General features: G+C 59.8%; 53 protein-coding genes, 1 pseudogene and 1 riboswitch (1 of these 55 running past the window's edge). Of the genes and pseudogenes, 15 read left to right on the top strand and 39 right to left on the bottom strand.

The window, feature by feature from the left end; all coding sequences use genetic code 11:
- From AB9K37_RS13840 to AB9K37_RS13790, 11 genes are all read right to left on the bottom strand, one after another.
- Positions 1-813, bottom strand: partial view of an FCSD flavin-binding domain-containing protein gene (locus tag AB9K37_RS13840; protein WP_369839893.1) — the 5' portion only. 444 nt of this gene lie to the left of the window's left edge; the window shows 813 of its 1257 coding nt (coding positions 1-813); the start codon lies at positions 811-813; its stop codon lies off the left edge, out of view.
- Between the two features lie 43 nt (positions 814-856).
- Positions 857-1582 (bottom strand): c-type cytochrome, encoded by a 726-nt coding sequence (locus AB9K37_RS13835; protein ID WP_369839890.1) that lies wholly within the window; start codon positions 1580-1582, stop codon positions 857-859.
- Positions 1583-1585: 3 nt separating this feature from the next.
- Positions 1586-2758: a c-type cytochrome gene (locus tag AB9K37_RS13830; RefSeq protein ID WP_369839887.1), complete on the bottom strand. Its 1173-nt coding sequence runs from the start codon at positions 2756-2758 to the stop codon at positions 1586-1588.
- Positions 2742-4007, bottom strand: coding sequence for a sulfite dehydrogenase (gene soxC / locus AB9K37_RS13825; RefSeq protein ID WP_369839884.1), 1266 nt, complete (start codon positions 4005-4007; stop codon positions 2742-2744). The genes AB9K37_RS13830 and soxC overlap by 17 nt, the downstream gene beginning before the upstream one ends.
- Before the next feature lie 81 nt (positions 4008-4088).
- Complete coding sequence (gene soxB, locus AB9K37_RS13820; RefSeq protein WP_369839881.1) at positions 4089-5786, bottom strand: thiosulfohydrolase SoxB; 1698 nt, start codon at positions 5784-5786, stop codon at positions 4089-4091.
- A 102-nt stretch (positions 5787-5888) separates the two neighbouring features.
- Positions 5889-6755 carry a sulfur oxidation c-type cytochrome SoxA gene (gene soxA / locus AB9K37_RS13815; RefSeq protein ID WP_369839878.1) on the bottom strand — a complete coding sequence of 289 codons (867 nt, stop codon included), beginning with the start codon at positions 6753-6755 and terminating at the stop codon, positions 5889-5891.
- 68 nt (positions 6756-6823) lie between these two features.
- Positions 6824-7153, bottom strand: coding sequence for a thiosulfate oxidation carrier complex protein SoxZ (gene soxZ, locus AB9K37_RS13810; RefSeq protein ID WP_369839875.1), 330 nt, complete (start codon positions 7151-7153; stop codon positions 6824-6826).
- Between the two features lie 48 nt (positions 7154-7201).
- Positions 7202-7618: a thiosulfate oxidation carrier protein SoxY gene (gene soxY, locus AB9K37_RS13805; protein ID WP_369839873.1), complete on the bottom strand. Its 417-nt coding sequence runs from the start codon at positions 7616-7618 to the stop codon at positions 7202-7204.
- A 25-nt stretch (positions 7619-7643) separates the two neighbouring features.
- Complete coding sequence (gene soxX, locus AB9K37_RS13800) at positions 7644-8123, bottom strand: sulfur oxidation c-type cytochrome SoxX (RefSeq protein ID WP_369839870.1); 480 nt, start codon at positions 8121-8123, stop codon at positions 7644-7646.
- A gap of 140 nt (positions 8124-8263) precedes the next feature.
- The gene (locus AB9K37_RS13795; protein WP_369839867.1) at positions 8264-8818 is read right to left on the bottom strand and encodes a thioredoxin family protein; all 555 of its coding nucleotides are present in this window, start codon (positions 8816-8818) and stop codon (positions 8264-8266) included.
- A gap of 58 nt (positions 8819-8876) precedes the next feature.
- Positions 8877-9614 carry a cytochrome c biogenesis CcdA family protein gene (locus AB9K37_RS13790; protein WP_369839865.1) on the bottom strand — a complete coding sequence of 246 codons (738 nt, stop codon included), beginning with the start codon at positions 9612-9614 and terminating at the stop codon, positions 8877-8879.
- Positions 9615-9683: 69 nt separating this feature from the next.
- Here AB9K37_RS13790 and AB9K37_RS13785 point away from each other — a divergent pair, with 69 nt between their 5' ends.
- From AB9K37_RS13785 to AB9K37_RS13775, 3 genes are read left to right on the top strand one after another with little or no spacing between them, the layout of a single operon-like run.
- Positions 9684-10076 carry a hypothetical protein gene (locus AB9K37_RS13785; protein ID WP_369839862.1) on the top strand — a complete coding sequence of 131 codons (393 nt, stop codon included), beginning with the start codon at positions 9684-9686 and terminating at the stop codon, positions 10074-10076.
- A gap of 25 nt (positions 10077-10101) precedes the next feature.
- On the top strand, positions 10102-10437 hold the full coding sequence (locus AB9K37_RS13780; protein ID WP_072706665.1) for a helix-turn-helix transcriptional regulator: 336 nt from the start codon (positions 10102-10104) through the stop codon (positions 10435-10437).
- A gap of 58 nt (positions 10438-10495) precedes the next feature.
- Entirely contained in the window at positions 10496-11548 is a 1053-nt protein-coding gene (locus tag AB9K37_RS13775; RefSeq protein ID WP_369839860.1) for a YeeE/YedE family protein, read from the top strand.
- Between the two features lie 2 nt (positions 11549-11550).
- On the opposite strand, the gene AB9K37_RS13770 is transcribed toward AB9K37_RS13775, so the two are convergent.
- The 15 genes from AB9K37_RS13770 to AB9K37_RS13700 all read right to left on the bottom strand — a co-directional run bounded on the left by AB9K37_RS13770 (position 11551) and on the right by AB9K37_RS13700 (position 29466).
- Positions 11551-12027, bottom strand: a complete 477-nt coding sequence (locus tag AB9K37_RS13770) for an Rrf2 family transcriptional regulator (RefSeq protein WP_369839857.1) — start codon at positions 12025-12027, stop codon at positions 11551-11553.
- A gap of 68 nt (positions 12028-12095) precedes the next feature.
- Positions 12096-12488, bottom strand: coding sequence for a Cu(I)-responsive transcriptional regulator (cueR, locus tag AB9K37_RS13765; RefSeq protein ID WP_369839855.1), 393 nt, complete (start codon positions 12486-12488; stop codon positions 12096-12098).
- On the bottom strand, positions 12485-14899 hold the full coding sequence (locus AB9K37_RS13760; protein ID WP_369839852.1) for a heavy metal translocating P-type ATPase: 2415 nt from the start codon (positions 14897-14899) through the stop codon (positions 12485-12487). Before AB9K37_RS13760 ends, cueR begins: the two co-directional genes overlap by 4 nt.
- Positions 14900-14971: 72 nt before the next feature.
- Positions 14972-15730: a LamB/YcsF family protein gene (locus AB9K37_RS13755; protein WP_369839849.1), complete on the bottom strand. Its 759-nt coding sequence runs from the start codon at positions 15728-15730 to the stop codon at positions 14972-14974.
- Complete coding sequence (locus tag AB9K37_RS13750) at positions 15727-16740, bottom strand: biotin-dependent carboxyltransferase family protein (RefSeq protein WP_369839846.1); 1014 nt, start codon at positions 16738-16740, stop codon at positions 15727-15729. Before AB9K37_RS13750 ends, AB9K37_RS13755 begins: the two co-directional genes overlap by 4 nt.
- Positions 16737-17456 carry an allophanate hydrolase subunit 1 gene (locus AB9K37_RS13745; RefSeq protein WP_369839843.1) on the bottom strand — a complete coding sequence of 240 codons (720 nt, stop codon included), beginning with the start codon at positions 17454-17456 and terminating at the stop codon, positions 16737-16739. The genes AB9K37_RS13750 and AB9K37_RS13745 overlap by 4 nt, the downstream gene beginning before the upstream one ends.
- A gap of 172 nt (positions 17457-17628) precedes the next feature.
- Positions 17629-20478 carry an aminomethyl-transferring glycine dehydrogenase gene (gcvP, locus tag AB9K37_RS13740; protein ID WP_369839840.1) on the bottom strand — a complete coding sequence of 950 codons (2850 nt, stop codon included), beginning with the start codon at positions 20476-20478 and terminating at the stop codon, positions 17629-17631.
- A gap of 7 nt (positions 20479-20485) precedes the next feature.
- Entirely contained in the window at positions 20486-20845 is a 360-nt protein-coding gene (gcvH, locus tag AB9K37_RS13735; protein WP_369839837.1) for a glycine cleavage system protein GcvH, read from the bottom strand.
- Between the two features lie 20 nt (positions 20846-20865).
- Complete coding sequence (gene gcvT / locus AB9K37_RS13730) at positions 20866-21972, bottom strand: glycine cleavage system aminomethyltransferase GcvT (RefSeq protein WP_369839834.1); 1107 nt, start codon at positions 21970-21972, stop codon at positions 20866-20868.
- Positions 21973-22110: 138 nt separating this feature from the next.
- Positions 22111-22198, bottom strand: a riboswitch (glycine riboswitch).
- A 132-nt stretch (positions 22199-22330) separates the two neighbouring features.
- Positions 22331-22453, bottom strand: a complete 123-nt coding sequence (gene cydX, locus AB9K37_RS13725) for a cytochrome bd-I oxidase subunit CydX (protein ID WP_072706676.1) — start codon at positions 22451-22453, stop codon at positions 22331-22333.
- 14 nt (positions 22454-22467) lie between these two features.
- Positions 22468-23619, bottom strand: a complete 1152-nt coding sequence (cydB, locus tag AB9K37_RS13720) for a cytochrome d ubiquinol oxidase subunit II (protein WP_369839831.1) — start codon at positions 23617-23619, stop codon at positions 22468-22470.
- Between the two features lie 5 nt (positions 23620-23624).
- Positions 23625-25235 (bottom strand): cytochrome ubiquinol oxidase subunit I, encoded by a 1611-nt coding sequence (locus AB9K37_RS13715; protein ID WP_369839828.1) that lies wholly within the window; start codon positions 25233-25235, stop codon positions 23625-23627.
- A 138-nt stretch (positions 25236-25373) separates the two neighbouring features.
- On the bottom strand, positions 25374-27008 hold the full coding sequence (locus AB9K37_RS13710; RefSeq protein WP_369839825.1) for an amino acid ABC transporter ATP-binding/permease protein: 1635 nt from the start codon (positions 27006-27008) through the stop codon (positions 25374-25376).
- Entirely contained in the window at positions 27008-28660 is a 1653-nt protein-coding gene (gene cydD / locus AB9K37_RS13705) for a thiol reductant ABC exporter subunit CydD (RefSeq protein WP_369839822.1), read from the bottom strand. The genes AB9K37_RS13710 and cydD overlap by 1 nt, the downstream gene beginning before the upstream one ends.
- A gap of 59 nt (positions 28661-28719) precedes the next feature.
- Positions 28720-29466, bottom strand: a complete 747-nt coding sequence (locus AB9K37_RS13700) for an ABC transporter permease (protein ID WP_369839819.1) — start codon at positions 29464-29466, stop codon at positions 28720-28722.
- Between the two features lie 130 nt (positions 29467-29596).
- On the opposite strand from AB9K37_RS13700, the gene AB9K37_RS13695 reads away from it, so the two are divergent.
- Together AB9K37_RS13695 and AB9K37_RS13690 are read left to right on the top strand one after the other, a co-directional pair.
- Positions 29597-31669 carry a 4Fe-4S binding protein gene (locus tag AB9K37_RS13695; RefSeq protein ID WP_369839816.1) on the top strand — a complete coding sequence of 691 codons (2073 nt, stop codon included), beginning with the start codon at positions 29597-29599 and terminating at the stop codon, positions 31667-31669.
- Positions 31666-32505, top strand: coding sequence for an FAD:protein FMN transferase (locus AB9K37_RS13690; RefSeq protein ID WP_369839813.1), 840 nt, complete (start codon positions 31666-31668; stop codon positions 32503-32505). Before AB9K37_RS13695 ends, AB9K37_RS13690 begins: the two co-directional genes overlap by 4 nt.
- Before the next feature lie 54 nt (positions 32506-32559).
- Here the strand turns inward: AB9K37_RS13690 and AB9K37_RS13685 are convergent, their stop codons facing one another.
- The 5 genes and pseudogenes from AB9K37_RS13685 to pedF form a co-directional block, all read right to left on the bottom strand.
- Positions 32560-33351 carry a xanthine dehydrogenase family protein subunit M gene (locus AB9K37_RS13685; RefSeq protein ID WP_369839810.1) on the bottom strand — a complete coding sequence of 264 codons (792 nt, stop codon included), beginning with the start codon at positions 33349-33351 and terminating at the stop codon, positions 32560-32562.
- Between the two features lie 41 nt (positions 33352-33392).
- Complete coding sequence (locus AB9K37_RS13680) at positions 33393-33878, bottom strand: (2Fe-2S)-binding protein (protein ID WP_369839807.1); 486 nt, start codon at positions 33876-33878, stop codon at positions 33393-33395.
- 131 nt (positions 33879-34009) lie between these two features.
- Positions 34010-34456: pseudogene (locus AB9K37_RS13675) on the bottom strand (CoxG family protein); the annotation flags it as partial.
- 88 nt (positions 34457-34544) lie between these two features.
- Entirely contained in the window at positions 34545-35456 is a 912-nt protein-coding gene (locus AB9K37_RS13670; RefSeq protein ID WP_369839805.1) for a substrate-binding periplasmic protein, read from the bottom strand.
- Between the two features lies 1 nt (position 35457).
- Positions 35458-36156, bottom strand: coding sequence for a cytochrome c-550 PedF (gene pedF, locus AB9K37_RS13665; protein ID WP_369839803.1), 699 nt, complete (start codon positions 36154-36156; stop codon positions 35458-35460).
- A gap of 310 nt (positions 36157-36466) precedes the next feature.
- Here pedF and AB9K37_RS13660 point away from each other — a divergent pair, with 310 nt between their 5' ends.
- The 3 genes from AB9K37_RS13660 (at position 36467) to AB9K37_RS13650 (ending at position 38586) form a co-directional block, all read left to right on the top strand.
- Positions 36467-37189, top strand: coding sequence for an ABC transporter ATP-binding protein (locus AB9K37_RS13660; RefSeq protein WP_369839800.1), 723 nt, complete (start codon positions 36467-36469; stop codon positions 37187-37189).
- The gene (locus AB9K37_RS13655; protein ID WP_369839797.1) at positions 37186-37977 is read left to right on the top strand and encodes an ABC transporter permease; all 792 of its coding nucleotides are present in this window, start codon (positions 37186-37188) and stop codon (positions 37975-37977) included. Before AB9K37_RS13660 ends, AB9K37_RS13655 begins: the two co-directional genes overlap by 4 nt.
- Before the next feature lie 66 nt (positions 37978-38043).
- A complete protein-coding gene (locus AB9K37_RS13650) occupies positions 38044-38586 on the top strand; it encodes a tetratricopeptide repeat protein (RefSeq protein ID WP_369839795.1) in 543 nt (180 codons plus the stop codon).
- A gap of 6 nt (positions 38587-38592) precedes the next feature.
- Here AB9K37_RS13650 and AB9K37_RS13645 read toward each other — a convergent pair whose 3' ends face one another.
- Both AB9K37_RS13645 and AB9K37_RS13640 read right to left on the bottom strand, forming a co-directional pair.
- Entirely contained in the window at positions 38593-39246 is a 654-nt protein-coding gene (locus AB9K37_RS13645) for an ABC transporter ATP-binding protein (RefSeq protein WP_369839792.1), read from the bottom strand.
- Positions 39247-39256: 10 nt separating this feature from the next.
- Complete coding sequence (locus AB9K37_RS13640) at positions 39257-40231, bottom strand: ABC transporter substrate-binding protein (RefSeq protein ID WP_369839789.1); 975 nt, start codon at positions 40229-40231, stop codon at positions 39257-39259.
- A gap of 161 nt (positions 40232-40392) precedes the next feature.
- Between AB9K37_RS13640 and AB9K37_RS13635 the strand changes: the two genes are divergently transcribed.
- The 6 genes from AB9K37_RS13635 to AB9K37_RS13610 all read left to right on the top strand — a co-directional run bounded on the left by AB9K37_RS13635 (position 40393) and on the right by AB9K37_RS13610 (position 47529).
- Entirely contained in the window at positions 40393-40812 is a 420-nt protein-coding gene (locus AB9K37_RS13635; protein ID WP_369839786.1) for a cytochrome c family protein, read from the top strand.
- 228 nt (positions 40813-41040) lie between these two features.
- Positions 41041-42807, top strand: coding sequence for a PQQ-dependent methanol/ethanol family dehydrogenase (locus tag AB9K37_RS13630; RefSeq protein ID WP_369839783.1), 1767 nt, complete (start codon positions 41041-41043; stop codon positions 42805-42807).
- 172 nt (positions 42808-42979) lie between these two features.
- Positions 42980-43672, top strand: a complete 693-nt coding sequence (locus tag AB9K37_RS13625; RefSeq protein ID WP_369839780.1) for a response regulator — start codon at positions 42980-42982, stop codon at positions 43670-43672.
- A 40-nt stretch (positions 43673-43712) separates the two neighbouring features.
- Complete coding sequence (locus AB9K37_RS13620; RefSeq protein ID WP_369839777.1) at positions 43713-44894, top strand: FIST N-terminal domain-containing protein; 1182 nt, start codon at positions 43713-43715, stop codon at positions 44892-44894.
- The gene (locus AB9K37_RS13615) at positions 44894-47101 is read left to right on the top strand and encodes a PAS-domain containing protein (protein WP_369839775.1); all 2208 of its coding nucleotides are present in this window, start codon (positions 44894-44896) and stop codon (positions 47099-47101) included. Before AB9K37_RS13620 ends, AB9K37_RS13615 begins: the two co-directional genes overlap by 1 nt.
- 269 nt (positions 47102-47370) lie before the next feature.
- Positions 47371-47529, top strand: coding sequence for a hypothetical protein (locus tag AB9K37_RS13610; RefSeq protein WP_369839772.1), 159 nt, complete (start codon positions 47371-47373; stop codon positions 47527-47529).
- Here AB9K37_RS13610 and AB9K37_RS13605 read toward each other — a convergent pair whose 3' ends face one another.
- Complete coding sequence (locus AB9K37_RS13605) at positions 47530-48558, bottom strand: AbrB family transcriptional regulator (RefSeq protein WP_369839769.1); 1029 nt, start codon at positions 48556-48558, stop codon at positions 47530-47532.
- Between the two features lie 107 nt (positions 48559-48665).
- Complete coding sequence (locus AB9K37_RS13600; protein WP_369839766.1) at positions 48666-49913, bottom strand: NAD(P)/FAD-dependent oxidoreductase; 1248 nt, start codon at positions 49911-49913, stop codon at positions 48666-48668.
- Positions 49914-50075: 162 nt separating this feature from the next.
- Here AB9K37_RS13600 and AB9K37_RS13595 point away from each other — a divergent pair, with 162 nt between their 5' ends.
- Positions 50076-50999 carry an AEC family transporter gene (locus AB9K37_RS13595; RefSeq protein ID WP_369839763.1) on the top strand — a complete coding sequence of 308 codons (924 nt, stop codon included), beginning with the start codon at positions 50076-50078 and terminating at the stop codon, positions 50997-50999.
- On the opposite strand, the gene AB9K37_RS13590 is transcribed toward AB9K37_RS13595, so the two are convergent.
- The 4 genes from AB9K37_RS13590 to AB9K37_RS13575 all read right to left on the bottom strand — a co-directional run bounded on the left by AB9K37_RS13590 (position 50996) and on the right by AB9K37_RS13575 (position 57004).
- Positions 50996-52441, bottom strand: coding sequence for a cobyric acid synthase (locus AB9K37_RS13590; RefSeq protein ID WP_369839760.1), 1446 nt, complete (start codon positions 52439-52441; stop codon positions 50996-50998). The genes AB9K37_RS13595 and AB9K37_RS13590 overlap by 4 nt on opposite strands.
- 87 nt (positions 52442-52528) lie before the next feature.
- Complete coding sequence (locus tag AB9K37_RS13585) at positions 52529-53350, bottom strand: sulfite exporter TauE/SafE family protein (protein ID WP_369839758.1); 822 nt, start codon at positions 53348-53350, stop codon at positions 52529-52531.
- A gap of 61 nt (positions 53351-53411) precedes the next feature.
- On the bottom strand, positions 53412-54401 hold the full coding sequence (gene dusA, locus AB9K37_RS13580) for a tRNA dihydrouridine(20/20a) synthase DusA (protein ID WP_369839755.1): 990 nt from the start codon (positions 54399-54401) through the stop codon (positions 53412-53414).
- A gap of 257 nt (positions 54402-54658) precedes the next feature.
- On the bottom strand, positions 54659-57004 hold the full coding sequence (locus AB9K37_RS13575) for a Hint domain-containing protein (RefSeq protein ID WP_369839752.1): 2346 nt from the start codon (positions 57002-57004) through the stop codon (positions 54659-54661).
- Positions 57005-57290: the final 286 nt, after the last annotated feature.

The raw sequence follows: 57290 nt of genomic DNA, 5'->3' as shown, positions 1-57290 counted from the left end.
GACGTCCGCTTTGATCACTTCGCCGTCCACGTTCACAGTCATCTCGTCGGGGTTCACCTCGACATTGGCACCGCCGAAATCGGGACCGATGCGTTCAACCATGCCGGAATAGTGCTTGCCCCAGCCTTCTTCGAACAGCGCCTGCTTCGAGAATTTCTCTTTGGGATCAACGATGATGATCTTGGCCTTGGGGTTATTGGCCTTGAGCGTGTGCGCGACCATGCTGACCCGTTCGTAGGGGCCAGGGGGGCAGCGGTAGGGGTTCGGCGGGGCAACCATGACAAAGGTCCCGCCTTCGGGCATCGCGTTGATCTGAGCGCGCAGCAGTTCGGTCTGGCTGCCGCCTTTGTAGGCGTGAGGCATCGCGTTCTGGGCCATGGTCGACCAACCGGGCACCGCACCATCGACGAAATCAATACCAGGGCTCAGGACCAGACGGTCGTAGGGGACAGAGCCACCACCGGCCAGCGCTACAGTCTTGGCGTCGCGGTCGATGCCAATTGCCCAATCATGGACGACATTCACACCGCCTGCGGCCAGATTGCCGTAAGAATGGCCAAGGCTGTCCATCTCGCGAAAGCCGCCCAAATAGAGGTTCGAGAAGAAACAGGTGTAGTACTGGCGTGTGGGTTCGATCAGCGTCACGTCGATCTCGCCCTTGCTGTCCTTGGCGACATAACGCGCGACGGTAGCCCCGCCTGCGCCGCCCCCGATCACGACAACCCGCGGCTTGGTATTGGCGCGCAGTGCTGGCGCCCCGAGCGTCGCGGTTGCCGCGCCTGCAGCAATGAACGAACGTCTGTTCAATTTCATAGTTCTTCCTCCCTAGATGTGCGGCCCGAACGGTGTTGTGTTCTTAGTCTCCGAGGTCCGCGAAATACGCAGCCAAGGCCGCGATCTCTTCGTCCGACAACCGCCCTGCCATCATTTGCATGACGGGATGAGGCCGGATCTTTTTCTTGTAGGCATGCATGGCGACAACGAAATCTTCGGTCGGCCAGCCCGTGACAGACGGGATGCCCTGGTCACTGCCATTTCTCTGATGGCATGTGCTGCATTCACTTGAGAGATATTCTCCGTAGGCGGGGTCCCCGACGATAGCCAGCACTTCGGCTGGGAGCTCTACCTCTTTGGATAGGGCCGTTGGTTGAGCTTCGGGAATATCCTGCGGGCTATCCGAGAACTGGCGCAGATAGGCCAGAACATCATGGCGGTCCTGCTCCTCTTTCAGGCCGCGGAAGTTCATGCGCGTATCGCTGACCAGCGCCTTGGGGTTGTCGAGATAAGCATCAAGATGCTCATAGTCCCAGACTAGCCCGTTTTTACCTTCACGCACGAGTCCCTTGGAATAGCGCGCGCCTTCGACTGTGCCCGCCGTCCGACCAAAGATGCCGTTAAGCTGGGGGCCAACCTTGTTTTTGGCCCCTGCCCCGACTGCGTGGCAGCTGGCGCACTTCCTAAAGATCTTCTCGCCATTCGCGGCATCACCCAAGGGCGCTGCGATCTCTTCGGCGTGGGCTTGATGCACGAAAGCAGCGGCGATGACCGCCGCTGCCTTGAAGTATGTCGCAATCCGCTTCATGGATCACTGACCAAAGGTCTTGAGGTATTCGATGACAGCCGCCACGTCGCCCTCTTTCTTGAGACCTGCAAAGGACATCTTGGTGCCTTTGATCTCTGCCTTGGGCTTCGCGATGAAGGCTGCCAGGCGCTCTGGCGTCCATTCTCCACCGTAATCGACCATCGCGCCCGAGTACTTGAACCCGTCTGCAGCGGCGACTGCACGGCCAACGATACCGTTCAACTGCGGGCCAGAGCCATTCTTGGCGCCATCACCAACCTTGTGGCAGGCTTTGCACTTCTTGAAGACTTTCTCGCCCTTGTCGGCCAGCGCCTGATCAATCGCCATTGCAGGCGCGGCTGCCGGAGCCTCTTCTGCGGGGGCCGGATCAGCGGCTGCGACCTGAACAGGCTCTTCTTCGGGGGCGGCGAGCGCCTCTTCGGTCACCTCTTCGTCAGGGGTCACGTCCAGCACGGTGGCGCGCTTAGTGATCTCGACGGTGTCCTTGCAATTTTCCATGCAGGGCTCGGCGCGCCAGATCGCGTATTCACTCTCTTCGCGGTCATCGATGATGAAGCCATCCGCATTGGGCAGCACGATCTCGGTGAAGTTCTCGTGCGACAGAACGAAGTCATCCTCGACCAGATAGTTGGAATAGAGGATGTACGCGACGATGCCGTAAACCTCGTCCGGGGTTAGGCTCTGAGCGTTGCCAAAGGGCATGGAGCGGTTCACATAGTCCCATGCGGTCGACAGGTGGGGCCAGTAGCTGCCAATCGTCTTCAGCGGATCTTCGTCCGCCAGACTGTCCTCGCCGCCAGCCAGTTTGGGCCAATTGCCCCGACCTTCGGCAAAGTCACCGTGGCAGACGGCGCAGTTCTCGATGAACACCTCTTCGCCCGTGAAAACGTCGCCAGAACCGACCGGCAGGCCGGTGCCATCAGGGCTGACATCCAGATCCCACGCGGCGATCTCTTCTTCCAATGCGGGACGGCCCAGACCAAAGGGCGCGTCCGCATAAGCTGCAGCCGCCTGAGCGCGGGCAATCAACGCGAAATCGGGATCACTATCGGCCGCCATGCGGTCGTAGCTTTCGGCATGATCAGGGATCAAGCGATCCGCAAAGTTCAGCGCCACCGTCAGCATCAGAACGGTGCCGACCGCCGAGCCTGCATAGAGTTTAAGAGACTTCGACATTTTCTGCCTCCCCGTTCGATTTCACATGCCATGTCTGGATGCAGTTGTTGTGGTAGACCGAGTTCAGGCCACGCACTTCGCGCAGTTGCGCCTTGGTGGGCTGCACGTATCCGGTTTCGTCCATCGCGCGGGATTGCAGCAGCATTTCGCTGCCGTCCCAGTTGATGTCCAGATAGAAGCGGGACAGCGCCTTGTCGCCAGCCTCGGACGCGAGGCGCGCCTGCTGCCATGTCTTGCCGCCATCGGTGGATACGTCCACGCGCTTGATCTTGCCGTGGCCGGACCATGCCAGACCGGTGATGACCAGAGGGCCGGGGCCGTGCTTGATCGGCGACTGGGGGCTGGGGCTGGTGACAACCGATTTGGCGTCCATGACCCAAGTCCACTTGCGGCTGGTGCCATCCGCCAGCGTGTCGGTGTATTTGCTGGTTTCCTCACGGCTTTCAACGGCTTGGGTGGTGACCTCAATGCGGCGCAACCACTTGACCCACATGTTGCCTTCCCAACCGGGAACGACCAAACGCACGGGGTAGCCATGCTCTTTGCGCAGGGCCTCGCCGTTGGCTTTGAAGGCGACCAGAACGTCGTCCAGCGCCTTGTCCATCGGGATAGAGCGGCCGTTCGACGACGCATCCGCGCCCTCAACGTAAACCCATTTGCCCTCGGTCTGGATACCGGCCTCGTTCAAGAGCGTCCGCAGGGGCACGCCGGTGTATTCCATGTTGTGGATCATACCGTGGGTGAACTGCGCGCCGTTCAGCTGCGCGCCCGCCCATTCCATACCGGTGTTCGCCGCGCATTCGCAGAAGTACACGTGCTGCTCGCGGGGGAAGCGTTCCAGATCCGCGTAGGTAAAGACCAGCGGACGGTCGACCAGACCGTTGATCATCAGGCGGTAATCATCCTTGGACAGCTCGATCGCGCCTGAGTGGTGGCGTTCGAACGCGCAGCCCTGCGGGGTGATCGTGCCGTCCAGCGCATGGATGGGCGTAAAGTTGATCGAGCTGATCGGGTCCGCGGTCAGCCACGGCACGTTGCGGCGCACCACGTCGGTTTCGAACCGGATGGGCATGCCATAGGGGGTGGCGTCCACGCCATCGCCCAAGCCTTGTGCCCATTCCTGAACTTCGGTGATCAGCGGATCGGGAGTTTCGGCACGGGCGCCAGTAGCGGCCCCTGCCCCGATGGCAGCCGCTCCGGCCAGAAACTGGCGACGCGAAGCCTTGGGTCCCTTGAAGCTGGATGTCATGTCCTTTGCTCCTTTTCTCAGATCAAAGAATTCATCTTCGTGAATTCTTTGGGGTAAAAAAATTTGGTTCCGATGGGCGCCTTACGCGCCCACCACCTGCACGCTGGTGTTGGGCTCGACCACGACGGTGCCCTTGTTGCGGATGTGGGTTTCGACCACGTCCCAAATATCGGGGCCTTCGGTGCCCTCGTTCACGCTTGCCCAACCGGCAACGACGTAATTCTTTGACGGATCCAGCTTCTCGCCGGTCTTCAGCAAGGTCAGTTCGCTGATGCGGCTGCCTTGGGGTTTGCTGATGTCGATCCGGTAGCCCAAACCGCCCATGCGCACCATGTCCCCGCCCTGCTGATAATAGGGGTTCGGGTTAAAGATGTTGTCGGCCACATCTTCCATGATGGTATGGATGAACTCGCCGCTCATCTCGGTGCGGTAAGCCTTGGGGTAAGTCATCGAGGTGACGTTCCACAGATCCTCGCGGGTGATCGCCTGACCCGGCAGAACCGAAGGACCCCAGCGCACGCCGGGCGACATGGCGATATCCGCATCGCGTTCGGTCAGCAGCGCATCACAAATCAGGTCATCCCACGTGCCGTTGAAGTTGCCACGGCGGTACAGCAGGGAGTCTGTGTGGCCAAGGACTTCGGACAGGGTGGACTCAAAGGGGGCCCGCTGCTCGTCAATCAGCGCGGCAACCTCGGCGTCCGGTGTGATGACATCCGAGAAGATCGGGATCAGCTTGTGACGGAAGCCCATCATGCGGCCATCGCGAATGTCCAGATCGACGCGGCTGACAAACTTGCCGTTCGAGCCAGAGGCCACGATGATCGTCTCACCCACCAAGACAGGCTCGGGCAGCGCATCGTGGGTGTGACCTGACAGGATCACGTCGATGCCGGTGACAAGGCTGGCCATGTGGCGGTCTACGTCGAAACCGTTGTGCGACAGAACCACAACCACGTCCGCGCCCATGCCGCGCACTTCGTCGACCATCGCCTGCATGTTCTCGTCACGGATGCCGAATGCGTATTCAGGGAACATCCAGCCGGGGTTCGCGATGGGCATGTAGGGGAAGGCCTGACCGATCACGGCCACCTTCGCGCCGCCACGCTCAAAGAATTTGTAGGGCTTGAACAGTTCAGCAGGTTCGTCCCACTCGGCGTCGAAAATGTTCTGCGCCAGCGAGTCAAACGGCAGACCCGAGACCAGTTCGTTCACACGCTCGGAGCCCAGAGTGAATTCCCAGTGGAAGGTCATCGCATCCGGCTTTAGCGCGTTCATCACGTTGACCATGTCCTGCCCCTGCGTGTGGTAGCAGGTATACGAGCCATGCCATGTGTCACCGCCGTCCAGCAGGATCGCATCGGGACGGTCGGCGCGGATCGCATTGATCACGGTTGCGACACGGTCCAGACCACCCATCTTGCCATAGGTTTTGCCCAAAGCGGCAAAGTCGTTGTAGGTCAGCGCGTAGTGGTTGGGCGAGCCGTCATTGATGCCGTACAGCTTGCGGAAATCCGCGCCGGTCACGTGGGGCACCTTGCCGTTCACGTCACCCACGCCGATGTTCACTTCGGGTTCGCGGAAGTAGATCGGCTTCAGCTGTGCATGGATATCGGTGACGTGGATCAGCGACACATTCCCGAAGGTATCAAACTGTAGCAGCTGGTCCTGCGTCAGAGCTTGCTGCGCGGCCAAGCGGCTCCAGTTGCCAAAGCCCGACGCTCCGACCAGTGCGGAGGCGGCCATGCTGGCCTGAAGAAAATCGCGGCGGGAAATCATGTGTGACAGGCTCCGGTTCTGAGATCAATTTTGACAAAGGCTCCCTGCCCCGTGCAATCGATGCACGGGCCAAGGAGAAGGTTGGATTGTGTTTATAGTTGGTTAGTTCCGCACCGACGGTCCTTCGACCGACAGTCCGTTGCCGCGCGATGCGACATACAGCTCCAGAGCCACGAATTCGGGGCTGCCGGGCGAGAAGGTTTCCGCGCGGGTGTCACGGACACAGCCTTTGAAGCGCGCGTGAACCGAGTTCAGCTTGGCGTTCTTCAGGCGGTAGGCCGGGAAGCCGTTGATCTGGCCCTGCGACAGGTGGTCTGCGCGGATCAGATTGTCGTAGTTGTCTTCGTGGCAGTTCGCGCAGGACAGTTCCAGCTGGCCGGTGCGGGTGTAGTAGAGCTCTTTGCCCTGCTCCCACGTTGCCTGAGCGGGACCGTCAATCGCGACGTTCACAGGCAGACCGCGCGACACAGCCGACATAAGGGCAACCATGTTGGTCATGTCACCCGACGTGTATCCCAGCGCCTCGGCCCCCATGTTTTCAGTACGGCAGGCGTTGATCTGCATCTCCATAGTGCGGACTTCGCCAGCGTCTTCGTTCCACTTGGGATACACGGCTTTGACACCGGCCATATCCTCGGGCGCGCCGTGGCAGGAGGCACAGCTCTTACCTTCGGACCCCTCGGCGGTGTCCCACGCTTCGCGGGCGTCGTCGACAAAGATCATACCGGGGTTATCGAAGTCATCGCGCTGCAGATCTTGGGTCTCGTGCGAGCGGAATTCCCAGCCGGACTGGATCGTGTCGATCATGTCCATGTGGGCGGGCGCGGCGGTGTTGGTGACGATTTCGAGATCGCCGTTCACCACCAGCGGGTCGGTCGGATCGGTTGCCTGCGCAGCCGTCGCCAGAGCGAAGGTGCTTGCGGCAAAACCCAACGCGATCATCGCCTTGCTTTTGATTTGCTTGGTCATGGTTTCCTCCCTGAAGCCAGAAAGCGGGGCGACAAAGTTATGCTCTTTGCGCGCCCCGCCCTGTCGCATTAGCCGATCGCTACCGGCTTGGTCTCTTCGTAGACGTCGCCGTCATCGTCGTACCAAGTGAATTTGAAGTCGCCTGCCTCGGGGACGGTTGCTTCGAATTCGAAGTAGGGGTTGGTCGAAATCGCAGGCTCCATGGTCACGTCCACAACCATCTGGCCGTTGAACTCGCAGGTGAAGCGATTGATGATCGAGCGCGGGATCACGTTGCCGCTGCTATCCTTGCGCTGACCGGACTCCATGGGGTGGCTGATCAGGGTCTTGAGGGTGATGGTTTCACCAGCCGATGCGGACTTGGGAACCTTAACGCGGGGGCGTACACCAGATGCCATTTTAGGTCTCTCCTCAGAAAATCTATGTGTCTCGACAGGTCGCGGGCGTTAGCCGCCACAGCCGCCGATGGTCACTTTGACGGTGGATGCTGCGCGGGCGAACGAGCCGTCTTCGAACTTGGCGATCGCAACGACGTCCTGCGTGCCAGCCAGACGGATGCGGGTGGTTGCGGCATGGGAACCGGCCAGCGGACCAAAGTTGAACTGCGCCACGCCAGGGGTCGGGTTGCCGGTTGCCAGAACCAGAATGCTGGCTGCGCCAGGTGCATCGACGGTGATCGGAACGGTGTTGCCGTTTTCCGCGATTTCGGGCGCGGTCAGGGTGACGCCCTCGGCCTTCATGTCTGCGCCGCCTGTGAACTCGGCAATTTTGTCATCGGCCGAAGCCGCAACGCGGAAGGGAAGTACGGTCAGAGCGGCCGCACCAAGGCCCAGTGCGATAGTGTCGCGTCGGGTGAATTCCATTTCTCTCTCCTTAAATCCGGGTCGCTTACTGCTCTTTGAGCGTCATCAGGTAAGCGACGACATCCTCGACTTCCTGCGCGGTCAGCAGGGGGGTCAGTGCTTCGGTCGGGGCTTTGCCGGTGTAGGCATTGCCGGGGCGGATGTAGCCGTCGTTCTTGTAGAACGCGGGCATGATCGTGCCCTCAAAAGTCATTTTCGCGTTCGCGACGAGGCCGCGAAGTTCTGCTTCGTTCCAGCGGTCGGCAACACCATCAAGGGTCGGTCCAACTTCGCCGTGGAACGGCACGTCCGACATCGCCGAAACAGCGTGGCACGCAACGCAGTTGCCCTTGCCGCGGTTCGCCATAATCTTGACGCCGTTTTCTGGATCACCAGCCTGACCGGTCAACGAGGTCGCGACTTCACCATATTCCGAGAACTCGACATCTGCCGGGGCAACGGGTGCCGCCATTGCGATGCCAGCAGTGCAAGCGGCGACTGCCGCAAGTGCAATTGAAAGCTTCATGTTTCCTCCCTAGCTACCATTCTTCCGCTGGTAGGCTCCGTATACTGTAGAACACCGCGCATCTTTTACGCAACAACAAATTCAACTAAGTGAATTTACTGATATGTTGCAGTGCAGCATTCTTCCGGCTGCACTTCTGTTTACTCTGTCAACTTGCGTTGCAGGTATTTCTGGAACGGTTCTCCAGAGGTGTAACCCTCTTCAAGAATCCAGTGCAACATATTGAAAGTTGTACCTTTTCCAAAGGCTCCGGGCATCTGCGCCACCGCCGCTTTGGGGGCTGAAACGCCCTCCTCTACCTCCTCGGGAAAGAACATCATTGTTGGGGTGAACAGAACACCCCAACTTTGGATCATGTCCTTCTCCGAAAGGGTAGTTCCGTCGAAATCGGTGACTTCGACGTCCCCAAACATGTTGAGCTGCACAACAAAGAAGTCCTCCTGCAACAGGGATTCGATGTCTGGGTCAACAAAGACTTCCTCGTGCATTTTCTTACAATAAATGCAGCCGCGCTGCTCGATGATCACCATCAGGCGTTTGCCCTCGGCGCTGGCTTCATCCAGATCTTCGCGCAGGTCTTTGAAGGTGTCGTGCATCCAGTCCGCCTTGTGCAGACCATCGTCGCCCATCTCGGCCGCCATGACGGATGTGGACAGGCACAGCGCCGCCCCAATGGCGGTTAATCGTTTCAGCATAGTCTTCCTCCCAGATAACAAGCGGCCCCTCCTCGGGCCGCAGCACAGGGTGTTCGCCTCACCCCAAGGATGTGAAAGACGGGAACCACTCGATCATCGCCGCCGCGATCAGGTTCACCGCATTTGTCGCTATCAGAACGGCAAAGACGATGAGCATCACGCCCATCACCTTTTCCACGTAGCCCAGATATTTTCGGTTGCGCTGCGCCCATGCCAGAAACGGTCCGGCAAACAGAGCGGCCACAATAAAGGGCGCGGTCATCCCGATCCCGTAGACAAACAGCAGCGCCCCGCCCTGCCACAAATCGCCCATGCCGCTAGCCACCATCAGGATCGACGCCAGCGCAGGGCCGACGCAGGGCGTCCACCCGAACCCAAAGGCCAACCCCATGACATAAGCCCCGCCTACGGACGCCGGATTGGCAGAGCTTTCGACCCGCGCTTCGCGGTACAGAAGGCCAATCCGCAGAACGCCAAGAAAGTGCAACCCAAAGACAAACAGGATCGCCGCCGCCACGTAACTGAGCGGCTGCTTCCATTGGGCAAAGGCCTGCCCCACCGCCGTCGCGCCCATCCCAAGAAGGACGAATATTGTGGTGACCCCTAACGCAAAGGCGATTGCAGATCGGATCAAACGGGCCCGGGCCCCTGCCGCAATCACGCCATCGCCGCGCAGTTCCGCAACCGACAGACCAGCCATATAACTGAGGTAAAACGGGACCATAGGCAGGATGCACGGCGTGAAAAACGACAGCAAACCCGCCAGCAATGCCCCCATGTAGGTGACATCCAACATGCAATATTCCTTGATTTATTCAAATATTTGATTACATGCTTGCCAGAAGCTGTCAATTGGATTGATCGCATGCCGCATCTATTTACCAACGCCCTCTTGGCGGGTGTAATCGCACTCGCCCCTTTGCCTGCCGCTGCCGCTGAACTGGTGATGGTCGAGCAAGTGGGCTGCGCCTATTGCGAGCTTTGGCACAAGCAGGTCGGCCACATCTATCCGGTCGCCGCTGTCTCGGATGCAGCGCCCCTGCGCACGGTCCAGCTCAGTGAAATCAAAGACGCAGGGTTTGAAATTACCCGCCCCGTCGTCTTTACTCCGACTTTTCTGCTAGTTGACGACGGTCAGGAACTGGCAAGACTAGAAGGATACGCAGGCGAAGATTTCTTTTGGCCCTTGGTCGAGAAAATGGTCGCCGAACACGCCGGTTTCCCCCTCTCAGACACCGCTTCCGGCAGCGGTTCGTGATGTAAGTTAGTGATAGGCCCTTCCTATGTCTCTTCCTGCAATAAAAGACGATCTCACCGATTTTGAAATGGACCGCATGCTTGAGCGTGCGACCAGCGCTGCGAACTTCCTCAAGGCGATCAGCCACGAAGGTCGCCTGATGATCCTGTGCCATCTCGTGGATGGCGAAAAGTCGGTTACCGAACTCGAAGAACTGCTGTCTGCCCGTCAGGCTGCTGTGTCCCAGCAGCTGTCGCGTCTGCGTCTCGAAGGGCTGGTTGTGCCGCGCCGCGACGGCAAGACCATTTATTATAGTTTGGCAGATGACCGTCCCCGGCGTATCCTAGAGCGTGTTTACGAAGTTTTTTGCGATAGCGAGTAACTGACATCACGCTAAACTGCCGGCGCGTCTGGCCGTCATTGGACTTGGGAGGGCTCCGATGATCGATGGGATTTCCGACGCGGTTTTGGTCGCGTTGATTGGCGCATTCGGAGGCCTGCTTCTGGGCCTCGCGGCGCGGTTGGGCCGCTTTTGCACACTTGGGGCAATCGAAGATTTCTTTTACGGAGGAAGCGACATTCGTCTGCGCATGTGGGGCGTCGCCATTGGCGTCGCCGTCATAGGTGTGTTCGGATCAAGCGCTTTGGGAGTGTTTTCGCCAACCGCCGCCTTTTACCTAGATACGCGCTGGCTGCCTTGGGCCTCGATCATTGGGGGCGGCATGTTCGGCTATGGCATGGCGCTGGCAGGCAATTGCGGCTACGGCGCTCTGGCCCGCTTGGGCGGCGGGGATTTACGGTCCTTTGTGATCGTGGTTGTGGTCGGCATGGCCGCTTATGGCACACTCTATGGCCCCTTTGCTTTCGTCTTTGCCAAGCTATTTCCGCGAATCCCGACCGAGACACCGCAAGGGATCGCTCACGGTCTGTCCGAGGTGCTGCCCACCTCCCCCGCACTCATCGGCATGGTGATCGGAGCGGGTATTCTGGCCTTTGCCGTTTGGCCCGCTCATATGCGCGCCGAACGCAAAGCCATCATTTGGGGTGCTGTCGTCGGCCTTGCGATCCTGTCTGGCTGGCTTGGCACGGGCTATATCGCCGCGAACGGGTTCGAGGTCGTCCCGGTGGTCTCTCATAATTTCTCGGCACCCGTGGGCGAAGCGATGATCTACGCGATGCTCGGCGCAAACCATGCGCCGTCTTTCGCGGTGGGCTCGGTGATCGGAGTGTGGACCGGCGCGCTGATCGGCAGCTTCATGCTGGGACATTTCCGGTGGGAGGCCTGCGAGGATCCCCGCGAGCTTCGCCGCCAGATCATCGGTGCGGTTCTCATGGGCGTGGGCGCAGTGCTGGCCATGGGCTGCACCGTTGGCCAAGGACTGACCGCCATGGCCCTGCTCAGCTATTCCGCCCCCGTGACAATGCTGTCGATTTTTGGCGGCGCTGCTCTGGGCCTACGTCACCTGATCGAAGGCTTCGCGCCCGCCGAATGACCCTAAGCCGTTGCAGGCTTGGCGGCTTTGTCGCCCGAGCACAATGGCGTCATGGCGAGCATGGTCTCGAGCTCATGGTTGTTGCAGATCAGCGTATCCAGCGTGATCGTCTCCATGTGGGCATAGAATGCATCAAGCGCCGCAGCGATCGCGTCTTTCAGCCGGCAGGCATCGGTCAGCGGGCAGGTGTTGTCTACATCCGCAAAGCATTCGGCAACCGGCACATCGGCTTCGAGCAGGCGAAAGACCTCGCCAATCGAAATCTGCTCGGGCGACCGCGCCAAAGCCAATCCGCCCCCACGACCGCGTGTGGTTTCTAGAAACCCAAGCTGCGCGAGCTGGTTCACAATCTGGCCCAAGTGGTTTTCGGATGAATTGCAAGCCTCTGCGATATCGTGCTTAGTGACACGACGATCCATGTTCACAGCACAAAACATGAGCGCCCGAATGGCGATATTGGTGCGCTTGGTTATTCTCACAGAATGTCCCTCCGTCCGAAATCTGCAGTGACGCTATCACGGCGGGAATGATCGGGACTTGATGTAGATCAGATGTGTGTTTTCGCGAGATCCTCGAGAATGGGGCAATCGGGTCTGCTATCCCCCGCGCAGCACTGCACCAGCCGCGCCAGCGTGTCACGCATTTCGGACAACTCGCGCAGTTTGGCTTCGATCTGGTGCAGATGGCTTTGGGCAATGGCGCGCACATCTGCACTGCTACGTCCGTCGTCCCCCCAGAGGGCCAAAAGGTTACGGCAGTCCTCGATCGAGAAACCCAGATGCCGTGCCCGCCCGACGAAGGCCAGTTTGTGAAGATCATTTTCAGAGAACCGCCGGTAGCCATTTTCGCTCCGTGCAGGCGTGATCAGGCCGATGTCCTCGTAATAGCGGATGGTCTTGGCGGGCAGGTTCGTGCGGGCGGAAACGTCCTTAATGTTCATGCGCTTGCGCCCTGCCCCAAGGATACTTGGTTCAAGCGCAATGCATTGCCCAGAACGAATACACTGGACAGCGCCATCGCCCCGCCAGCCAGCATCGGCGACAAGGTAATGCCGAACGCAGGGAACAGGACACCCGCAGCCACAGGGATGAGCGCGATGTTATAGCCGAACGCCCAAGCCAAGTTCTGCCGAATGTTGCGCAGCGTTGCATGGCTCAGGGCAATCGCTTTGGGCACAGCCAGAGGATCGCCGGACATCAGAACGACATCAGCCGCCTCGACCGCCACATCAGTTCCCGTGCCAATCGCGATGCCAACATCAGCGCTGGCCAAGGCTGGCGCATCGTTGATCCCGTCCCCGACAAAGGCGATTTTTCCGAATTCTCTTTTCAGATCTTCGACCGCCTCGCGTTTTCCCTGGGGGCGGACGCCGGCAATGATGCGCGTGATTCCCAATTGCTTGGCGACGAAGTCAGCGGTGGCTTGCCCGTCTCCGGTGACCATCACAGGCTCCAGTCCCGTGGCGCGCAAAGACTGCACCGCATCCACTGCGCTTTCTTTGATGCGGTCTGCAACGGCGATCGCAGCGATCACCTCGTGTTCTCTGGAAACCCAAACCACTGTCTCGCCGCGGGCTGTGCGGGTATCGGCTTCTGCCTGCAGGTCTGCCGGAATCGAGCCGCCGACCCAAGCCGAGGTGCCAACGCGAATAGTGCGGCCCCCGACCTTTGCCTCGACGCCAGAGCCCGTTTCCGAAGTGAAGTCTTCTGCCTCAGCAATGCTGTCAGCGCCGCGCACAATGGCATGGGCGATCGGGTGCTCTGATTTTGCTTCGAGCGCAGCAGCCAAGGACAGCGCCTCTGCCTCTTGCACCCCCGCTGCGGGCAAGACTGCCGCCAGTTCGGGGCGCCCCTCAGTCAGAGTGCCGGTTTTGTCAAAGACGACGGCTTTGACCGACTGCAATTCCTGTAGGGCATCGCCCTTGCGGAACAGCACGCCAAGCTTTGCGGCCCGGCCCATCCCCACCATGATCGACGTTGGCGTTGCCAGCCCCATCGCGCAGGGACACGCCACGATCAACACCGCCACGGCTGCGATCAAGGCACGGGACAAATCAGGTCCAACCACCAGCCAGACAAGGAACGTCAGCGCTGCCACAACCAGAACCGCTGGGACAAACCACATGGTCACGCGGTCGATCAGAGCCTGCACGGGCAAACGCGCCCCTTGGGCGGATTCGACCATGCGGATGATCTGGGCCAGTGCCGTCTGGCTGCCAACCGCATCTGCACGCAAACGCAAAGCACCGTTCGTGTTCAACGTCCCCGCAGAGACCGTATCCCCTTCGGCTTTGGCAACAGGAACGGGTTCACCAGTCAGCATGGATTCATCCACGTGGCTCTCCCCCGAGAGCACAGTACCATCAACGGCCACACGTTCGCCGGGACGCAATTGCAAGGTATCCCCGCTCTGGATCTCGGCCAGAGGGCGCTCCTCGACCGAGCCATCAGGCCGTTCCACACGTGCGGTCTTCGGGCTAAGGTCCATGAGTGCGCGGATTGCAGCACCCGTGCGCCCTTTGGCCCGCGCCTCCATCCAGCGTCCCAGAAGGATCAGCGTACTGATCACCGCTGCGGCCTCAAAGTACACGCCGTGCCCTGCGACCGCCGCAGTCGACGGCAAAAAGGTCACCACCGTCGAGTAACCCCAAGCCGCCAGAGTTCCCAAAGCCACCAGCGCATTCATATCTGGCGCACCACGTACCAGCGCCGGAACACCAAGTTCAAAGAACCCACGCCCCGGCCAAGCCAGCACCAATGTGGTCAGAATGAATTGCAGGATCATGTCCCCGCGCATTCCCAAGGTCGCGTCGATCAGCCCCCCGAAACCGGGCAGCCAGTGGCGCCCCATTGCAAGGATAAACACAGGCAGAGTCAGCGCCGCAGACAGAATGAACTTCTTCCGGTATTGCGCTGATTTATCGACACCTTCCGCGGTCTCGTCCGTTCGTAGACGCGCTCCGTATCCCGCCTGTTTCACCATGGCGATCAGTTCAGTCGCAGACACACCGGAATAGACAGTGGCCCGCAGACGATCCTCTGCCAGATTGACCTTGGGCTCGACGACACCTTCGACACCGGACAGCGCTTTCTCGACTCGCAGAACGCAGGATGCGCAACTCAGCCCCTCCAGATCGAGCACGATCTCTTTTGTTTGCATAGGATATCCAGCACGGGCCAGACGCGCCTGGAGCGCCGCTGGATCAAACCCACTTTCGGTCGCGATCTCAAGGGTGTGGGTCGCAAAGTTAGTGTTCGCTTCCAGCACACCCGCCACTTCAGAGGCCGCCGCAGCAGAGCGCCGCGCGCAGCCCGCGCAATTCAATCCGGATAATTTGTACTGACGATGCATGACAAGAATCCTTTCTCTTGCCATCCATATAGGGGTTCCAGCTACTGGAAGCTCAATCCCCAAGGTCAACTTTTATTGGGGCGCGGCGATCTGAACACCGGCCTGCTCAAGCTTTGCGCGGACCGCGCGGGCCATATCGATCGCCCCCTGCGTATCCCCATGTAGACAAATCGTATCGACAGGTACGTCCACGCGCTGACATGATTGCGCGATCACACAGCGCTCTTGAACCATCTGCAGCACGCGCTCTGCAGCCTCAGCCGGATCATGCAGTACGGCCCCAGCCTGCCCGCGCGGCACAAGGGTTGCGTCATCCTGATAGGCGCGATCCGCAAAAATCTCGGCGCTGAAGCTCGCGCCCAACTGCTCAGCCGCGCGCTGTTGCTGAGTTCCGGCAATAACGAAAAGCCGCAAGTTGGGCGCAACAGTCATAGCCGCGCGATAGCACACCAGCGCCATCTCCAGATCTCTCGCGCACATGTTGGCCAGCGCCCCGTGCAGCTTTAGATGGGCCACCGGCACGCCTGCCGCTGCCGCCATCCCCATGAACGCGCCAAGCTGGTACTGCACCAGTACAGTTAACTCGGCCTCGGTGAGTTTCAGATCACGCCGCCCAAACCCTTGGAGATCGTCAAAGCCCGGATGCGCCCCGACAGCGACGCCCGCCGCCTTGGCCTGCGCAATGGTCTGAGCCATCACCACAGGATCGCCCGCATGAAAACCACATGCCACGTTGGCGCTGCTGATCACCTGCAGTAGCGCAGCGTCATCCCCCATGGTCCAAGGCCCAAAGCTTTCGCCCATATCCGCATTCAGATCGATGGTGGTCATTCCCAGCCCTCCGGATCAGTGGCCGACACAACACCGGACACCAAGGTATAAGACAGTAGATCATGGATCGTCTCTGGCGCACGCACGACGGGCGCAACCCGCCCGCGCAATGCCTTGGCAAAGTCCGCCTGCGCCGCACGCGCCGCCAGAGCCTGTTCCAACGTCACAAACTTGAACCGGATCTGCGCGCCAGCCGCCAACTGCGCAAATGCAGGCAGATCAGCGCTGATGACGGTCGCAATGCGGGGATAGCCGCCGGTTGTCTGCGCCTCGCGCATCAGGACATAGGGCGTGCCGTCCCCCGTGATCTGAATATCGCCAAGGCTGACAATCTCGGACGCTACGCTCAGCCCGTGGTCGGATTGCACGCCCTGCCCGTCAAACGACAAGGCGGCCCCCATCCGGCTCGCCCGAGCGGTTTTCACAAACACGGTTTGCTCCAGCCAAGCGCGCCCGTCCTCCCCGAACCAGCCGCTCTGGACAGACGGGATCACACGCACCTCGGTTGCAGTCGTCCGCCAGTTCGGCAAACCAAGTCCAGCCTCGGCTGGTTTGGGGTCCAATTCCAGCACATCCCCGCCAGTCATCGGTGCGCCAATTCCCGCTTGGATATGCGTGCTTTTGGAGCCAAACCGCTCTGGCACCTGCCATGTCCCTGCGACCGCCAAATAGCCATAGGCCCCTTCGGTCGCGGCCCCAATCTCCAGCTCAGCACCAGCCGGCCACGCGTGGATTTGCCCCCACGCCAAAGACGCACCGTCCAATTGAGCTTTCATCCGCGCGCCGGTCAGAGCGATGACCAGATCTCCGTCCGCCGTGTAGCGTCCGCCCATCTGTCCCATCTCAATCGCGCAGCCATCAAAACCAGCCCCGAGCAAGGCATGGGCCTCGGCCAAAGCCATGGGGTCCATCGCCCCCCCTGCCGACAGACCAAACGCCGACAGCCCGGTGCGCCCGCTGTCTTGCAAAGTGACCGAGGGCCCGGCGGACAGAACCTTGATCCGGGTCATAGCCGGTCCTCAAGCAACCCGCCGCCAGCGGCGAGATGATCGGCAAAGGCTTCTGGCCCCACAGGATCAAAGCGCAGAACGTCCCCTGCGCTCAGATACGGCCCCGACCCATCAGAATCAAATCCCCGCCATGCGGCCTGCCCGATCTGCCGCCAGCCGGTTCCCGAAGGTACGGCAAAAAGCACGATTTGCCGGATTGCTGCCGTAATCGCCCCAACCGGCACTTTCGGCGTCAAACCACTCTGCCGTGGCACATTCCAATGGGCAGGCAACTCCCCAAGATACGGCATTCCAGGCGCAAACCCCAAAGCCAGCACCCGAAGCGGTGTCGCGGCCAATTCATCGACCAGATCCGCTGCAGGCCGCTCAGCCAGATTTGCAAAGTCCTGTAACTGAGGCGCATATTCTGGTGCAAAGCAACTTGGCAACCGCCAAGCCCGCGCCGCCGGGGCCTCCACCTTAGACCAATCCTCTTGCCCCAACACATCGCGCAATGCCGCCTCGGCCCGCCCATGGGACAACAGCGCCGGATCGAAGCGCATAAACGTCGATTTCAGCGTCGATCCAACCTCGACCATCCCGTCCAGCCCCAACGCAGAAACAGCATCACGGCACGCAATCGCCGCCGCATTCGCCTGCATCGACAGGGCCGGCGCAAATTCCACCAGCAAGCCATCTTCGCCAAGGGGATAAAGAACAGGATCAATCTTCGTCATGGCGCGCAGCCTAGCCAAATCCTCAGGCGCCGCAAGCCATGGTCGCGCCCCTCAGTCTCCTGAAACACTAAGCTCTTTCTGCTTTGCAAAAATACTCACGGCCCGCCGCAATCCACAAAGAGCACCAAAAGAAAAAGGGCCCCGACCGTCACCAGCCAGAGCCCCTCTGATCTTATTCCGCCGCGTCCAGATACTCTTCCATCGGCGGACAGGTGCAAATCAGGTTCCGATCCCCGTGCACGTTGTCCACGCGGCCAACCGGTGGCCAGTACTTGTCCACACGGAAGCTGCCCGCAGGGAAGCACCCCGCCTCGCGGCTGTAGGGGCGATCCCAGTCGCCCACCAGCGATGCCACCGTGTGCGGCGCATGCTTCAGCGGGTTATTCTCGGCATCCATCTCGCCGCGCTCGATGGCCGCGACCTCTTCGGCGATGTCCTTCATGGCAAGGATAAAGCGGTCCAGCTCGGCCTTGGTTTCCGATTCCGTCGGCTCGACCATCAAGGTCCCTGCGACAGGAAAGCTCATGGTCGGCGCGTGGAAACCGTGGTCCATCAGGCGCTTGGCAACGTCATCGACGGTCACATGGGCGCGGTCGTTGAACGGACGCGTATCAAGGATACATTCATGCGCCACACGGCCCGAACGGCCTTTGAACAGAACGTTGTAATGGTCCTTCAGCTGGCTCGCGATATAGTTCGCCGACAGGATCGCGACCTTGGTGGCTTGCGTCAAACCCGCGCCGCCCATCGCCAGACAATAGGCCCAAGAGATCACGAGGATCGAGGCTGACCCCCATGGCGCACCGGACACCGGACCTGTCGCACCGCCCGTTTCGGGGTGGCCAGGCAAATAGGGCGCAAGGTGCGCTTTGACACCGATCGGACCCATGCCGGGGCCGCCACCACCGTGCGGAATGGCAAAAGTTTTATGCAGGTTCAGGTGGCTGACATCTGCGCCAATCTCTCCGGGTTTCACCAGACCAACCAACGCATTCAGGTTCGCGCCGTCCAAGTACACCTGCCCGCCATAGCGGTGGGTGATCGCACAAACTTCGCGCACGGTTTCCTCGTAAACCCCGTGGGTCGAAGGGTACGTGATCATGCAGGCCGCCAGATCATCGCCGGCCTTTTCAGCCTTGGCGCGGAAATCTTCGAGGTCGATATCGCCGTTCTCCAGCGCTTTGACCGCGACAACCTTCATTCCGCACATCTGGGCCGAGGCAGGGTTGGTCCCGTGGGCCGAGGTTGGGATCAGGCAAATCTTGCGATGCCCTTCGCCGTTGCCCTCGTGGTAGGCAGCAATGGTCAAGAGGCCCGCGTATTCCCCCTGCGCGCCCGAGTTCGGCTGCATGGACATCGCGTCGTACCCTGTGGCCATACACAGAATACGGCTCAGGTCATCGACCATTTCGGCAAAACCGGCCCGCTGATCATCAGGCGCAAACGGGTGGATCGAACTGAATTCCGGCCACGTGATCGGAGCCATCTCGACCGCCGCGTTTAGCTTCATAGTGCACGATCCCAGCGGGATCATCGCACGGTCCAAAGCCAAATCACGGTCAGACAGGCGACGCATATAGCGCATCATCTCGGTCTCGGCGCGGTTCATCTGGAAGATCGGGTGCGTCAGGAAATCGCTGGTCCGTACCAGATCAGCGGGCAAACGGTAGGCCTGATGAGCCTCATCGAACGTGCGGGTGATGCCAAAGGCTTCCCACAAACGTTCGATGGTTTCGCCGCGGGTTGTCTCGTCGACCGAGATACCGAGTTTGGTCGCGCCAACCTTGAGCAGGTTGATTTTACGGTCCAGCGCGGCCTGATAGATCACGCCCTGCATCGGGCCGACCTCGACCGTGATGGTGTCGAAGAAGGTGGTTGGCTCGGCGGTGAAACCAGCCTCTTCCAGACCTTCGACGAATTGCACGGCGACCGAATGGATGCGCTGCGCAATGGCCTTCAGACCTTTGGGACCATGGAACACCGCGTACATACCCGCGATCACCGCTAGCAGCGCCTGCGCGGTACAGACGTTCGAGGTCGCTTTCTCGCGGCGGATGTGCTGCTCGCGGGTTTGCAGGGACAGGCGGTAGGCGGGCGTGCCGTGGCTGTCTACAGACACACCGACAATCCGGCCGGGCATGGAGCGTTTGTACGCATCGCGGCAGGACATGTAGGCCGCGTGGGGGCCGCCCCCGCCAAGGGGCACGCCAAACCGCTGGGTGCTGCCCACAGCAATATCCGCGCCCATTGCACCCGGTTCTTTCAGCAGGGTCAGCGCCATGATGTCTGCAACCACGATGCCCAAGGCTTTGGCCTCGTGCAGGGCGTCCAATTGCGCGGTGAAATCGGTCAAGCCGCCATAGGTGCCTGGGTACTGGAAGATCGCGCCAAAGACCAGATCGGCCTCTAGATCGGCGGGGTCGCCGACGATGACCTCGATCCCCAAGGGTGCCGCGCGAGTTTGCATGACGGCGATGTTCTGCGGGTGGCAGTTTTCATCGACAAAGAACGCTTTCACTTTGGACTTCGCCAAACGTTCGGCCATGGCCATCGCTTCGGCGCAAGCGGTCGCCTCGTCCAGGAGCGAGGCATTGGCGATTTCCAGACCTGTCAGATCGCAGACCATGGTCTGGAAGTTCAAGAGCGCCTCAAGGCGGCCCTGCGAAATCTCGGGCTGGTAAGGCGTGTAGGCCGTGTACCACGCGGGGTTTTCCAGAATGTTGCGCTGGATCGCGGGCGGGATCACGGTGTTGTAGTAGCCCTGCCCGATCATCGAAGAGTGTACGGTATTCTTCTTGGCGATCTGGCGCAGGAACCATGTCAGCTCGCGTTCGGACTTGGGCGCGCCATATTCCAGCGGCTCGGCCTGACGGATGCTGGCGGGTACGGTTTCGTCGATCAGGGCATCCAGACTGTCTGCCCCCACCGCCTTCAGCATCTCGGACATTTCCTCTGGTGAGGGGCCGATATGACGACGGTTGGCGAAATCATAGGGATCGTAGTCGGTGGGGGTAAAGGTCATGTCAGCCTCAGCCTGCGTAGTCTTTGTATGCGCCTTCGTCCATGAAGCCGTCGATCACACTGGTGTCTTCTACTTTGATCTTAAAGAACCAAGCCGCGCCCAACGGGTCCTCATTCACGAGGCTGGGGTTGTCCACGATCGCGTCGTTCACTTCGACGATCTCGCCATCCACGGGCGCAGTGATGTCAGAGGCGGCCTTGACCGATTCAATCACAACGATCTCTTCGCCCTTTTCCACGTCGCTGCCCACCTGTGGCAGTTCGACAAACACCACGTCCCCGAGCTGGGTGCTCGCGTGTTCAGTGATGCCGACCACCAGCAGGTCGCCTTCGATCTTGAGCCATTCGTGGTCTTCGGTGAATTTCATCTCGGGGGTCTCCTACTGGCTTAGCGCTTGAAGTTATTGGGGACGAAGGGCAGGTCGACGACCTGCACTGGCATGCGTTTGCCGCGCACATCGCCAAACAGGCGCGTGCCGCTGGCCGCAAATTCTGTGGTGACATAGGCCATCGACATGGGCGCGTTTAGCGTTGGGCCAAAGGCACCGCTGGTCACTTCGCCGATCGGATCGGCGGCCTCTTCGCTGGCGTAGATCATGGTGTGGGCGCGCATGGGGGCGCGGCCTTCGGGCTGTAGGCCGACACGTTTCTTGGATGCGCCGTTGTCCAGCTGATCCAGAATGACCTCCGCACCGGGGAAGCCACCTGCCCGGTCACCGCCCGTCCGGCGGGATTTCTGGATGGCCCAGATCAGGTTGCCCTCGACCGGCGTGGTCTTTGGATCAATGTCGTTGCCGTGCAGGCACAGGCCTGCCTCAAGCCGCAGACTATCGCGGGCCCCCAGACCGATGGGCTCGACCGCCTCCAGCGCGATCAGGGCTTTGGCAAAATCGGTGGCGGTCGCTTCGGGGACCGAAACCTCGTAGCCATCCTCGCCCGTATAGCCGGAGCGCGAGACCCAGAGTTCGCCAAACGCACTATCGACCAAGGCGACGTCCATGAACTTCATATCCGGCAGCGCGGGCACGACCGATTTCAGAGCCTCTTCCGACGCGGGCCCCTGCAAGGCCAACAACGCGCGATCGGTGATCTCCTCGACTCCGTCCATATGGGCCTTCAGGTGGGCGATGTCCGCAGCCTTGTTTGCGGCGTTCACGACCAGCAGCAGATGGTCGCCGCGGTTGGCGAACATCAGGTCGTCCAGAATCCCGCCCTGTTCGTTGGTAAAGAATCCATAGCGCTGGCGCCCCTCGGCCAGACCCAGCACGTTCTGGGGGATCAGCGCCTCGAGCTTTTCAGCCGCATCGGCCCCGCGCAGGATCACCTGCCCCATGTGGCTGACATCGAACAGGCCAGCAGCGGCACGGCAATGCAGGTGCTCTTTCATCACGCCAAGGGGATATTGAACGGGCATGTCATAGCCCGCAAACGGCACCATCTTGGCACCCAGTTCCACGTGCAGGTCGTACAGCGGTGTGCGAAGCAGCTCGCTCATCTGTCCTCCGGTTCTTCCGGAGCGAACCTCCGGCATCGTGTTCCTGCGGGTTTCCCCACGCTCGATGCCCCCTCTGTCCTTGTCGCCTGAGATCGCTATCCCTTCGGCGGACGCTTTCGCGCCTCTCTCCAGAGTGTTCCAGTAGGCCGGTTCTTTTGCCTGAGAGTTTACCGGGGCGGTTGCTCCTTCGGCCCTGACATACGTCAGTGTCTCCCGTACCTGTCGTTTTTGATAGGCGAAGAGTCGATTACGCGCAACGGGATTCGTTAATTCCTGCTTCAGATTTCTTTGCACGCGCAGAAAGCATGAAAAAGGGCAGCCAAAGCTGCCCTATTCCAATCTGTCAGTGCAGGCCCTGTTACGGGGTCTGGTTATCCTCGTCGGCCAGTTTTGCGTCCTCGCGCAGTTCCAGCCACATGGCGTTCAACACCGCGAACAACGCGGCCAGAGGCAGGCCCAAGATCCAGGCAAAATACCACATGTGTCAGTCCTTTCTCAGTACAGGGTTTCGCCGTTGGCGGTGACGTCGTCCTCGGTCACCTTGCCCCAGAGGACAGAGTAAACCCACGAGGTGTACATCAGGATCAGCGGCATAAAGATCACCGTCGCCACCAGCATCACGAACAGTGTCAGATGCGAGCTAGAGGCATCCCACACGGTCAGAGAGCTGTCGGGATCGGTGCTGGACGGCAGGATGAATGGGAACATTGTCAGGCCCACGGACGAGATCACCCCGAGGATGCCCATCTTGGACCAAAGCATTGTGGTTGCCTCCCCGCCCGAGGTCAGGCCCCGCAGCGCCATCAGCATCCCGACAAAGCCCATGATCGGCGCAATCATGATCCAAGGACGATCGGAGTAAGCGCTCAGCCAAGAGCCGCCCTTGACCACGTCCGACATCAGCGGGTTTGACGGACCATCGGTGACCGCCGCATCGACAAAACTGTAGCCGTCGGTGATCAGCAAAAGCCACGCCCCCGCAACCGCGTAGCCAATGATCGCAACCACTCCGGCGGTAAAGCCATAGCGGCGGGCACGGGACTGGATACGGCCTTCGGTTTTCAGGTTCAGCCAAGCCGCGCCGTGCATGATCAGCATAGACAAGGACACCAAGCCGGTCAGCAGCGCGAAGGGGTTCAGTAGGCCAAAGAAGCTACCCTCGTAGATCGGCATCAGCGATGGGGTCAGGTGGAACGGCACACCGCGCAAGACGTTGCCCACGGCGACGCCAAAGATCAGCGCAGGCACTGCGCCGCCCGCAAAGAGGGCCCAGTCCCACGTGCTGCGCCATGTGGGCGACGGACGCTTGGACCGGTATTTGAACGCCACCGGACGCACGATAAAGGCACACAGGACAATGAACATCGCCATGTAGAACCCGCTGAAGGACACCGCGTACAAAGGCGGCCAAGCGGCGAAAATTGCGCCACCGCCAAGTATGAACCACACCTGGTTGCCTTCCCACACGGGGCCGACCGTGTTGATCACCACGCGGCGTTCGGTGTCCGTCTTGGCGACGAAAGGCAGCAACGCCCCCGTCCCCATGTCGAACCCGTCCGTCAGGGCAAATCCGATCAGCAGGACCCCGAGCAGGCCCCACCAGATCACGCGAAGCAGTTCGAAAGAAATCAGCTCATGAAGGATCATATCGATTACTCCGCCGGTGTGAATTCAGGCACATTGCCATCATGGGTGCGCAAGCGGTGCTCGTGCTTGGTCATCCATTCGTCGGTCACTGCGACGTCCTGCGTCGGGCCCTTTTTGATGTATTTGATCATCAGGCCCATCTCGACGACGAACAGAACGGTGTAGAACAGCGCAAAGCCTGCGATGGTCAGCAAGAGCTGCGTGACGCTCAGGTGGCTGACAGACAGCGCGGTGGGCAGAATGCCGTCCACGGTCCAAGGCTGGCGGCCATACTCGGCCACGATCCAGCCCATCTCGGCCGCGATCCAAGGCAACGGGATTGCCGCCACCGACAGGCGCAGGGCCCAGCGGGGATAGTCCATGCCTTTGAACGAACTACGGACAAAGAAGTAACCGTTGATCAGGATCAGCGCCATGCCAATACCGACCATGATGCGGAAGGCCCAGAACATCGGCCACACATGGGGCACAGTGTCGTTCGCGGCCATAACGATCTGCTCTTCGGTCGCGTTGCGCGGGTCATCCACGTAGCGCAGCAGCAGGAAGGCGTAGCCCAGATCGTCGCTATGCTGCTCGAATGTCTCCAGGACATCTGCGGGCGTGTCTTGCATCTGCTCTTGGATGGTCATCAGCGCGTCATAGGCGATGATACCCGAACGCACTTGTCCTTCGGCCTGTTCGACCAGTTCCGCGATGCCGGGGATTTCCTCGGTCAGCGAACGGGTGCCGATGATGCCCATCACATAGGGGATGTGTATGGCGTACTTGGTTTCGCGCGCTTCCTGATTGGGGATACCCACCAGCGTAAAAGGTGCGGGTGCCTCTTCGGTTTCCCACATGGCCTCGATCGCGGCCAGCTTCATCTTCTGGTTCAGGCCGGCGTCATAGCCGCTTTCGTCCCCCAGAACGACGACCGAGATTGCCGAGGCCAGACCAAACGACGCCGCAACGGTGATTGAGCGGCGGGCCAGTTCAATGTGGCGCCCCTTGAGCAGGTACCACGCCGACACGCCCATCACGAACATCGCTGCGGTCACGTACCCCGCAGAAACGGTGTGTACGAATTTCGCCTGCGCGACCTCATTGAAGACCACGTCGAAAAAGCTGGTCATCTCCATCCGCATGGTCATCGGGTTGAATTCCGCACCCACGGGGTGCTGCATCCAACCGTTCGCAATCAGGATCCAGAGCGCCGAGAAGTTCGAACCAATCGCCACCAGCCAAGTCACCATCAGGTGCTTGACGCGGCTCAGCTTGTCCCAGCCAAAGAAAAACAGGCCCACAAACGTCGCCTCGAGGAAGAAGGCCATCAGACCCTCGATCGCCAAGGGCGCGCCGAACACGTCGCCGACATAGTGGCTGTAGTAGGCCCAGTTCATGCCGAACTGGAACTCCATTGTAATGCCCGTGGCCACGCCAAGGACAAAGTTGATCCCGAAGAGAGTCCCCCAGAATTTGGTCATCTGTCGCCAGATCGGACGACCGGTCATGACATAGACCGTCTCCATGATCGCAACGAGGATCGAAAGACCCAGCGTCAGCGGCACGAACAGAAAGTGATAGAGCGCCGTCATTGCAAACTGCAATCTGGACAGCTCTACGACATCGAGTTCCATTGTCTGCTCCTGAATACGCGGGCAAACCTATCCCGCAGATTAAGATTTATGAGAGGACATATCCCATAGTCGGAATGCATCGGTCCTTGATCTGGGTCAAAACCTAAATCGAAGATTAAGCAATTAGAATGTGGTATTTCATCGCAAAGTGATGACGCGATTTGCAAGCGCACGATCGCAAAAGCGGTGGCTCGAAATCAAGATAGCTGACTGCGGTAAGTAATTGCGAATACCTCGTAAAACCGCAGTTGCCGTTGCTTCGTCCAGTCCTTCGGTAGGCTCGTCGAGCAGGATCACAGGCGGTCGACCCGCGATCAGGCGCGCCAGTGCGACACGGCGCCGCTCTCCGCCAGAGAGGGCAGTGCCGCGCGATCCTAGACGGGTCTGCAAGCCATCGCGCTCCTGTGCGAAACGGGTTAGCTCGACCGCCTCGAGAACCTCCCAAGCCTCGCTCTCGGACAGATCCGCAGCCCCAAGACGCAGGCTGTCCATCAAAGTTCCGTCCATCACTGTGGCCCGCTGGGGCAGATAGCCCAGACGGCCGCGAAAATCCTCTTCGCTGTAGTCATTCAGAGGATGCCCGCCGATACAGACCTCTCCGCCATTGGCTGGCAAAAGGCCCGCAATCACGTTCAGAACAGTGGTTTTTCCAACGCCGGACGGCCCCGCCAGCAGCACCATCTCTCCGGCCTCGACGGTTAGGGACAACGTGTCGACCAATGGTTCGATCCGGATACGGCGCAGGTCTAGCGGGGGAACGATCATCGGCTTGGCCTGAACCTTCTGGCTCGGGTCGATCTGGTGCTCTGGGATGTCATCCATCACGCGTCTTGCCGAATCCGCGATGCGTCCGAACTCTGAAATCCCACGCGCCAAGGGCATCACAGTCTCGGACAAGGCCAAGGATGCCAGCACCCCAAGCGTCGCAAGCGGCGTGGACAGATCCCCGTTGCTGACCGACGAAAAACCAAGAAGCATCGCGCCGGCGACAGTTGTTTGCACCATAACGGTCACCCAGAATTGGGCGGCACGCTCGACTGAGTCGCGGCGCATACGCGCTTGGCCCAAGGCCAAGGATGCACGGCCGATCAAGGAAATCTGGCCATCGATTGCGTTGTAAACGGTCAGGTCCGCGCGCGCAGCAAAGGCGTCATTGGACCGCGCCCTAACGGCCTGCAACGCACGCTCGGCACGGCGGGCAGCGGGCAACGCTTCGGGGCCAAACCGCCTCCCGATGATCAGACTTCCCAAGCCATATAGCGCTCCGACCCAAGCGGCGAGGCTCCAGCCCGCGAACAAGCCCAGTCCCAAAACGGACAGCACTAATGTTATCGCCCCGGCGACCGCAGGCAGGAACAGGCGCAGCGTCACCCCGTCCAAAGCATCCACGTCTGCAATCATGCGGTTCAAAGCAGCGGCGGCCCGCGCACGTTCCAAACGGCGCAAGGGCTGTGCCATGAGCCCCTGCAGCAAGCGCAGGCGCAACGTGACGAGCGCCTTGAGCGTTGCGTCATGGGTCAGGAGCCGTTCGCCGTAGCGCGACGCCGTCCGCCCAAGGGCAAGGGCTCGCACACCCGCGCTAGGCTTGAAGACGTCAAAGACCAAGCCGGTCCCCGCCAGACCCGCCGCTGCGGCCGCGGCGATGAACCAGCCCGACAGCGCCAACAGCCCAACTCCGGCCAAAAGCACCAGTATCGACAGGGCACCGCCCCGCCAGATCGCGCCTCTGGCGGATTGCAGGCATATACCAAGCACTCGTTTCAAAGAGGTCATCAGCAGGCCTCCTTGGGGTCCGGCGAGATTTGCAGATCGCAGGCCGTCATAAGCGCAGGATCATGGGTAGCGATCACCAAGAGCTTGCCTTGCGCACGAAGGTCCAGCAGCGTCCGACGCACAGCCGCTGCTGTTTCTTCGTCCAAGTCAGCCGTGGGTTCATCCACCAGAAGCACATCAGCCCCTGCCAACAATGCCCGCGCCAAGGTAAGGCGCCGCGCTTCGCCTCCAGACAGCCCAGCGCCTGTTTCCCCAAGCATCTCGTTCGTGCCATGGGGCAACCGACGAATCTGCTCTAGGATACCTGCGGATTTGAGCGCGGCCTCGACCTGCGCGGTGTCGGCCTCTGGCGCTGCGAGTTTCACATTTGCCAGTACCGAGGCTTTCACGAAATGAGGGGATTGCGGCATCCAGCCAAGTCGCGTGCGCCAGCTCTGTGCAGTTTCCTCTGCGAGCACGATCCCAGCAACTCGGATATCCCCAGTGTGCGCGGGGATCAGACCCGCAATCGCAGAGAGCAAGGTCGTCTTGCCCGCGCCGCTGCCACCAGAAATCGCCAGCGCCTGCCCTGCCTCGACCGTCACATCAGGGTAGCGAATAATGCTCTCGCCGACACGCAGCGCGAGGGCGTGGATCGCGATCGACGCCTTATCGTGCAGCTTGACCGCATTTCCCTGCCCGCCAAGCACATGCTCTGCATCGGCGTCATTCCAGGCCACAACCTCGGCTGCCACGGCCAGAGCGGCAGCACGATCATGCCAAGCCGCCGACAGATCCCGCAGCGGTGCAAAAAACTCCGGAGCAAGGAGCAGCAGGAACACGCCGGACCAAACAGACAATGGTGCGCCATAGGTGCCGAACTGCAGCTGGCCCAAGAGCGAGAACCCGACATAGACCGCCATCATGGCCACACCGAGCGCAGCAAACAACTCTAGCGCGGTCGAGGTCAGGAATGCGATCCGCAGAACAGCCATGGTGCGGCTTTTCAGATCATCGGCGGCTTCGTGGAAATCCTTCAGCACAGTGCTTTCCGCGCCCAAAAGACGGATGTCGATCAGGGCACCGATCCGCTCGGACAGCAGCGCACCAATGGTCGACATCTGATCCAATTGGCGCGCGCTGGCCTGCTGTGCCGCCATGCCAACCAAAGCAGAGAAAACGGGGATAAGTGGCCCCGCGACCAAAAGGATCGCGCCAGCCACCCAAGACTGTGAGAACGCAATCACAAGCAAGACCAATGGAACCACCATCGCCCGCTTTCGCGCAGGTCCGTAACGCAGGATAGCGGGGCGCAACATCTCTAGCTTTTCCGAAACTAGACTTGCCAGCGATGCTGGGGCGTCACTGGCGCGTCGGGTCAACTCTTGCTCTATGATCGCATCGCGCAGAGTTCCCACGTGCCGCTCGGCCAAATCCGTCAGGCGAGCACTCGCCCATCGCTCTGCTCCGGCACGCAACAGGCCCAGCGCCAGAAGTGCAGCCGCCGCTACCGCGACAAACTCCGGTTCAAGCGATTCAGCCACGCCCCGTGCCACGACTGTGGCAATCAGAGCGGCCTGTCCAATCCAGACCAAAGCTGCGGCGACCAGAACCGTTTCTGCGGGTCGGTCTTGCGGGGCAGCAATCTGTTTTGCTGTGTCGAAGATGTTCATTCTGTTCAGCTATCTTGCCCATCGGCCAAGAACAAGCCGCACATATGCGACATACCGCACTAGGCCCGTCTCCACGCCGTGGCAGAGCGCTCCCAACGCTGAACGAGAGCGTATTCGATCACCAACATCAGCGCGGTAAAACTCAGGGCATAGGCCAGCACGGTCGCCGTATCGAAAAGCTGGAAATAGAGGTGGATTTGAAAACCAACGCCGTTGGAACGCCCCAAAAACTCGACCACCAAAACGATTTTCCATATAACTGCCAGCCCGTTACGGGTCGATGCTGCCACAAAAGGTCCAAGCTGCGGCCAGATCACATGGCGCAACCGCGCGTGCAAAGGCATCCGGTAGATTTGCGCCATTTCCCCCACGCCCTTGTCCAAGGCACGCACCCCCTCGCGGATCGTCACGGTGACCATCGCGAACTTGTTCAGGGCCACCGCAAAGATTGCAGCGACCTCATTCAGGCCAATCCACAAGTAGCACAGCACAATGATGACCAGAGCAGGCACGTTCAGAAGAACCGTCACCCAAGGATCAAGCCACAGGTTCAGCCTCTCTGACTGTCCCAAGACCAAGCCCAGCAAACCGCCTCCGACCATCGCCAAAGCAAAGGCCATCAACACGCGTTGCAGGGTCGCTCCCATATGGAACCAGAGCTTCCCGTTAGAGGCATGTTCCGCGATGACGGATAGAACTTCGGACGGATATGGCAAAACCATCGGGTCAGCCGTCAGAGACGCCGCCATCACCCACACGCCAAGAAGCGCCATCAGCGAGATTGCTGTGATGCCAGATTTCCCCATCCGGTTTCTCCTCCCGTTTGGCAGTCAGCCTAGTCGAAGCCTACCACATCCTGTCCCGCGACCAAGGTCGCATAGGGCATCAAAAAGATCAGTGCTTAACCTGCACTTTATGGGAGTTCTACGGAGAGTCATGGCCGCGCTTGCGTGGCTGTTCATTGCGCATTGCGCCAGCGCCGAGGGCTTGCCCCGCGAGCGCATCGAAGACTTTATCGTCCCGCCCATGTCCTTGGGCGAGGCGCTGAATGACAAGGGCGTCTGGCAACTGCTGAACTCTGGCGGAGCCGAGACAGGCTATGTCTTTGAAACCTCGGTCATGGCCCCTTTGCCCGGCTTCTCCGGCGCGCCGATCAATATACTGGTGGTGCTGGACCTCAACGGGCGCTTCATGGACGTCAAACTGATCGAGCATAACGAGCCGATCTTTGTCTCTGGTCTGGGAGAGGCACCTTTCCGTCAATTCCTAGAGCAATATCGAGGGCTCTCAATTTCTGACAACATGGTCGTAGGCACCCCATATGGTGCAGGAGGCGATGGCGGGCAGCTGGTCTATCTGGATGGCGTGACCAAAGCCACCGCGTCGGTCCGGATTGCCCACGAAAGCATTTTGGCCGCCGCCCTGCAGGTCGCCCGCGAAAAGATGCAAGGCATCTCGGCGGGTCCTCCTACCCTGCCCGATCTGTCGATTGACGAGCCTCTGACTTGGCAGGATCTCGTAGACCAAGACCTGATCCACCGCGTCACCTATACCAACGCCGAAGTTCAACAGTTGTTCGAGGGGACGATCTGGCAGGATGACGACCCAGAGGCTCTGGACGATCCCGAAGCCCTGTATCTGGACCTGTGGGTCGCCGATCTGGGGCCGCCCTCGATTGCCCGTGCTGTCTTGGACGAGGATACCTACGAGGAACTCCAGTATTTCCTGTCGATCTCGACATCTGACGCACCGATCCTGATGGTCGAGACTGCCCGCCACGGGCTGGTGACCGAAGACTTCGTGCGCAACACCTCGCCCGATCTGATCGCAGTGCACCAAGATGGCCTGCCCGTGGCGATGCGCGACGCGGACATCTTTGTGACTTTGGCCGATGATGCGCCGGACGCCCTGCACGACGGCACTGCCATGATCTTGCGCACCGACCGCCGTCTCGGCTTTGATCCAACCCGCGACTGGCTGCTCTCTATTCAGGCGCAACGACAGCACGGCATGTTCCAGCCGGAAACGGGCTCGGTCTCTTTGGACGCGACCCTATCAAGCCCCGAGCGGTTCTATACCCGCCCCGCCGAAGTCCGCCGTCTGTCCCCGTTCGAGGAAGCTATCCGCAGCCGCCAGACCGACCTGATTGTCCTGGGCATCGCGATGGCCGCACTGATCCCAGCGCTCTTGGTCGGCCAATCGTGGCTGGCCGCCCGCAAGCTATTTACCCCAATCCGACTAGCCGTTCTGGCTGGCGTTCTGGGCTTTGTCGGATGGTGGGGCCAAGGACAACTGAGCATCGTCACGCCCCTCGCCACGCTGCAAACGGCGTTGGCAGGCGGATCCTATGCGTTCCTGCTGTATGACCCGTTTGGCCTTGCTGTGTGGGTTGCCGCGATTGTCGGTTTCGTCCTGTGGGGGCGCGGGCTTTTCTGTGGCTGGCTCTGCCCGTTTGGTGCACTGCAGGAGTTTGCCCACCAAATCGGTCGGTTGCTGCGCCTGCCCCAGATCACCGTCAGCGCCACATGGGACCAGCGCCTGAAGTCGGTGAAATACATCGCCTTGGCCGGATTGGTCGCAGTCACCATCTTTGCCCCCGCCCATATGGACAAAGCCGCCGAGATCGAGCCATTCAAAACCGCGATCACCACGTTTTTCATCCGCGAATGGTACTACGTGGCCTATGCCGCGATTTGGCTGGTGCTTGGCCTGTTCGTGTTCAAAGGGTTCTGCCGTTATCTCTGTCCGCTCGGTGCGCTGATGGCGATCGGCGGCGTCCTGCGCCTCCGCCGCTGGATTCCTCGCCGCGAAGACTGCGGATCGCCCTGCCAGCTGTGCCGTGTGAAATGCAATTACGGCGCCATCAAGAAGACCGGAGAAATCCAGTACTCCGAATGCTTCCAGTGCCTTGATTGCGTGACCATCCATGACGACCCAAAGCAATGCGTGCCCCTGATCCTCGCCGCAAAGTCGCAAAATCGCCGCCCACAACCGGAGGCCGCCGAATGAACCGTCGCCGTTTCCTGACGCTTTCTGCTGCGTTTGCCTGTGCGCCCGCTCTGGCCCGTGCGGATACGTGGTCCGGTATCGCGCTTGGAGCAGAGGTCAGCGTGACGCTTTATGGCCCACCAGAACAGACGGGACCGATGTTGTCCGCCATCCCGCGCAGATTGCGCCAGATCGAGCAGACCTTTTCGCTGTATGAGTCTTCTGACCTGACGCACCTGAATGAACGGGGCTCGGCCGAGATGTCCCCCGATTTCGCGCATCTGATTGACCTGTGTGATCAGGCGCACAGCCTGACAGACGGCCTCTTTGACACGACGATCCAGACCCGTTGGACCAACCCACAAGCAAGGACAGGCTGGCAGCACACCACGCGGAACGGACGCCATCTGACCCTTGGCGCGGGCCAAAGCCTGACCCTGAATGGCATCGCCCAAGGCCATGCCACCGACCTGATCCGCGCGGACCTGCTGGCGGCGGGCGCGGATAAAGCCCTGATCAACATCGGGGAATATGCGGCGCTCTCTGGCCCATTCCATCTGGGGATCTCTGACCCAGTCCAAGGCATTGTCGGGCAGACCAGCCTGACAGGCACCGCCGTTGCGACCTCGAGCCCCTCGGCCACTCTGATCAACGGCGCCCCCCACATCACAGGCCCGAATGGCGAGTACCCGCTGTGGTCCACCGTCAGCATCACCGCAGACAGCGCGGCCATGGCCGATGCCCTATCGACAGCGGCCTGCATGATGCCCCTGACCGCCCTGCGTGCCCTGAAACGGCAAGCGAACCTGCACAAGATCACCGTTGTAGACGCAGACGGAAACCTACGGACGCTATAACGCAAAAGGCGCGCCGGTTTCCCGACGCGCCCTCTTTTTCAAACCAATCGAAGATCAGCTGGCAGCTGCAACCGCGCGCTTGGTCATCACGCCCACAAGGTGCGCGCGATATTCCGGCGTGCCATGCAGATCGCCGATCATGTCGCCTGCGTCCACGGTCAGACCGTTGATCGCATCGGGGCTGAAGTTCGCGCTCAGCGCTTCTTCGGCCTCGGTCCAGCGGAAGACACCATCGTTCGACGCGCCGGTCACCGCCACACGGGCGCCCTCCGCGAAATTGGCCACGAAGACACCCACCAGCGCAAAGCGCGATGCGGGCTGCACGAACTTCTGGTAGTCCGCCGCCTGCGGAACGGGGAACCGGATCTCGGTGAGGATTTCACCCTCGTCGAGTATGGTGGTGAACATTCCATCAAAAAATGTATCAGCCGGGATTTCACGGGTGTTTGTGATCAGTGTTGCGCCAGAGGCCAAGACCGCAGCCGGATAGCACGCCGAGGGGTCGTTGTTCGCAACGCTGCCACCAATGGTCCCACGGTTCCGCACCGCCGGATCGCCAATATTCCCGGCCAACGCCGCGAGCGCGGGGTATGCCGTCGCAACCTCAGACGCCACCGCTGCATGGGTAGTTGCGGCCCCGACACAGACCTGCCCGGCGTCGTTACGGCACACGCCTTGTAACTCGGGGATACTCGCTAGACTCACAAGCTTTGACGGCATCGCCAAGCGCTGCTTTAGGGTCGGGATCAATGTCTGCCCGCCCGACAGCGCCTGTGCATCCTCGTCGGACAGAGCGGCAACAGCGGCTTCGACAGTGGTCGGCTTTTCGAAATCGAACGCGTACATGGCTCTCCTCCGGGTTTACGATGTACAATCAAGACTTGGCGTCATGCCGCAGACAGCTGCGAGACGTCCTGACCAGACGCTGCAAGAATAGCTTTGACAATGTTGTGGTAGCCAGTGCAGCGGCAAATATTGCCCTCTAGGTGATGACGAATTTCAGCCTCGGTCGGTCGCGGGATCTGTTCCAAGAGCTTTGTGGCGGTCATCACCATGCCCGGGGTGCAAAACCCGCACTGCAAGCCATGGTGATCCTGAAAGGCCTGCTGCACGCGGCTCAGGGTTCCATCGGGCGCGGCGATGCCTTCGATCGTAGTGATTTCTGCTCCACCCGCCTCGATCGCGAGCATGGTGCAGGCTTTGACCGCCAATCCGTTTACATGGACGACACATGCACCGCACTGGCTGGTGTCGCAGCCCACATGCGTTCCGGTGAGCTTCAAATCCTCTCGGAGAAGCTCTACCAGCAAGCGGTTCGGCTCTACCTCAGCCTCTATCTCTTGACCATTGATGGTCATCCGAACCTGAGCCATGTCGCCCCCTCCTTGCTTGCAGTCGCTTGGTCTCTTGGGTCCAACCTGTCACGGCAACGCGGATTTGATAAATCCTTTTTCGCCACTTCGCTCAATTTCTGGCGAACGCACTGTGCCCCAAAGGCTGGCTACTCCGTCGATCCCTCGACGACGCCTTGAAAGTTGGAGAAAAATTGATCGGCCATCTTTTTGGCAAAGCCGTCGATCACACGGCTGCCAAGCTGCGCGAGCTTGCCACCCACTTTCGCATCGACCTCATAGGTCAGGGCCGTGCCAGCCTCGGTCGGAGCCAGAGTGACAGTCGCCTGGCCCTTGGCAAAACCGGCAGCACCGCCTTTGCCTTCGCCGACCAAGGTGACCGATCGTGGCGGATCCATATCCTGCAAGGTGACCTTGCCAGAGAATTTCGCCTTCACTGGTCCGACCTTCTGGAGAACAATCGCGTCAAAGCCCTCGGTGGGGTTGCCTTCCATACTCTCGCATCCCGGAACGCACTGTTTCAGGACTTCGGGATCAAGGATTGCAGCCCAAACAGCTTCGGGGCTGGCGGCGATTTCGCGGGTGTCGGTCATCTGCACGGTCGTGATCCTCCCTTGGGTCAATGATCAGGGTCAGACCTGACCCTGATTTGACAGATAAGTCAAAGAGAGGATTTTACCGTCTGGTTTACCGCACGGGTTCCTGATGGGTCATTCCGAAATCTGCGTAAATCTGAGCAATCCGTCCATCAGCCAGTCCGGCAGCGATGGCATCGTCCACCATGTAGCTCAGCGCCTTGTAGCTGAAGTGCACAGCCGTGCCCAAAGTCCACTTTGACACCGCAAAACCGGCCAGAGACGGCTGGTGAATGCCAATCGTTTCGGTTGCGCCATACTCCAGTTGGCCCATAGGCCCCATCGCGGCTTTGACCTCTTGATTCGCCAGCGCTTCCATGGCGCCTTCCATGGTCGGGAAGCGGACGATGTTGGTCATCATCTGACCGCCCGCCATGCCACCCAAGTAGAAATCGGAAATCGAGTCATTCTCGACCGAGACCTTGTCGAACCGGAAATAGGCCGGCACAGGCAGATCTTCGGGATAACTCGCTTTGTCGTAGGCGATGGCGATGCTCTCGGCCGCATATTGGCCGCTGAACGTCACCTGTTCGACCCGACATTTGAATTTGGAATCATAGGGAATGCGCATCATCACGTTGGCGATGCGTCCGCCCAGATTGGACCCTTTCCAGATGTTGACCCGCAGGTCCGCTTCCAGATTTTCGCCGGACATCACGAAATTGAACTTGGGTTCGACGCCGATATACTCGGCAATCAGCTTGGCAATTTCGACATCCACGCCCTTGGGCTGGCCGTTTTCCATCCAGCTGTAGGGCGGATAATCCTCGTAGACCGCAAAGAGCATGGAGCCTTGGTCCATGATCTGGTCCAAATCCAGCCCCACGATATCGCGGCTGGCATTCTGAGGTTTTTCCTGAGGGACGTAATCCGCGCAAGGGTCCTCGGCGTGGGCAGCGGTGACGCCGCCCACGACCAAAGAGAGAACAAGAGCGGGGAGAGAGAGGGCTCTTGTCCGCTGCATCTTAGTGCGCCGACGAGAGGCCGATGGTCAGGGTCTCGGCTGCCTTGTGATAGGCATCATCGCCACCTTTCTCGAGGATGTGCGCCGCGCGGCTTGCCACACTGTCCGCGACCGGTGCGCCGGACAAAGTCTCGATGCCGCCAGCGATTTCGGCCAGTTCGTCGTGGATCGCATCCGCGTCGCCTTCGCCGCCGTCAGCCATGGCTGCCAGCTTGTCACGCAGAGCCAGCAGTTCGGGTGTCAGCTCGTCGATCTGGTCCTGATCAGGACGGGTTTCGATGTAGGTACGGATCGCCCACGCGGCCTCTTGGCCCAGCAGTTCACCGAAGGCAGGCATCTTGGTGATGCCGTTCTGGGTGTAGCCATACTGGAAACGCTCTACGTACCATTCGTCGCCATATTCCTCGGCTTCAAGGAAACGCAGATCAGGGGCCAGACCGCCCGAAACAACGCCCAAACCATGGCAGCGTGCGCAGTTCTGGTTGTAGCCAGAGTCGCCAATCGCAATCGCTTTTTCCCAAACCTCCTGGCCCGCTTCCTCCGCGCGGTAGGGGTTTTCGGTCAGCCATTCGTCACCTACGGCGGGCAGGCCCTCGGTGTTCACAGCCTGAGGGGTCACATCGCCATGAGCCAGCGCGAGTGTCGCGGTCAGGGCCATCGCCGCGCCACCTAGGGCGAGGGTCGAAATTGTTTTGGGCATTGGGGGTCTCCTCCGTGATCCCGTGTTCGCGTCTTTTTGTTTTGTTATAAATGCAGCGAGGATGAGCGGTATTAGACCTTGGTTGGGGGACGCGACAAACGAACGGCTATAGAGTTTGGACCTTGGTCGTATTTGTCGCCCTCGACAGCCTTCTGGCAATCGCCCCACACACCGACTCCGACTTTTGTGGCGGTCTGGTGGGGGCATCAGCCCCTTGCCCGCGCCTGCGCTTTGCGTGCAGTCTGATCGGGCGCGGGACGATTGGGTCGACTAGCCCACCGCAGCATATCAGAGGGAGGGGCGACACCGCATGACCGTAGGCCTGCATGTCGAAAATCTGCGCTATCGTTACGGCGCGAAAGAGGCCCTGAAGGGCGTGTCCTTTACCCTAGAGGCTGGTGCATTCGGGGCTCTACTGGGGCCAAACGGTGCCGGAAAATCAACGCTCTACGGTCTACTCACTCGGCTTTTCACGACGTCCGAAGGGCGGATCGAGATTGCAGGTCATGATCTCAAGGCACAGCCCCGCGCCGCCCTTGCCCGCATGGGCGTCGTCTTTCAGAACCAGACGCTGGATCTGGACCTGAGCGTGCGCCAAAACCTGTCCTATTTCGCCAGCCTGCACGGGCTCTCGGGCCGCGAGGCAAGCACCCGCATCGACGCTGCACTGGACCGTTTGAATATGCGCGAGCGCGCGGGGGAAAAGGCCCGCGCCCTGAACGGGGGCCACCGCCGCCGCACGGAAATCGCCCGCGCCTTGATCCATCAACCGGATGTGCTGCTGCTGGATGAGCCGACCGTCGGCCTTGATGCCGCCGCCCGCCGCAGCATTACGGACCACGTGCACCAACTCTGTGCCGAAGATGGCCTGACCGTCCTCTGGGCCACGCACCTGACGGACGAGGTCCACGACCCCGACCGTCTGATCGTCATCCACCAAGGGGAAAAGCTGGCCGACGGCCACGCGGGCGACCTGCGCAGGGATGCGGACCTGTCCGACTATTTCCTGTCCCTGACAGGAGCGCAGGCATGAGCATTTACCTCACCGCCCTAAGCGCCATCGTCAAACGCGAGGCACTGCGTTTCGTCCATCAACGCGAACGGTTCATTGCCGCCATGGTACGCCCGCTCATGTGGCTACTGGTTTTCGCGGCTGGCTTTCGCGCCGCGCTGGGGCTGTCGATCATCCCGCCCTACCAGACCTATATCACTTACGAGACATACATCGTCCCCGGCCTCTGCGGAATGATCCTGTTGTTCAACGGGATGCAGAGCAGCCTGTCCTTGGTCTATGACCGCGAAATGGGATCGATGCGGCTGCTGCTGACCGCACCCTTGCCGCGCTGGTGGCTGCTGTTTTCGAAACTATGCGGGTCTACCGCAATCTCGATTCTCCAAGTCTATACGTTCCTGGCGGTGGCCGCGCTATTCGACATCACGGTCGAGCCGTGGGGCTATCTGGCCGCCCTGCCCGCGCTGATCGTTGCAGGGCTGATGCTGGGGGCGCTGGGACTGGCGCTATCCAGCTTTATCAAGCAACTAGAGAACTTCGCAGGCGTCATGAACTTCGTCATTTTCCCGATGTTTTTCCTATCGTCGGCGCTCTATCCGTTGTGGAAAATGGCCGAAAGCTCGCCTCTGCTGCGGGACATTTGTGCGGTTAATCCCTTCACCCACGCGGTCGAGTTGATCCGGTTCGCGCTCTACCTGCGGCTCGAGCCGATGGCCCTGCTGTGGACCGCTCTGGCGCTGATCGCGTTTATGCTGCTGGCCATCTGGGGCTATGATCCCGAACGGGGTATGACCCGCCGCAAGGGATGATCTACGACCATAGCAACCGTGAAAAATAAGGCGTGCCGTGCTAAAACACGCACGGGAGGATTTTTCATGCGACTGACTTTGGCCCTGATCGCCGCCGTTTTAGCGGCCCCAGCAACCGCCGCCGAATACGGCCCCGAGGACGGCACGCTCAACCCCGAAGAGCTGACTTGGCAGAACAACCTGAAGAAGGCCCAAGAAGGCGAGGTCGACATGATGGTCTGCGCCTCGGGCTATCTGATGACCAAATCCGGCGACCACGAAACTGCCCGTACAATTTTCGAAGCCTGCGCCGAGGCGGGCTACACCGCCGCTATGACGTGGATGAGCTATATGGAGAACAACGGCTTTGGCGGTGAGTATAACCCCGACGCCGCCGCCCAATGGGACCAGCGCGCGGCAGATCTGGGGGATCCTGTGGGCAAGTTCAACCACGGCATCAACCTGATGCGCGGTCACGGGATCACTCAGAATGCAGAACTTGGCCGTCAGTATGTGGACGAGGCTGCCAAAGATGGCCTGCCGGTCGCGCGCCGCCTGCAAGGGGCCGATTACGATCTGGACGAAGTTACCCCCGACGCGGACAACTGGCGATACGCCCCGCTGTTCTGACGGCGCCTAGCCCTGCACGATCTGCGCGGGGCTGCCATCCAAACGCAGGATACGATCCGCCAGACGTGTCGCCTCTTCGGCAGAATGGGTGACAATCAAAGTTGCGATATTCCTGCGTCTTCTTAGCTCTTCGAAGAGCGACATCATCTCTGCTGCCAAGCTTGGATCAAGCGAAACAAAGGGTTCGTCTAGCAACAGAAGAGTTGGCGAGCCACAGAACGCACGGGCCAGCGCCAGACGGCGCTGTTGCCCCAGAGACAACTGGCGTGGAAATTCCGAGCCCCGTCGCCCGAGTCCCACCTCTTCCAATGCCTTGTCAGCGCCTGCATCAGAGACACCAGTGGTCAAGGTCAGGTTCTCTCGATTGCTACGCCAAGGCATCAAGGTCGGCTCTTGAAAGACCATCCCGATCTGCTCGGGTCGGACCACCTCTCCGCGATATGCGGTCTCGAGGCCCGCGATGATACGGACCAAAGTGGATTTTCCTATGCCCGACGGCCCCGTCAGCGCGAGCGTTTCGCCCGCGCCCAAGGTCAGTGACATCGCTCCCAGCACTGAACGACTGCCATAAGCCATGCCATCCAGCTTGACCGACAGAACAGGAGGCCTTTGGGCCTCCTGCCTGACGTCATCATTCGATGCCACGAGCTTTAGTCCCATGACCCAAGCCCTAGCTGCCGGGCTGGACAAACACGCCGTCGGGCAGCGTGGTTGCATTGCCAATCAGGTCAGAACCGCCAAGCTCGGCCATCAAAGCGAGCATCTTGGCAGCGGCCGCTTCGTCAACAGCTCCCTCGGCGGGAATGCCAGCGCGGAACCCCGCCACCAGCGCGTCAAACTGGGTGTCATTCTTGGCTTTCATGCGGTCGCGCAGACGTTCCCATGCAGCGGCATCCTCAGCCAGAAGGGTTTTGGCCGAACGCGACGACGCGGCGAAACCTTCTAGAATTTCGGGGTGCTCGCGCAGCATCTCGCCCTTGAAGACATAACCAAGGAGCGGCGTTTCCGGGTCAAGACCCAACGCAAGTGCGGCATCCGAGACCGAGATCAGCTGACGCATCCCAGCGGCCTGCATCTTGGCCATGAAATGCCAGAAATTGATCGCGCCCTGCGTCTCGCCCTGTAGTGCCGTTTTGAAAACCAGCGGCGGCGCGCCAAAGACCTGCTCGGTCTCTGCCGCCAGATCCATCCCGTATTCTTGCTGTGCATAGGCCTGCAGAATCAGCCAGCTCTTGTCCAAGGGGCCACCGGCGATTCCGATCTTCTGGCCTTTGAGGTCCTGAAGGGTTTGCGCGGTGCTATCGCCCGCCACCATAACGCCGCCCACGGCTTTGGAGTACGGCACGAAGACATAATCATGGCCGTCCGCACGCTGACGCGCGACCCACAGCCAGTCGGACACGATCACGTCAGCCTCTCCGCCCTGAAACGCGACTTGCGCGGCAGATCCGCCCGCAACGCCTTGAACGGACAGCTCATATCCGTTTTCGGTGTCCATGCCGTAATGTTTGATTGTGTCCAGTTCCCAGTTCACAGTGCCGAACTCGAGCACCGCCGCGCGCACGACGGGGGTCTCGGCCATCGCCGCGCCTGCACCTAGAATAAGTGCAGCGCAGGCGGTGCTGAGCGCCTTTGAAAAAGTCATCGCATTGTCCTCCCTGACAGTTGGAGCAAGGCTAGCGAGTAAGTTGCCCAGAGCAATTACGACTAAAGGACGAGGTACCCCACACACTTCCGTTGACCTGCATCAAACCACGGCTAACAGCAGACTTCTAGCCTTGGGGCGCACAACCCAAGGAGGGAAAAATGCAACGTATCTGTTCCATTGTTAGCGCCGCTGTCGTCGCCCTGTCTGCTGCCCCTGCCATCGCCGCAGAGAGCACGTTCCAAGAGGTCAAGATCACTGCCGGCGAGACCTTATTTCAGGCCGAGTGCCGCCGCTGCCATTCACCCGATGCCGACCACGACTCTTACGGTCCTCCGCTCGAAAATATCGTGGGCCGCGCCGCAGGGAGCTATCAGGACTACGATTATTCCACCACGCTAGAGGCATCTGGCATTGTTTGGACGCCTGCCGCTCTGCGCGCTTGGATGGAAGACAATGACGGCTTCATGCCGGGGACCAAGATGCGCCACGTGGGAATCGAGGACCGGACCGTTCAGGATTTTATTCTGGCCTATCTGACCTCGATCACTACGCAAGATAATAGCGCAATCTCGGAATAAAGTCTGAGCGCGGTATCGGGGTCGGGTACTTTGGCTCGACCCCGAAAAGCCCGCATCGTCCAAACGACTCACAAACACGTGAACTGGCGCCCGCCAAACGGTGTCAAGTCTCTAGAGGTCGTAAGACTAAGGCCCGATACCTCTCGAACCTCGCGTCCGTATACTGACGCTCAGGTCTGCTCCATTTTCCATTGTTCGGAGCTGAACTGACCGTCTAGGGAGGACATAATGAAGAAACTTCTTGCCGCAATGTCGGTGAGTGCGCTGGCTGTGACCGCCGCGCACGCGCAAGTCACCGAGGAAATGCTGGCCAACGACCGCATGGACACGTCAAACGTTGTCACCAACGGTATGGGCCGCGACCTTCAGCGTTACTCGCCGCTGGAAACCCTGAACAAAGATAACGTCAAGAACCTCGTTCCGGCATGGGCCTTCTCCATGGGCGGCGAAAAGCAGCGCGGTCAAGAGACCCAGCCGCTGATCTATGACGGCATCATGTATGTGACCGGTTCGTATTCGCGTCTCTACGCAATCGACGTGATGACCGGCGAAGAACTGTGGCAGTACGACGCCCGCCTGCCCGAAGGCATCCTGCCCTGCTGTGACGTGATCAACCGCGGTGCGGCGATCTACGGCGACAAAATCTTCTTTGGTACTCTGGACGCACGCATCGTTGCGCTGGACCTGAAGACCGGCGACGTTGTCTGGCGTGACAAGATCGCGGACTACAAGGCGGGCTACAGCTACACCGCGGCACCCCTGATCGTTGACGGTCTGGTTGTGACCGGTAACTCGGGCGGCGAATTCGGCATTGTCGGCGAAGTTCAAGCCCGCAACGCAGACACCGGTGACATCGTCTGGACCCGTCCGATGATCGAAGGTCACATGGGCACCCTGAATGGCGAAGAATCGACCATGACCGGCACCCTGAACGCGACCTGGCCCGGCGATCTGTGGAAGACCGGTGGCGGCGCGACCTGGCTGGGTGGCTCGTATGACATCGAGACCGACACTCTGGTCTTCGGCGCAGGTAACCCTGCCCCTTGGAACAGCTGGCTGCGCGGCGCAGGTGAGCCCACCGAAGGCAACACCGGCGACAACCTGTACGCAGCAAGCCGCGTCGGCATCGACCCCAAGACCGGCGACATCAAGTGGCACTTCCAGACCACTCCCCGCGAAGGCTGGGACTATGACGGTGTGAACGAAGTCGTTGCTTATACCGACCGCGAGGGCAACAAGCGCTTCGCAACTGCGGACCGTAACGGCTACTTCTACGTTCTGAACCGCGAAGACGGTGCGTTCGTGTCTGCCAACCCCTTCGTCAAGGACATCACTTGGGCGAATGGCATCGACGAGACCGGTCGTCCGATCTTTAACGAGCCCAACCGTCCCGGCAATCCGGCACTGGCAGCGGACGGTGGCAAAGGCGAAGTCGTCTTCTCGTCGCCCTCGTTCCTTGGCGGTAAGAACTGGATGCCCATGGCGTTCAGCCAGAACACCGGCAACTTCTACGTTCCCTCGAACGAGTGGGGCATGGACATCTGGAACGAGCCTGTGACCTACAAGAAGGGCGCGGCCTATCTGGGTTCGGGCTTTACCATCAAGCCGAACTACGAAGACCACATCGGCAGCCTGAAGGCGATCGACCCCGACACCGGCGAATGGGTCTGGGAATACAAGAACGACGCACCCCTCTGGGGCGGTGTGATGACCACCGCTGGCGGTCTGGTGTTCTTTGGCACCCCCGAGGGCAAGTTCATCGCTCTGGATGATGCCACCGGCGAAGAGCTGTGGTCGTTCCAGACTGGCTCGGGCATCGTGGGTCAGCCTGTCACCTGGGAAATGGACGGCGAGCAGTATGTTTCGGTCGTCTCCGGCTGGGGCGGCGCGGTTCCGCTCTGGGGTGGTGAAGTGGCCAAGAAGGTCAACTACCTGAACCAGGGTGGCATGGTCTGGACATTCAAACTGCCCAAGCAGCTGGCGTCCGCCAACTAATTCCTCTCCCAAGAGGCATGTCCCAGGCGTCCGGTTTCGACCGGGCGCCTTTCCTTTTGGTATGCTTGCGGGGGTCTTGGCCCGAAATTCCTAGTGCTATTAGACTTTTTGGTAACAGAAGCCGGTTGCGAAATGCGGCTATCCTCAACCGAGGAACCAGAGGACAAGATTCATGCAGGAACGCGCCACATCTCAGATTGCAGTCGGCAATGCGCTGGTCGTCGATGACCACCCGCTCTTTTGCGATGCGTTGACCCTGACCCTGCGGTCGATCGCCAGTTTCAGCGAGATCCACACCGCGGGAACGCTCGAACAGGCACTCGAGGCTGTGACAGGCGATCCCAAGATCGAGATGATCATCCTTGATCTGAACCTGCCCGATGTGAATGGCCTTGATGGGCTGATCCGTCTGCGCAATGCCACGCCCAAAGCTGCGATTGTCATTGCCTCGTCCATGTCCGACAACCGCATGATCAGCCGCGCTTTGCAGGCAGGCGCGAACGGATTTGTCCCGAAACAAGCGCAAAGGGCGGTCTTTCAGATGGCCTATGACACCGTTAAGGCGGGACAATCCTTTGTGCCCGAGGGCTATATCGATCCCAACGGACAAAATGGTGAGGGCGGCAACCAAGAAGACGCTCTTCAGCGCCTATCGACTCTCACAAATCAGCAAGCCCGCATTCTGAATCTGATTTGCGAAGGCAAACTGAACAAACAAATTGCCTATGACCTGTCCATCGCCGAAACCACGGTAAAGGCTCATGTCACTGCAATCATGCGAAAACTCGGCGTTCATAGCCGGACTCAGGCGGTTCTGATCGCCCAAGAGGCCAACTTCAACAGGGTCTTGCCAACCCTCGAGTAATCGCACATCCTCGTGCAATCAATGAGAGGACATCGGTCGAGTGAACGGAGCGCTACCACGTTCCGGCAGGGAGGAGACCGCTGACAAGAAAGCGATGCGTGTTGCGCAGGTGCCGTGCGACCAGCCCGATTTGATGGAGGAGATCAAATCGCAGCTGGGAGACGAGCCGTTTGCGCTTGTGTGCTTGTTTGCTGCCCCCTGTGCGGATTTTAAACAGTTGATCGAAGATGCCTCTGGCGTCTTCGAGGGTGCCGATGTTCTGGGGTGCACCACAGCCGGTGAATTGGGGTCACAAGGCTATGAAGAAGCGCAGATCATCTGCGTCGGCTTCCCTGCCCGCTACTTCACTTCCGTCACGTATGCGCTGGATCTGCTGAATTTGGCGGATGACCAGCTGATCATCGACACACTGATCCAGCAGCGGATTGCTCTGGCCCAAGCAGCGCCAGATCGCCCCCATGAGTTCGCTATGCTCTTGGTCGACGGACTGTCGATGAGCGAAGAGAACCTGACCACCACCCTAGCCTCGGGCCTTGGGCCGATGCCATTGTTCGGCGGGTCCGCAGGGGATGGTGTGAATTTCCGCCAAACATGGCTCAGCTATAACGGTCAGATCCTAGAAAACCATGCGGTTCTGGCACTTGTTCGCAGCGCTTGCCCTGTCAAAGTGTTCAGCCACGACAATCTGGCGCCGACCGAGATGCGCATGGTCGTGACCGCCGCCAATCCCGAAGCCCGCACCGTTCAAGAGATCAATGCCGAACCTGCCGCCGCGGAGTATGCGCGGCTGTTGGGCAAAGATCCGAACCAGCTGGATCCGTTCACTTTTGCCGAACACCCCGTGGTCGTGCGCCTTGGCGACAGCCACCACGTCCGTGCGATCCAGCGCGTGAACGAACATGGGGAACTGGTGTTCTTTTCCGCGATCAACGAAGGCATGGTGCTGACGCTGGCAGAACACCGCGACATCGTCGAGCATCTCCGAGACGGGCTCGCCGCTCTGAGCGACGAGCAAAAGCCCGACCTGATCCTGGGCTGCGATTGTCTGCTACGCCGCATCGCCGCGGACCAGCGCCAAAAAACCCGAGAGGTCTCGGCTCTGCTCGCTGCCAATGATGTGGTCGGCTTTTCAACCTATGGCGAGCAATTCGGCGCGCTGCATGTGAACCAGACGCTGACTGGCGTTGCGATCTATCCCCCGACCGATAACGAGGTTGCCTGATGTCGCTGATCAATCCTGCGGACACTCTGGAACGCCAGAATGAAAAGCTGATAAAGATCACGAAGGCGCTGATGAGCCGCGTCGAATACGGAACGGCCCAATCCAACGCGGCCTATGCCCAGTTCGAACGCGCCGCCCTCCTGGAAAAGCGTGTCCGCGAGCGCACGCTAGAATTGGAAAGCACGCTCGAACTGCTGCACGACTCCAACGCCGCGTTGGCCAAGGCCCACACGGAAACCGAAGCCGCGCGTCGCAACCTTGCAGATGCCATCGAGACCGTGTCCGAGGGCTTTGCCCTATTCGATCCCGAAGAAAATCTGGTCATGTCGAACTCGCGATTTTGTCGTGATTTCAGGAACATGCAAGAGTTTCTGAAACCCGGCTTGTCGTTTGACGAATATGTTCGCCACATCGCGGAATCCGCGCAACTCGCCCTACCGCCCGAGGAAACAGCGGATACCTGGTGCGCCCGTCGCATCCGCCGCCACAAAGACCATCATGTGATGTTCAACGTCGAACTCACAGGCGACCGCTGGCTGCAAGTGTCAGAGCACCGGACCAGCAACGGTGGGACCGTGGTTCTGCAAACTGATGTCACCGACATCATGCGGATGGAGCGTCAGGAGCGCGCTCGGCTCAAGGACAAGCAAACCCGTATGATCCGCGCGACACTGGATCATCTGAACCAAGGGGTCTGCGTGTTTGACGAGAACGCACAGCTTGTGGGGTGGAATCAAAAGATTAGCCACTTGCTGTCTGTACCGGTCCGCCGCTTGACCATTGGGGCCTCCTTTGACGGCCTCCTTGAGCGGCTTAGCGACGACGTGAGATTCAGTCGCGGCATGGACCGCACAGGCTTCTTGCGGTGGGCGATGGCCAAAGGGCCGAAGTATCCAATCTCTTTCGAGGTGAAGCGGGACAACCTGATCCTACAGATCTTCGGACGCGGGATGCCCGACCAAGGCTTTGTGATTTCTTGCACCGACGTGACAGCCGAACGCGAGGCTGCACAGAAACTGTACGAGCTGAACGAAATCCTCGAACAGCGCGTGATGGAACGCACACTAGAGCTAGAGGACGCACTGTCCGCCGCCGAACGCGCGAATGCCTCGAAGTCCCGATTTGTCGCGGCAGCCAGCCACGATCTGCTTCAACCTCTTTCGGCGGCCAAATTGTTCATCTCCTCTCTTGCGGACAAGGCGACAGACCAGAATGACATGGCGGTGCTCTCCAAGGCAGAGACCGCCCTGTCTGGCGCAGAACAGATCATCGACGCACTGCTCGATATTTCAAAGCTAGAGTCCGATGGCCTCAGCTTCGACATCCGCCGTTTTGCCCTGCGCGAAATCCTGTCCCCCTTGCGAGACGAAATGACGATCCACGCGAACAGGAAGGGGCTGGAACTTTGCATCGTTGACAGCAACCTTATGGTCGAAAGTGACCCGTCCTACCTGCGCCGCATCGTGCGCAACCTGATCTCTAACGCTATTCGCTACACCCCCAAAGGCCGCGTGCTGGTCGGCGTGCGTCGCAATGGCGGATCGGCGCGGATCGAGGTTTGGGATACCGGCGTCGGCATTCCCGAAGAGGACCAGAGCGCGATCTTTGAAGAGTTCAAACGGTTGGACACAAAGGCCAGCGCGAACGAAGGTTTGGGGCTGGGCCTAGCCATCGTGGAACGCGCCTGTACCCGCCTGGGGCATCCTCTTGGCGTGTGGTCCGAAGTGGACAAAGGCAGCTGCTTTATGGTGAACGTCCCCGTCGCAGGCCAAGCAGAGCCCGCTGTGACCCCGTCCATGCGTCCCAGTCGTCCGGTCGGCCTCGCCAAATCAGGACTGATCGTGATGTTGGTCGAGAACGATCCCCAATTGCGGCGGGCCATCTCTATTCTGGTCGAAAGCTGGGGCGTCAACGTCATCGAAGCCGAAGATGCGCCCTCTGCCCTTGATCTCTTGTCGGTTCTTCAGATTTCACCCGACGTGCTATTGCTGGATTACCAACTTGGGGCGGGCATGTCAGGAACAGAGCTTTATGCAGCGGTTCGTGACAGTCTGGGACCAATTCCCTGCTCGATCATCTCGGCCGATCGCTCGCCTGATCTGCGCCAAACCTGTAAGCGGCTCGACGTCGAATTGATGCTGAAACCGCTAGACCGCCAAAAGCTGGCGCAGTTCCTAGACGGAGTCGCGCAGACCCTTTCGCTCTAGAATAGACAAATTTACAGCCAAGCGACGGACAAACCCGCAAAGTTTCAACCTTTGCGGGTACTTCTTTTTCTGCACCCAACCCTCAGGCATTGCGAACGCAGAAATTTCAATCAATTGCCACACAAAAGTCTCAATCTGTAACTTTTTACTACCCCAAAAGGGTAGGTTAATGTATCGTTAAGCTTACATATCAGGCCGATTGGCCGATAGAACCGACGTTTGTGTATTGGCCGGCCATCTGGAACGACCGGCCCGCTTTGGAGGGAAACATGTCCAAGCCTGTAGCAGCTACTGCCACCACCGCTGTGGTACACTCGAACAATCTGGGCAAAGATAACCAAGAATTCTGCATGAGCATGTGGGCCGCTTGGCGTCTGCGCACCATCGTTGAGGCGCACGCCAAAAAGCCTGCAGCGCGCAACGCCTGATCAGAACCGCGTCTGTTTGCGTGCCATCCAAGGGATGAGCGCCATCAGGAATGCAATCCGGCAAAGATGGTGCAGCGCGACGTAAGCGCCGTCAAAATCAAGCGCGAGGCCGATCGCCGCCATCGCCTCGACGCCCCCGGGGGCATAGGCGACCCAAACCTGTCCAAACGGCAGGCCCGTCACCGCCGCAACCACAGCGGCGAACCCCATAGAGATCAAAGCGGCCGCCCCAACGCTGGTGGCAGAGGCCTTGAGAAAACGCAGGATGTCCGCCAGCTTCACGCCAGTGAAACGGACCCCCATGACAGATCCCGTCACGCAAAAGCCCGCGAACAGAAGCCACGCGGGCGGCGTGCCATGCACCAAACCGCTGACATGGCTCAGGGCACTCACCAGCATGCCACCAAGCAAGTAGGCCGCTGGAAATCCCCTATGTGCGATGAACCACGACACGAGTGCACCAACCGCCAGAACGCCGATCAAAGGCAGCGGCTCCAAACGATTGGCCGCCGCCCCCGCACTGCCTGCCTCGACCCCCAACAGCACCATGCCTAGGGGCAGGACGGCCGACAGGATCAACAGACGCATACATTGCAACACCAGAACAGCCGTCGCGTCTCCACGCCCGCTGACAGCCATCGACAGTGCCAGCGACAGCGTACCCGGTGCGCTCGCCAGCAGCGCCGTTTCACGGTCCTGACCGTACCAACGCATCAGCACGAAACGGCTGGTCACCACGGTCGCATAGATCGACAGGCACAACACCACAAGGCTCAGGCCCCAACCGCCGATCTGCCCAAGCAACTCGCTTCGAAAACCAGACCCGAGGGACACCCCGATCACCAAAAACCCTGCGTCTCGCAACCGATTGGGCAGACTTAGCCGCATCCCGCCCCATGCCAGCGCAGTCGTCGCCAGCGCGGCCCCGACCAGGGGCGCGGCCGGAAAGCCAATCAACGAGAGCGCTGCTGCGCCGGTCGTGCCGACAATCAATGTGACGATGCTGCGGGAAACGGGGCGATCAAACATGGCAGGTCTATTTAGTATACGATTGTATGCAATTCCTATCATGAGTGACTGCTGCGCGACTAGTCCACATTTCTGCATCTCTGATCGTGCTGCACTGATTGCTGTCTCTACCTGCCCCCAAGCGCATATTTGCGCGCCGGGTCAATCGCACGCAAGATATTGCTTTGCTGCCCCTCAAACGACTCGAGGAGCAGGTCGGCCGAGGCTGGCCCTTTGGTGAACCCCAGATGCCCGTGGCCGAAATGGCACCATAGGCCCTTGTGGCGCGGGGCTTTGCCAACGACAGGCAACATATCCGGCATGAAAGGTCGCGTGCCAAACCATTGCGGTTCTTCGACACGCGGGCCAAGTTCAACGAGATCCGAAATCCCTTTGACGCCCCTTTCGATCTGGCGGGTATCAGGCGGCGCGGACATGTCCACAAGAGCGGCACCGGTGGCCAGCCTGAGCCCTTTGGTCATGCTGGTCAGAACCACCGCATTGTCACAATCGATGATCGACGCATCGATCCCTCGGGGCGCCTCGAAATGGGCATGGTAGCCACGTTTATAGATCATCGGCACGGTATACCCAAAAAGCGCCAGCAGCTTTGGCGACCAAGCGCCAAGGGCCACGACCACATGCTCGGCGGTCAATGGTCCCTCTGTGCTCTCGACCCGCCAACCCGCGCCTTTTTGGCGCAGCATGCAGGCATCGCCAATGGCCCATCGCCCGCCCCGATTTCGAAAGAGCGCGGCATACCCCTGCACCAGCGCCCCCGGATCGGCGCTCAGCCAAGTGTCCGGCCACCACACCGCACCAGCGACCCCTGCACCAATGGCGGGTTCACGGCGTGACAATTCGGCGCCATCAATAACGTCTGGCCGCAAACCGAAGTCCTTGGCACTGACTAGAGCCGCTTCGGCATTGGCCTCGGCTTTACGCGGGTCTCTGTTGATCTCATAGGCACCGCTTTTGCGGATCAGATTGCCAAGACCCGCTGCCTCGATCCATCGCTGATGGGCAGTTGTCGACCGTTTGGACATCGCTGCGTAAATCCGTGCTTGGCGCTCCAACCGATCCGGTCGGGAGTGCCGGAAATACTGCCAGAGCGCCGGCGCCATCCGCAGCACCGCCCTGAGATCATAGGTGACATCGTTCCGCAGACCGAGACCAAAGGCCGCCAATGTCCCGAAATCCCGCGGCAGTGGAAAGGGTTCCGAACTATCACCGCTGATGTGGCCCGCGTTGCCATAGCTGGCCTCAAGACCCGGATCGTGCCTGTCCAGCAAGGTGACGGAGTGGCCCCTCTCCTGAAAGGCAAGCGCGGTCGACACCCCGATCATCCCCGCACCAAGCACCAGAATTTCGGCCATCGCCCGCTCCCTAAGCAAACCGCTCCACTTCCCAAGACTGAACGCCCGTCGCCGACAGAAAGCAAGCCTTGGCGCACGTGCCCCCCTTGCCATAGCCAGAGCCTTCGCTCATCACTGGGAACTGCGCTAACAGCCCGATTGCCAAAGGTTTCCCCGACAATGATGAGCATTCTCGCAATCACGACCCCGATCTACACGCTGATCGCGACAGGGTTCATCGCCCTAAAAACGGGATACCTGATGCGCGATGTACCCAAGGCGCTTGGGTCTTTTGTCATTCGCATCTGTATGCCTGTGATGATCATAGGCGCAGTGAACCGCCAAGGGGGCGCAGCGCTGAACTGGCATTTCATGATGGTCTATGGGGGCGCATCACTTGTGCTGCTGCTCGGGGGCATGTGGGTCATGCGCTACTTTCGCAAAAACTCCATTACCGAAAGCGCCCTGTATGGTTTGGGCATGTCGAACTCCAACAGCGGCTTTTTGGGCTACCCCATCGCAGCCCTTGTGGTTGGCGAAGTGGCGTTCGACATTCTGGCTTGGGCGCTGATCGTCGAGAATATGCTGATGATCCCGCTTGCGATCGCATTGGCCGACGCTGGGGCCTATCCCGATGAACGCTTTACCAGCGCCTTTGGCAAAGCGCTCAAGGGGCTATATAAAAATCCCATCTTTGTTGGGTTGATCATCGGCTTGGCGATACGAATTACCGGCCTACCCATCCCAGAGGTCTTGTGGACCGTAATCAAATATTTCACCGCGACCGCGCCGGTCGTTGCGCTCTTTGTGGTCGGTGCGACAGTGGCCAGTTTTCCTGTCAAAGCGATCTCTGTGGAAACCGCGATGATCGCCACTGGCAAGCTGGTAGTACACCCCGTTCTGGTGACCGCTGGAATGCTGGCCTTCCCGATGGCAGACCCCAGCTACATGCTCGGTGCGGCGCTCTTTGCTGCTGTGCCGATGCTGTCCATCTTTCCAATTTTTGGCCAACGCTACGGGGTCGAGAGCATCACCGCGACCACCCTTGTGTTCACCACTACGCTCTCGTTCTTCACAGTGAGTGGGCTGATCTATCTGATGGGCTAACGGGCCAGAGCCAAGAGCCCCTCTACATCTAGGTGGGCCTCCATATGATCCGCGAGCGCATCGAGCGTCTGTTCGACCACCTGTCCATAATTCAACTGACCCGACCGCACGCCAAAGCCACCAAGGAAAGCCGCGCGGAAGGCATCGTCGGTGAACAGCCCGTGCAGGTAGCTGCCAATGATCCGACCATCCACAGACATGGCGCCTTCGGGCTCTCCGTCGAGAATGGCGAAGGGGCGCGCACAGTCCGCGCCGACAGTGCGCCCGATGTGGATCTCGTAGCCGTTCAGTTCGATCCCGCTGCCAGCATGCGTGGCGCGCACTTGAGTCAAACGCTTGTCACCTGTCATTTCGGTGGTGACGTTCAGCAGGCCAAGGCCCGCATCCTCGCCCGCTGTGCCTTCGACGCCCATTGGGTCGCGCACCACCTGCCCCAGCATCTGATAACCGCCACAGATCCCCAGCACATATCCCCCGCGGCGCACGTGGGCTTGCAGATCAATGTCCCAACCTTGGGCACGCAAATAAGCCAAATCGCCCCGTGTGGATTTGCTGCCGGGGATGATCACCAGATCGGTGTCGCCCGGGATGGGCTGTCCAGCGCGCAAGACCGTCAGATCCACGCCCTCTTCCTGCGCGAGCGGGTCAAGATCGTCAAAGTTGGCAATGCGCGAGAGCCCAAGGCACACCACCTTGAACCCACGCCCGCTGGAGCGGGTTGGCAGGTCTAGCGCATCTTCGGCGGGCAGCTTCGAGGCTTCGGGGAAATATGGCAGCACCCCGAAACCCTGCCAGCCCGTGCGATCTGCAATCATCTTGTACCCGTCGTCAAAAAGGCTCACGTCACCGCGAAATTTATTGATTAAGAAGCCCGCGATCTGTGCATTGTCCAGATCGGGCAGCACCGCCTGCGTGCCCACCATCTGTGCGATCACCCCGCCGCGGTCGATGTCCCCTGCTAGGATCACGGGAACATCTGCAGCGCAGGCAAAGCCCATATTGGCGATATCCCCTGCCCTGAGATTGACTTCGGCGGGACTGCCCGCGCCTTCGACAATTACCAGATCATGGGCTGCTTTGATGCGCTCAAAACTCTCGAGCACGCTCGTCATCAACTGCGGCTTGAGTTTCGCGTAGTCGCGTGCCTTGACGGTAGCAATGCGCTTGCCCTGCACGACGACCTGAGCACCGACATCGGTCTCAGGTTTCAGAAGCACCGGGTTCATGTCTGTGTGGAGCGGGGCCCCACAGGCGACGGCTTGTAGCGCTTGGGCGCGGCCGATTTCGCCATCATCGGAGGTCACAGCAGCATTATTTGACATGTTCTGCGGCTTGAAAGGCGCAACCGAAAAGCCGCGACGACGGGCGGCACGGCATAGGCCCGCGACCAAAAGAGACTTGCCAACGTTAGAGCCGGCGCCCTGAATCATAATGGCGGTCATCGGGTGTCTCCTGTTGCGGGCCGCGCCTATCGGCGCGGTGCCTTCGGCGAGGGTATTTGGACCAAGATGAAGCCGGCTGAGACGGTTTTACAGGCCCAGAGATTTACGCAACATATTGCCTGCGACCAGAAGAAGGAACACTGCGAACACCCGCTTAAGAGGTTTGGGGTTGAGCGAATGAGCAATCTTGGCACCAATCGGCGCAGTAATCATGGTCATGCAAACCACGACGGCAAATGCCCCCAGATTAACCGCACCAATGGTCAGCGGCGGGCGGACCTCTGTCGAGATCGGAACAAATAGAAACGCCACAACCGAAGGGATCGCGATCAATGCACCAAAGCCTGCGGCGGTCGCAACAGCGCGGTGAATGGGCGTGCCATACAGGGTCATGAGCGGGACGCCAAAGCTTCCGCCTCCGATCCCCATCAGAACCGATAGGAACCCGACAATCGGGGAGAGGACCATGCGTGTTGGCGGCGACGGCATCTCATCAGCGATACGCCACTCGGATTTGCTGAAAGCCATCCACAGGCCAATGAAAATGCCCAGACCTCCAAAGATCCCCTGCAATGCCGAAGAGCGCAGTTGCGCGACAGCCAGAACGCCGACAATTGCGCCGATGCCAATGCCCGGCGCCCATGTTTTTAGAATATCCCAATCCACAGCACCTTTTTTGTTATGGCTGTGCACGGATCGTGCAGAAGTGACGATGATCGTGGCGAGAGATGTCGCAAGGCAGATGCGCATCAACTCATCGCTGCCATATCCGAGGTGCGAGAAGGTATAGAAGAAGGCCGGAACCAGTACGATCCCGCCTCCGACCCCAAGCAGCCCTGCCAGAATACCAGCAAAGGCACCGATGCCCAAAAGTAACGCAAGAAGCGGAAGAAGTATCTCGGCCTGCATAACTCTCTCCTCCTGAGATCCACACCCAGCCCTAGCGATCGTTCGCGCCAGAGACAAGAGCTCAGGCGGCGTCGGGGATGCGTTTCAAGGCCTCGAGCAGCGTTTCGGGGCCCGCATTCGAAACATGGGCGTTTTCAGAGAGGTAGCGGCGCCATTGGCGCGCGCCGGGTTGTCCTGCAAAAAGACCCAGCATGTGGCGCGTGATCTGGTTTAGCCTGCCACCGGCAGTCAAGTGCGTTTCGATATAGGGCAACATTTTCTCGACGATCATGGTACGGGTCAGCGCGTGTACGCCGCCGTAAATTCGTTGATCCGCGGCACCAAGGATATCGTAAGGTTGATGATAGGCCGCACGTCCGATCATGACGCCATCAAGGCCTTGGTCCAAGTGCGGTTCGGCGTCATCCAGCGAGGCGATCCCGCCATTGATAGAGATGTGGAGGTGCGGATAAGCGGCCTTCATCTTGTGAACCAGCGGATAGTCAAGCGGCGGGATATCGCGGTTTTCTTTGGGGCTCAGCCCATCCAGCCACGCTTTGCGGGCATGGATCGTAAAACGGGTGACACCCGCAGCAGCGACGGTTTCGATAAAAGCCGGCAGCACGTCCTCGGGGATCTGTTCGTCCACCCCGATGCGGCACTTTACGGTTACTTCGGCGGCGCACTCGGCCTGCATCTGGCTGACGCAGTCGGCGACCAGTTCGGGACGGGTCATCAGGATCGCACCGAAACAGCCCGACTGCACCCGATCCGAGGGGCAGCCAACGTTCAGATTCACCTCGTCATATCCAGCCTCTGACCCCATGCGCGCAGCCTGCCGTAGTTCAGCTGGGTCAGAGCCCCCCAGTTGAAGTGCGACGGGATGCTCTTCGGGAGAATAGTCCAGCAGATGAAGCGCGCCGCCGCGGACCAATGCCGGAGCCGTGACCATTTCGGTGTAAAGCAAAGTCTCACCACTGATGAGCCGGTGGAAGTACCGGCAATGGCGGTCGGTCCAGTCCATCATGGGCGCAACGCTCAGACGCGCAGATTGCGAAATGGCTTTATCCAATTGCTTTCCTGTCCTTTTTCTGCCCGATTGCCGACGCCCAATATCCGACATGTCAGAGATAGTCCTGCACATCTGGGCAGGAGTGTTCCCCGGATGTCGGAGCGACTTGAGCCATTGGGAACGGCGACCACCGCCAAACCTTCGAAGAGGGCCGAGCGTATCGCACGAATCCGGGATCATGAAAAGGCTGATGGCCCAATCTGACTTAGAACAGACGGTGCCAGAGGGAATCTGCGCTCAGCGTTTGGAAAACAATGCTAGGCGCGTCGGCGATTGCGCTCTTTGTCAAAGGTGTTCAGCGACAAGTCATAAAGGCTTTGAGGCAGTTCTTTGAACCGAGCAAAGGGCATAGCGGTGGTACCGTAAGCCTGAGGCGCTTCCATCAGCTTCAGGTCAGGAAACAAATGTAAAATTTCACGGCGACAGGCCGGCGCCAGACCAGAAAGGCCCCATTTCCCGGGGTAGAAGCTTTCTGACGCGATGCCATTTCCAAAGATCACTTGATGCTCTGAGAACATCAGATGGACATAGGTCACGCTGGACACCCCATGGGCGATGCGCACCTTGCCGCCTTTTAGGCGCGCCATATGCGTGGCGCGGATCAGCTGGTCAGTCCCACCGCGTGCGCCACCATGAGCGTAGATCCCGTGCTGTGGCGAAACCAGCAGTCCGCGCGGTCCGGCCCAGTCTCCGGGCGCAATACGCACAGGGCGCAATTCTGGGTGGGTCTCCAATTCAAGGCTATTCAGATGTCGTGCACCGGACCAAATCAAAGGTTGGGGCCCGTTGTCTCGGGTCACGACCAGATCACCGGGCCGGAGCGTTTCGATCGGGACCTCGCCAACTGGAGTCAGGATCATGGTTCCAACGGTAAAGCAGGGCACGCCCATACTGATCAGCGCAGTCTGGCTATTCACCGTCGCGGGCGCAACACCCTGCAAGATCATCTGTTCGCCGTTGGGGAAGGTCAGAACCGCATTGCCGCTGCCATCGTCGGTGACTGTGACGTCGTCCCAGCGAACTGGGTTGCCCTCGGAATCTGTCAGGTTGCTGACATCGATCTGCGTGTTCGTACGCCCGTCCGCATCGTCATCGTTCAGGTCAAACAGGTAGATGTTGTCGGTGCCACTGCTGGCAACGACCGTGTCATAACCGTCGCCCACGACGATGTGGTCATTGCCCGCGCCGCCATCAAGAACGTCGTTGCCCGCATCACCCCACAGGACGTCTACGCCTTCGCCACCTTCTAGGGTGTCATCACCCTGATCGCCGTGAAGCGAGTCGTCCCCCGTGCCCCCAACGACCGTGTCCGAACCATAGCCCGCCCAAACCGTATCATTGCCGGTGCCGCCATCGATGTAGTTATCACCAACCAGACCGTCGCCGGGGCGGTCATCGATACTGTCGTTGCCGTCGCCGCCATAGACCGTGTCATCGCCCGATCCGAACCAAATCGTATCGTCGCCAGCATCACCGGAAAGAAAGTCTGCGCCATCGTCACCATAGATGACGTCGTTGTCGTTCCCGCCCCAGATCTCGTCGTTGCCCGCGCCACCGATCAGGCTATCTGCGCCCTCTCCACCGCTGATCGTGTCGTTCTCGGTGCCACCATCGATGGTGTCATTGCCCCATTCACCCCAGATGTTGTCGGCGCCCTGCTCACCATACACAACGTCATTGTCATTGCCGGTATAGATCCGGTCGGCCCCATCGCCGCCATACACGGTGTTGGCCCCGTCCAACTGCACACCAGCACCGTCGTCGATGTAGTCGTCGCCTGCGCCGCCATAGACGACATCCTGGCCCGTGCCGTAGATAATGGTATCGTTGCCTGCGCCGCCGTCGATGGTGTCGGTGCCGACGCCGCTGTCGATATAGTCCGAGCCGTCATTGCCTTGAATACTGTCGTTGCCCGAGCCGCCGATGATCGAGTCATCTCCGGTCCCGCCCGAGATAAAGTCGTTACCATCTCCACCGTCGATGGTATCATTGCCGCCGTGGCCGTAGATGAAATCGTTGCCGTTGGTGATCCGATCACCTTCGGAGTCGGTATAGCCAACCGGCATAGAGTCGTTGCCCGCTGTGCCATCCACCGGCGTGGCAAAGTTGCTGGCATAGCGGTTCTCAGCCATGTCGCCATCCGAGTCCCCGGTGTTCGAGGCAACGCTATCCAGCGACAGCGACTGGATCGGCTTGGCCTCCATGAGGGCCTGGTTCGTGGTATAGTTTGTGTCCGGTGCGAGGTAAGTGTCGCCTGTAGTGTCCTGAAACACATAGGCCGTAATGGTCGCAGTTGTCCCGTCAATATAGGTGAGTGTGATGTTGTATCGGGCAATCGCGTCGAATTGGCGAACTTCTTTTGGGGTCCCGTTTCGCGACACTTCAAAGGTATCGTACCCGCCGCCATTATCTACATCGTAGGTGTCGTCTGCATCCTGTTTGGTGTTTAGCTTCTCGAATGTGCTGATTTCGTCGTAAAGCGGGGCCCCCTCGCTGCCATAAGACCCAAGAATTCCGGCAGCGTTTTCAGCAATTTCGTCATTGGTATCTGTGTCAATGAGACTCAGATTACCAAGATAGAGCACTTCAAATGTCGTCGCCATCACACAACTCCGGATACATACACTGCGTCGAACACAGTTTCGGGCTACCGACGGACTGAGGCAAAATTAAGGTGAAGTTTCATAAAACACTGGATTGCACGGCATCTGTGCGACAAGCCAAGGATTTCATCCTGCAAAGTCAGAGGCGGTTAGTGTCCGAGCACGTGGTGTAATTTCCGCACCGCCAACGGTGTAATCCCGGGTGGCCATCGAGGTGTATGGTCGAGGTGGAGTTTGACCGCTTCAACCACGAACCACACGGAGACCCCGATGACCAAAACCAACA

This window comes from Donghicola sp. XS_ASV15 (assembly GCF_041224595.1).
Lineage (GTDB): Bacteria > Pseudomonadota > Alphaproteobacteria > Rhodobacterales > Rhodobacteraceae > Donghicola.
The sequence above is the reverse complement of the archived record's forward strand: the minus strand, read 5'-3'. Positions and strand labels throughout refer to the sequence as shown.

Excerpts from the sequence above, each read along its gene's own strand:
- AB9K37_RS13835 (WP_369839890.1), bottom strand. The coding sequence starts at position 1,582 with ATGAAGCGGATTGCGACATACTTCAAGGCAGCGGCGGTCATCGCCGCT.
- AB9K37_RS13630 (WP_369839783.1), top strand. The coding sequence starts at position 41,041 with ATGAAGAAACTTCTTGCCGCAATGTCGGTGAGTGCGCTGGCTGTGACC.
- AB9K37_RS13695 (WP_369839816.1), top strand. The coding sequence starts at position 29,597 with ATGGCCGCGCTTGCGTGGCTGTTCATTGCGCATTGCGCCAGCGCCGAG.
- AB9K37_RS13610 (WP_369839772.1), top strand. The coding sequence starts at position 47,371 with ATGTCCAAGCCTGTAGCAGCTACTGCCACCACCGCTGTGGTACACTCG.
- AB9K37_RS13680 (WP_369839807.1), bottom strand. The coding sequence starts at position 33,878 with ATGGCTCAGGTTCGGATGACCATCAATGGTCAAGAGATAGAGGCTGAG.
- AB9K37_RS13830 (WP_369839887.1), bottom strand. The coding sequence starts at position 2,758 with ATGTCGAAGTCTCTTAAACTCTATGCAGGCTCGGCGGTCGGCACCGTT.
- cydD (WP_369839822.1), bottom strand. The coding sequence starts at position 28,660 with ATGAACATCTTCGACACAGCAAAACAGATTGCTGCCCCGCAAGACCGA.
- AB9K37_RS13755 (WP_369839849.1), bottom strand. The coding sequence starts at position 15,730 with ATGACCACCATCGATCTGAATGCGGATATGGGCGAAAGCTTTGGGCCT.
- AB9K37_RS13645 (WP_369839792.1), bottom strand. The coding sequence starts at position 39,246 with ATGGGACTAAAGCTCGTGGCATCGAATGATGACGTCAGGCAGGAGGCC.
- AB9K37_RS13650 (WP_369839795.1), top strand. The coding sequence starts at position 38,044 with ATGCGACTGACTTTGGCCCTGATCGCCGCCGTTTTAGCGGCCCCAGCA.
- AB9K37_RS13615 (WP_369839775.1), top strand. The coding sequence starts at position 44,894 with ATGTCGCTGATCAATCCTGCGGACACTCTGGAACGCCAGAATGAAAAG.
- cydX (WP_072706676.1), bottom strand. The coding sequence starts at position 22,453 with ATGTGGTATTTTGCCTGGATCTTGGGCCTGCCTCTGGCCGCGTTGTTC.
- AB9K37_RS13590 (WP_369839760.1), bottom strand. The coding sequence starts at position 52,441 with ATGACCGCCATTATGATTCAGGGCGCCGGCTCTAACGTTGGCAAGTCT.
- cydB (WP_369839831.1), bottom strand. The coding sequence starts at position 23,619 with ATGATCCTTCATGAGCTGATTTCTTTCGAACTGCTTCGCGTGATCTGG.
- soxX (WP_369839870.1), bottom strand. The coding sequence starts at position 8,123 with ATGAAGCTTTCAATTGCACTTGCGGCAGTCGCCGCTTGCACTGCTGGC.
- AB9K37_RS13640 (WP_369839789.1), bottom strand. The coding sequence starts at position 40,231 with ATGACTTTTTCAAAGGCGCTCAGCACCGCCTGCGCTGCACTTATTCTA.
- AB9K37_RS13605 (WP_369839769.1), bottom strand. The coding sequence starts at position 48,558 with ATGTTTGATCGCCCCGTTTCCCGCAGCATCGTCACATTGATTGTCGGC.
- AB9K37_RS13715 (WP_369839828.1), bottom strand. The coding sequence starts at position 25,235 with ATGGAACTCGATGTCGTAGAGCTGTCCAGATTGCAGTTTGCAATGACG.
- pedF (WP_369839803.1), bottom strand. The coding sequence starts at position 36,156 with ATGCCCAAAACAATTTCGACCCTCGCCCTAGGTGGCGCGGCGATGGCC.
- soxC (WP_369839884.1), bottom strand. The coding sequence starts at position 4,007 with ATGACATCCAGCTTCAAGGGACCCAAGGCTTCGCGTCGCCAGTTTCTG.
- AB9K37_RS13790 (WP_369839865.1), bottom strand. The coding sequence starts at position 9,614 with ATGTTGGATGTCACCTACATGGGGGCATTGCTGGCGGGTTTGCTGTCG.
- gcvH (WP_369839837.1), bottom strand. The coding sequence starts at position 20,845 with ATGAAATTCACCGAAGACCACGAATGGCTCAAGATCGAAGGCGACCTG.
- soxB (WP_369839881.1), bottom strand. The coding sequence starts at position 5,786 with ATGATTTCCCGCCGCGATTTTCTTCAGGCCAGCATGGCCGCCTCCGCA.
- AB9K37_RS13780 (WP_072706665.1), top strand. The coding sequence starts at position 10,102 with ATGTCTCTTCCTGCAATAAAAGACGATCTCACCGATTTTGAAATGGAC.
- AB9K37_RS13775 (WP_369839860.1), top strand. The coding sequence starts at position 10,496 with ATGATCGATGGGATTTCCGACGCGGTTTTGGTCGCGTTGATTGGCGCA.
- AB9K37_RS13795 (WP_369839867.1), bottom strand. The coding sequence starts at position 8,818 with ATGCTGAAACGATTAACCGCCATTGGGGCGGCGCTGTGCCTGTCCACA.
- soxY (WP_369839873.1), bottom strand. The coding sequence starts at position 7,618 with ATGGAATTCACCCGACGCGACACTATCGCACTGGGCCTTGGTGCGGCC.
- AB9K37_RS13760 (WP_369839852.1), bottom strand. The coding sequence starts at position 14,899 with ATGCATCGTCAGTACAAATTATCCGGATTGAATTGCGCGGGCTGCGCG.
- soxZ (WP_369839875.1), bottom strand. The coding sequence starts at position 7,153 with ATGGCATCTGGTGTACGCCCCCGCGTTAAGGTTCCCAAGTCCGCATCG.
- AB9K37_RS13600 (WP_369839766.1), bottom strand. The coding sequence starts at position 49,913 with ATGGCCGAAATTCTGGTGCTTGGTGCGGGGATGATCGGGGTGTCGACC.
- gcvP (WP_369839840.1), bottom strand. The coding sequence starts at position 20,478 with ATGACCTTTACCCCCACCGACTACGATCCCTATGATTTCGCCAACCGT.
- AB9K37_RS13710 (WP_369839825.1), bottom strand. The coding sequence starts at position 27,008 with ATGACCTCTTTGAAACGAGTGCTTGGTATATGCCTGCAATCCGCCAGA.
- AB9K37_RS13635 (WP_369839786.1), top strand. The coding sequence starts at position 40,393 with ATGCAACGTATCTGTTCCATTGTTAGCGCCGCTGTCGTCGCCCTGTCT.
- AB9K37_RS13595 (WP_369839763.1), top strand. The coding sequence starts at position 50,076 with ATGAGCATTCTCGCAATCACGACCCCGATCTACACGCTGATCGCGACA.
- AB9K37_RS13745 (WP_369839843.1), bottom strand. The coding sequence starts at position 17,456 with ATGACGAAGATTGATCCTGTTCTTTATCCCCTTGGCGAAGATGGCTTG.
- AB9K37_RS13785 (WP_369839862.1), top strand. The coding sequence starts at position 9,684 with ATGCCGCATCTATTTACCAACGCCCTCTTGGCGGGTGTAATCGCACTC.
- AB9K37_RS13670 (WP_369839805.1), bottom strand. The coding sequence starts at position 35,456 with ATGCAGCGGACAAGAGCCCTCTCTCTCCCCGCTCTTGTTCTCTCTTTG.
- cueR (WP_369839855.1), bottom strand. The coding sequence starts at position 12,488 with ATGAACATTAAGGACGTTTCCGCCCGCACGAACCTGCCCGCCAAGACC.
- AB9K37_RS13750 (WP_369839846.1), bottom strand. The coding sequence starts at position 16,740 with ATGACCCGGATCAAGGTTCTGTCCGCCGGGCCCTCGGTCACTTTGCAA.
- AB9K37_RS13685 (WP_369839810.1), bottom strand. The coding sequence starts at position 33,351 with ATGTACGCGTTCGATTTCGAAAAGCCGACCACTGTCGAAGCCGCTGTT.
- AB9K37_RS13700 (WP_369839819.1), bottom strand. The coding sequence starts at position 29,466 with ATGGGGAAATCTGGCATCACAGCAATCTCGCTGATGGCGCTTCTTGGC.
- AB9K37_RS13655 (WP_369839797.1), top strand. The coding sequence starts at position 37,186 with ATGAGCATTTACCTCACCGCCCTAAGCGCCATCGTCAAACGCGAGGCA.
- AB9K37_RS13690 (WP_369839813.1), top strand. The coding sequence starts at position 31,666 with ATGAACCGTCGCCGTTTCCTGACGCTTTCTGCTGCGTTTGCCTGTGCG.
- AB9K37_RS13575 (WP_369839752.1), bottom strand. The coding sequence starts at position 57,004 with ATGGCGACGACATTTGAAGTGCTCTATCTTGGTAATCTGAGTCTCATT.
- AB9K37_RS13585 (WP_369839758.1), bottom strand. The coding sequence starts at position 53,350 with ATGCAGGCCGAGATACTTCTTCCGCTTCTTGCGTTACTTTTGGGCATC.
- soxA (WP_369839878.1), bottom strand. The coding sequence starts at position 6,755 with ATGACCAAGCAAATCAAAAGCAAGGCGATGATCGCGTTGGGTTTTGCC.
- AB9K37_RS13625 (WP_369839780.1), top strand. The coding sequence starts at position 42,980 with ATGCAGGAACGCGCCACATCTCAGATTGCAGTCGGCAATGCGCTGGTC.
- gcvT (WP_369839834.1), bottom strand. The coding sequence starts at position 21,972 with ATGAGCGAGCTGCTTCGCACACCGCTGTACGACCTGCACGTGGAACTG.
- AB9K37_RS13660 (WP_369839800.1), top strand. The coding sequence starts at position 36,467 with ATGACCGTAGGCCTGCATGTCGAAAATCTGCGCTATCGTTACGGCGCG.